The sequence below is a fragment of the Micromonospora sp. NPDC048830 genome (assembly GCF_043198215.1).
Lineage (GTDB): Bacteria > Actinomycetota > Actinomycetes > Mycobacteriales > Micromonosporaceae > Micromonospora.
In genome coordinates this window covers 176,685-227,831 of the sequence record NZ_JBICUP010000007.1, presented here as the reverse complement: position 1 = coordinate 227,831, position 51,147 = coordinate 176,685, and the positions used below count along the sequence as shown (strand labels likewise).

General features: G+C 75.2%; 39 protein-coding genes, 4 pseudogenes and 1 riboswitch. Of the genes and pseudogenes, 25 read left to right on the top strand and 18 right to left on the bottom strand.

What is annotated here, in order from left to right; all coding sequences use genetic code 11:
- From ACGFIZ_RS09905 to ACGFIZ_RS09895, 3 genes and pseudogenes are all read right to left on the bottom strand, one after another.
- Nucleotides 1–332 (bottom strand): annotated as a pseudogene (locus tag ACGFIZ_RS09905) (hypothetical protein); the annotation flags it as partial.
- Nucleotides 333–1,041: 709 nt separating this feature from the next.
- Nucleotides 1,042–2,577, bottom strand: a pseudogene (locus ACGFIZ_RS09900) (YbjN domain-containing protein); the annotation flags it as partial.
- A gap of 791 nt (nucleotides 2,578–3,368) precedes the next feature.
- On the bottom strand, nucleotides 3,369–3,848 hold the full coding sequence (locus ACGFIZ_RS09895; RefSeq protein ID WP_393417610.1) for a YbjN domain-containing protein: 480 nt from the start codon (nucleotides 3,846–3,848) through the stop codon (nucleotides 3,369–3,371).
- A 112-nt stretch (nucleotides 3,849–3,960) separates the two neighbouring features.
- On the opposite strand from ACGFIZ_RS09895, the gene ACGFIZ_RS09890 reads away from it, so the two are divergent.
- Nucleotides 3,961–6,420 (top strand): DNA translocase FtsK 4TM domain-containing protein, encoded by a 2,460-nt coding sequence (locus ACGFIZ_RS09890; RefSeq protein ID WP_393417609.1) that lies wholly within the window; start codon nucleotides 3,961–3,963, stop codon nucleotides 6,418–6,420.
- Between the two features lie 62 nt (nucleotides 6,421–6,482).
- Here the strand turns inward: ACGFIZ_RS09890 and ACGFIZ_RS09885 are convergent, their stop codons facing one another.
- Nucleotides 6,483–6,728, bottom strand: coding sequence for a hypothetical protein (locus ACGFIZ_RS09885; protein WP_393417607.1), 246 nt, complete (start codon nucleotides 6,726–6,728; stop codon nucleotides 6,483–6,485).
- A 91-nt stretch (nucleotides 6,729–6,819) separates the two neighbouring features.
- A complete protein-coding gene (locus ACGFIZ_RS09880; protein ID WP_347667917.1) occupies nucleotides 6,820–7,134 on the bottom strand; it encodes an SMR family transporter in 315 nt (104 codons plus the stop codon).
- 60 nt (nucleotides 7,135–7,194) lie between these two features.
- A riboswitch (guanidine-III (ykkC-III) riboswitch) is annotated at nucleotides 7,195–7,259 on the bottom strand.
- A 267-nt stretch (nucleotides 7,260–7,526) separates the two neighbouring features.
- On the opposite strand from ACGFIZ_RS09880, the gene ACGFIZ_RS09875 reads away from it, so the two are divergent.
- From ACGFIZ_RS09875 to ACGFIZ_RS09845, 7 genes are all read left to right on the top strand, one after another.
- The gene (locus ACGFIZ_RS09875) at nucleotides 7,527–8,450 is read left to right on the top strand and encodes an ornithine cyclodeaminase family protein (RefSeq protein ID WP_393417605.1); all 924 of its coding nucleotides are present in this window, start codon (nucleotides 7,527–7,529) and stop codon (nucleotides 8,448–8,450) included.
- A gap of 277 nt (nucleotides 8,451–8,727) precedes the next feature.
- Nucleotides 8,728–10,215 (top strand): 30S ribosomal protein S12 methylthiotransferase RimO, encoded by a 1,488-nt coding sequence (gene rimO / locus ACGFIZ_RS09870; protein ID WP_393417652.1) that lies wholly within the window; start codon nucleotides 8,728–8,730, stop codon nucleotides 10,213–10,215.
- Between the two features lie 77 nt (nucleotides 10,216–10,292).
- Nucleotides 10,293–10,883, top strand: a complete 591-nt coding sequence (gene pgsA / locus ACGFIZ_RS09865) for a CDP-diacylglycerol--glycerol-3-phosphate 3-phosphatidyltransferase (RefSeq protein WP_393417650.1) — start codon at nucleotides 10,293–10,295, stop codon at nucleotides 10,881–10,883.
- Nucleotides 10,884–10,934: 51 nt separating this feature from the next.
- The gene (locus tag ACGFIZ_RS09860; RefSeq protein WP_393417603.1) at nucleotides 10,935–11,516 is read left to right on the top strand and encodes a CinA family protein; all 582 of its coding nucleotides are present in this window, start codon (nucleotides 10,935–10,937) and stop codon (nucleotides 11,514–11,516) included.
- A gap of 158 nt (nucleotides 11,517–11,674) precedes the next feature.
- Complete coding sequence (locus ACGFIZ_RS09855) at nucleotides 11,675–12,133, top strand: helix-turn-helix transcriptional regulator (RefSeq protein ID WP_347667914.1); 459 nt, start codon at nucleotides 11,675–11,677, stop codon at nucleotides 12,131–12,133.
- Nucleotides 12,134–12,357: 224 nt separating this feature from the next.
- Complete coding sequence (locus tag ACGFIZ_RS09850; protein ID WP_393417601.1) at nucleotides 12,358–13,227, top strand: PspA/IM30 family protein; 870 nt, start codon at nucleotides 12,358–12,360, stop codon at nucleotides 13,225–13,227.
- A gap of 23 nt (nucleotides 13,228–13,250) precedes the next feature.
- Nucleotides 13,251–14,036, top strand: a complete 786-nt coding sequence (locus ACGFIZ_RS09845; RefSeq protein ID WP_393417599.1) for a hypothetical protein — start codon at nucleotides 13,251–13,253, stop codon at nucleotides 14,034–14,036.
- 30 nt (nucleotides 14,037–14,066) lie between these two features.
- Here the strand turns inward: ACGFIZ_RS09845 and ACGFIZ_RS09840 are convergent, their stop codons facing one another.
- The 5 genes from ACGFIZ_RS09840 to ACGFIZ_RS09820 form a co-directional block, all read right to left on the bottom strand.
- A complete protein-coding gene (locus ACGFIZ_RS09840) occupies nucleotides 14,067–17,861 on the bottom strand; it encodes a multicopper oxidase domain-containing protein (protein WP_393417597.1) in 3,795 nt (1,264 codons plus the stop codon).
- Between the two features lie 594 nt (nucleotides 17,862–18,455).
- On the bottom strand, nucleotides 18,456–19,268 hold the full coding sequence (locus ACGFIZ_RS09835; RefSeq protein WP_393417595.1) for a zinc finger domain-containing protein: 813 nt from the start codon (nucleotides 19,266–19,268) through the stop codon (nucleotides 18,456–18,458).
- 39 nt (nucleotides 19,269–19,307) lie between these two features.
- Nucleotides 19,308–19,550, bottom strand: a complete 243-nt coding sequence (locus tag ACGFIZ_RS09830; protein WP_393417593.1) for a CPCC family cysteine-rich protein — start codon at nucleotides 19,548–19,550, stop codon at nucleotides 19,308–19,310.
- A 73-nt stretch (nucleotides 19,551–19,623) separates the two neighbouring features.
- Entirely contained in the window at nucleotides 19,624–20,412 is a 789-nt protein-coding gene (locus tag ACGFIZ_RS09825; protein ID WP_393417591.1) for an S-adenosyl-l-methionine hydroxide adenosyltransferase family protein, read from the bottom strand.
- Nucleotides 20,413–20,595: 183 nt separating this feature from the next.
- Nucleotides 20,596–25,248 (bottom strand): ATP-dependent helicase, encoded by a 4,653-nt coding sequence (locus tag ACGFIZ_RS09820; RefSeq protein WP_393417648.1) that lies wholly within the window; start codon nucleotides 25,246–25,248, stop codon nucleotides 20,596–20,598.
- A 197-nt stretch (nucleotides 25,249–25,445) separates the two neighbouring features.
- Here ACGFIZ_RS09820 and ACGFIZ_RS09815 point away from each other — a divergent pair, with 197 nt between their 5' ends.
- From ACGFIZ_RS09815 to ACGFIZ_RS09800, 4 genes are all read left to right on the top strand, one after another.
- Complete coding sequence (locus ACGFIZ_RS09815; protein WP_393417589.1) at nucleotides 25,446–25,829, top strand: hypothetical protein; 384 nt, start codon at nucleotides 25,446–25,448, stop codon at nucleotides 25,827–25,829.
- A 235-nt stretch (nucleotides 25,830–26,064) separates the two neighbouring features.
- Nucleotides 26,065–27,429, top strand: coding sequence for a hemolysin family protein (locus ACGFIZ_RS09810; RefSeq protein WP_393417587.1), 1,365 nt, complete (start codon nucleotides 26,065–26,067; stop codon nucleotides 27,427–27,429).
- Nucleotides 27,430–27,487: 58 nt separating this feature from the next.
- The gene (locus ACGFIZ_RS09805) at nucleotides 27,488–28,555 is read left to right on the top strand and encodes a hemolysin family protein (RefSeq protein ID WP_393417585.1); all 1,068 of its coding nucleotides are present in this window, start codon (nucleotides 27,488–27,490) and stop codon (nucleotides 28,553–28,555) included.
- Nucleotides 28,556–28,689: 134 nt separating this feature from the next.
- On the top strand, nucleotides 28,690–29,613 hold the full coding sequence (locus tag ACGFIZ_RS09800; RefSeq protein ID WP_393417583.1) for a sporulation protein: 924 nt from the start codon (nucleotides 28,690–28,692) through the stop codon (nucleotides 29,611–29,613).
- 129 nt (nucleotides 29,614–29,742) lie between these two features.
- Here the strand turns inward: ACGFIZ_RS09800 and leuE are convergent, their stop codons facing one another.
- The gene (gene leuE, locus ACGFIZ_RS09795) at nucleotides 29,743–30,411 is read right to left on the bottom strand and encodes a leucine efflux protein LeuE (protein ID WP_393417581.1); all 669 of its coding nucleotides are present in this window, start codon (nucleotides 30,409–30,411) and stop codon (nucleotides 29,743–29,745) included.
- Nucleotides 30,408–31,652, bottom strand: coding sequence for a bifunctional pyridoxamine 5'-phosphate oxidase family protein/GNAT family N-acetyltransferase (locus tag ACGFIZ_RS09790; RefSeq protein WP_393417579.1), 1,245 nt, complete (start codon nucleotides 31,650–31,652; stop codon nucleotides 30,408–30,410). The genes leuE and ACGFIZ_RS09790 overlap by 4 nt, the downstream gene beginning before the upstream one ends.
- 38 nt (nucleotides 31,653–31,690) lie before the next feature.
- Between ACGFIZ_RS09790 and ACGFIZ_RS09785 the strand changes: the two genes are divergently transcribed.
- The 8 genes from ACGFIZ_RS09785 (at nucleotide 31,691) to rny (ending at nucleotide 41,418) form a co-directional block, all read left to right on the top strand.
- Nucleotides 31,691–33,028 (top strand): aminotransferase class I/II-fold pyridoxal phosphate-dependent enzyme, encoded by a 1,338-nt coding sequence (locus ACGFIZ_RS09785; RefSeq protein WP_393417577.1) that lies wholly within the window; start codon nucleotides 31,691–31,693, stop codon nucleotides 33,026–33,028.
- 203 nt (nucleotides 33,029–33,231) lie between these two features.
- Nucleotides 33,232–33,933 (top strand): UdgX family uracil-DNA binding protein, encoded by a 702-nt coding sequence (locus ACGFIZ_RS09780; protein WP_393417575.1) that lies wholly within the window; start codon nucleotides 33,232–33,234, stop codon nucleotides 33,931–33,933.
- A gap of 92 nt (nucleotides 33,934–34,025) precedes the next feature.
- Complete coding sequence (locus tag ACGFIZ_RS09775; protein ID WP_393417573.1) at nucleotides 34,026–35,168, top strand: acyl-CoA dehydrogenase family protein; 1,143 nt, start codon at nucleotides 34,026–34,028, stop codon at nucleotides 35,166–35,168.
- A gap of 92 nt (nucleotides 35,169–35,260) precedes the next feature.
- Nucleotides 35,261–36,628 carry an MFS transporter gene (locus tag ACGFIZ_RS09770; RefSeq protein WP_393417571.1) on the top strand — a complete coding sequence of 456 codons (1,368 nt, stop codon included), beginning with the start codon at nucleotides 35,261–35,263 and terminating at the stop codon, nucleotides 36,626–36,628.
- A gap of 4 nt (nucleotides 36,629–36,632) precedes the next feature.
- A complete protein-coding gene (locus ACGFIZ_RS09765; RefSeq protein ID WP_347667897.1) occupies nucleotides 36,633–36,833 on the top strand; it encodes a DUF3046 domain-containing protein in 201 nt (66 codons plus the stop codon).
- A 184-nt stretch (nucleotides 36,834–37,017) separates the two neighbouring features.
- Nucleotides 37,018–38,067 (top strand): recombinase RecA, encoded by a 1,050-nt coding sequence (gene recA / locus ACGFIZ_RS09760; RefSeq protein WP_393417569.1) that lies wholly within the window; start codon nucleotides 37,018–37,020, stop codon nucleotides 38,065–38,067.
- Nucleotides 38,068–38,081: 14 nt separating this feature from the next.
- Nucleotides 38,082–38,786, top strand: a complete 705-nt coding sequence (locus ACGFIZ_RS09755) for a regulatory protein RecX (protein WP_393417567.1) — start codon at nucleotides 38,082–38,084, stop codon at nucleotides 38,784–38,786.
- 865 nt (nucleotides 38,787–39,651) lie between these two features.
- Complete coding sequence (gene rny / locus ACGFIZ_RS09750) at nucleotides 39,652–41,418, top strand: ribonuclease Y (protein ID WP_393417565.1); 1,767 nt, start codon at nucleotides 39,652–39,654, stop codon at nucleotides 41,416–41,418.
- Between the two features lie 93 nt (nucleotides 41,419–41,511).
- Here the strand turns inward: rny and ACGFIZ_RS09745 are convergent, their stop codons facing one another.
- The 4 genes from ACGFIZ_RS09745 to ACGFIZ_RS09730 all read right to left on the bottom strand — a co-directional run bounded on the left by ACGFIZ_RS09745 (nucleotide 41,512) and on the right by ACGFIZ_RS09730 (nucleotide 44,821).
- Nucleotides 41,512–42,396 (bottom strand): amino acid ABC transporter permease, encoded by an 885-nt coding sequence (locus ACGFIZ_RS09745; RefSeq protein WP_393417563.1) that lies wholly within the window; start codon nucleotides 42,394–42,396, stop codon nucleotides 41,512–41,514.
- Nucleotides 42,396–43,070, bottom strand: a complete 675-nt coding sequence (locus ACGFIZ_RS09740; RefSeq protein ID WP_393417561.1) for an amino acid ABC transporter permease — start codon at nucleotides 43,068–43,070, stop codon at nucleotides 42,396–42,398. Before ACGFIZ_RS09740 ends, ACGFIZ_RS09745 begins: the two co-directional genes overlap by 1 nt.
- Nucleotides 43,071–43,146: 76 nt before the next feature.
- Nucleotides 43,147–44,007, bottom strand: coding sequence for a glutamate ABC transporter substrate-binding protein (locus tag ACGFIZ_RS09735; RefSeq protein WP_393417559.1), 861 nt, complete (start codon nucleotides 44,005–44,007; stop codon nucleotides 43,147–43,149).
- Nucleotides 44,008–44,065: 58 nt separating this feature from the next.
- Nucleotides 44,066–44,821 (bottom strand): amino acid ABC transporter ATP-binding protein, encoded by a 756-nt coding sequence (locus ACGFIZ_RS09730; protein ID WP_393417646.1) that lies wholly within the window; start codon nucleotides 44,819–44,821, stop codon nucleotides 44,066–44,068.
- 198 nt (nucleotides 44,822–45,019) lie between these two features.
- On the opposite strand from ACGFIZ_RS09730, the gene selD reads away from it, so the two are divergent.
- A complete protein-coding gene (gene selD / locus ACGFIZ_RS09725; protein ID WP_393417557.1) occupies nucleotides 45,020–46,012 on the top strand; it encodes a selenide, water dikinase SelD in 993 nt (330 codons plus the stop codon).
- Between the two features lie 269 nt (nucleotides 46,013–46,281).
- A complete protein-coding gene (locus ACGFIZ_RS09720; RefSeq protein WP_393417554.1) occupies nucleotides 46,282–46,761 on the top strand; it encodes a hypothetical protein in 480 nt (159 codons plus the stop codon).
- A 65-nt stretch (nucleotides 46,762–46,826) separates the two neighbouring features.
- Here ACGFIZ_RS09720 and ACGFIZ_RS09715 read toward each other — a convergent pair whose 3' ends face one another.
- Nucleotides 46,827–47,060, bottom strand: a complete 234-nt coding sequence (locus ACGFIZ_RS09715; protein WP_393417552.1) for a DUF2277 family protein — start codon at nucleotides 47,058–47,060, stop codon at nucleotides 46,827–46,829.
- Between the two features lie 52 nt (nucleotides 47,061–47,112).
- Here ACGFIZ_RS09715 and miaB point away from each other — a divergent pair.
- Both miaB and ACGFIZ_RS09705 read left to right on the top strand, forming a co-directional pair.
- Nucleotides 47,113–48,372: pseudogene (miaB, locus tag ACGFIZ_RS09710) on the top strand (tRNA (N6-isopentenyl adenosine(37)-C2)-methylthiotransferase MiaB); the annotation flags it as partial.
- A 216-nt stretch (nucleotides 48,373–48,588) separates the two neighbouring features.
- Nucleotides 48,589–48,828: pseudogene (locus ACGFIZ_RS09705) on the top strand (tRNA (N6-isopentenyl adenosine(37)-C2)-methylthiotransferase MiaB); the annotation flags it as partial.
- A 174-nt stretch (nucleotides 48,829–49,002) separates the two neighbouring features.
- Here ACGFIZ_RS09705 and ACGFIZ_RS09700 read toward each other — a convergent pair.
- A complete protein-coding gene (locus tag ACGFIZ_RS09700; protein ID WP_393417550.1) occupies nucleotides 49,003–50,211 on the bottom strand; it encodes a DUF349 domain-containing protein in 1,209 nt (402 codons plus the stop codon).
- A gap of 203 nt (nucleotides 50,212–50,414) precedes the next feature.
- Between ACGFIZ_RS09700 and ACGFIZ_RS09695 the strand changes: the two genes are divergently transcribed.
- Nucleotides 50,415–51,146 carry a hypothetical protein gene (locus tag ACGFIZ_RS09695; protein WP_393417548.1) on the top strand — a complete coding sequence of 244 codons (732 nt, stop codon included), beginning with the start codon at nucleotides 50,415–50,417 and terminating at the stop codon, nucleotides 51,144–51,146.
- The last annotated feature ends 1 nt before the right edge of the window (nucleotide 51,147 follow it).

Genomic DNA, 51,147 nt, shown 5'->3' with positions numbered 1-51,147 from the left:
TTCTCCAGCTTCGACTCCTGGAGGCTGGTGGCGATCGAGATGACGGCGGCCCGCTCGGGCAGGCCGGCCTTCTTCGTCGCGGCGATGATCGCCTTCGCGTTCGCCACCTGCTCGTCATTCAGGGTGATGTGGGACTGCGCGCCCTGCACCCCGTGCGGGATCAGCTTCGCGCTGTCCACACCCGGCTTGTCGGCCTGCACGGCCACGGCAACAGGCTTCGCGTGTGTCGGGGCGGCGTGCGCGGCGGTGGCGTGCAGGGGGCCGGCGGCGAGGCCACCGGCGAACGCGAGACCGGCGATACCGAGAACGCTCTTACGCAGCATCGTGATCATCATGATCAAAGCTCCATTCGGGGGATCGACGCACACCACCCATCAGGGGGACGGGGTCAGGTGCGCGCGAGCACTCGTCAGGCGCTCGAAACCAAGAAAAAGGGGGAAGGCCGTGTCGGGAAAGTCGTTCGGCCACCGGCCCGCGGGGCGGAAAGGATCGCCTCGTCTCGGCGCCGGGACCATCTACAACGACCGGCGGCCCGCCATCATTCCGGGCCCGGGCCACCCCAACTCGCGGGGTGTCTTCCTCGGTCGTGCACCGGTGTTCAACGCCCCCACCCCGGCCCCGATTCCGCCCCGTCAGCGCCCCCGGCCACACCCGAAACCGGACACATCACGCATCGGGGCGTGGGCGGACGGGCAAGATCCGGACAACTTCCAGGAAGTTGTGGCCTCGAAAAGGTGAGGAAGCAACAGTTTCCATGAAAGTGCGCGGATCTTGAAGCGGACGCGCGGAGCGAAACGGACGTGCGGGGTGAAACGGATGTACGGGGTGAAACGGATGTGCGGATCTTGACCCGGGCGCCCCGCAGCGCACCTCAGAAGGCGCGGACGACGCAGCCCGCGCATCCGGGCGGACAACTCGCACGACGGACCGGGTGGGCCCCGCCGTGACGGGCGCAGGGATCAAGCGTGACCGCCCGGAGCCGGTCACGGCGTTCCCCACCCCCGAGCGTCAGGCGGGCCGGCGTCGGTGTTCCGGGGCCGGTCAGGGGAGGGCGGCGACCGCCTCGGCGTACGCGACGCCGGTGGCGACGGTCGCGGTGACCAGGACGTCGAGCTGCGCCGGGGCCACCCCGTGGGCCAGGTCGGTGGTCACGTCGCCGGCCAGCACCAACTCGCCGAAGCCGGGGTCGTGCACGTACGCCTTCGGCAGCAGCCGGTCGTGGTTCCAGGCGTTGCAGAACGCGTACGCCTCGGCGCGCCGCCCCGCCGGCAGCCGCCGGGTGGCCAGCACCCGGGCGTGCAGGATGTCGCCCCGCTCGCCGGCCCGCCGGAACTCGACCACCGCCGGCCCCCACCGGCCGACCACGACGCCGCCCCGCACCGCCCAGGCGTCGCCGCGCCGGTCCAGCGCGGCGGTGATCATGGCGACGGTCAGCGCGCCCAGCTCGTCGGCGGCCAGCCCGTCGGCCCCGTCGGCGTCGCGCGTGTCGGCCCCGTCGGCGTCGCGCGTGTCGGCCCCGTCGGCGTCGCGCGTGTCGGCCCCGTCGGCGTCCAGCTCGTCGGCCCCGTCGGCGTCGCGCCCGTCGCCCCCGCCGACGGCCGACCCGTCGCGTGTGCCGGCGTCGGGCCCAGTGACCCCGGCGTCGGCCTTGGCAGCGTGCAGCCCGTCGGTGCCGTCCAGGACGTGGGGGTCGTCGTCGGGGTCCGGCGGCAGCGGGACCGGGTCGCCGGCCGGCCGCTCGGCCAGCCAGGCGGCGATCCGGCCGGACTGGTGACCCGTGCCGTTACGGGCGTCGAAGCTGCCGGCGAGGCCGGTCGCCACCTCGGCCAGGAGCCCACCCAGCCGGGCCACCTCGACGTCCTCGGCCGGCCGGCCGGCGCGGGCGGGACGGCGGATCCGCCGGCTGCCCCGGCCCGCCTCGGCGGCCAGCGCGCAGAGCAGCGCCCCCGCGGCGGCGAACTCCATCGCCGCGAGGTCGTCGGACGGCTGGTCGAGCCGGGGCAACTGCTCGGCCAGGATGTCCAGCCCCCGGTCCAGGTGCCCGCCCAGCGCGCAGAACCGCAGGTGCGCGGCGAGGTACGGGAAGGCGTTCCGCTCCCGCCGGTGCCGGCGGTACGCCGCGACGTGCGCCCGGGCGGCCCGCTCCGGCTCCCCGGCCCGCAGCAGCGGCAGCAGCGCCCCGGCCAGCGCCCGCTCGGGCTGGTCGGTGCAGTACGCCGCACCGGGGTCGGCCCCGCCGGCCCCGCCCGAATCGGCGGAGTCGCGGGACCAGTCCGAGCCGCCGGTCCCGCCCGAGCCGCCAGTCCCGCCCGGGCCGCCGGCCCCGCCCGAATCGGCGGAGTCGCCGGCCCCGCCAAACCCGCCCGGCCCGCCCGGCTCTCCGAGCATCGGGCGCAGCTCGGCCAGCGCGGCGGCCCACTCGCCCCAGCCGGCCAGCAGCTCGGCGCGGCGGGACGGGGCGCAGCCCGGACAGCCGGCGGCCGGGTCGGCCGGGGCGGCGCGCCAGCGTTCGTACCAGCGGCGGGCGGCCGGCTCGTCGCCCAGGTGGTCGGCCAGCCGGCAGCGCAGCTCGGCCACCAGGCCGCCGGCCTCCCCGGCCCGGCCGTCCGCGCCGGGCTCCCGGAAGCCGTCCCCGGCGGGCTCCCGGAAGCCGTTCCCGGCGGGCTCCCGGAAGCCGTTCCCGGCGGGCTCCCGGAAGCCGTTCCCGGCGGGCTCCCGGAAGCCGTTCCCGGCGGGCTCCGGGAAGCCGTTCCCGGCGGGCTCCGGGAAGCCGTTCCCGGCGGGCTCCGGGAAGCCGTTCCCGGCGGGCTCCCGGAAGCCGTTCCCGGCGGGCTCCCGGAAGCCGGCCCCGCCGGGCTCCCGGAAGCCGGCCCCGCCGGGCGTCCGGAGGTCGTCCGCACCGGGCTCCCGACGGCCGGCCGGGCCGGGCCCGGGAGAGCCGTCGCCCGGCCTCGGTGTGCCGCCCGTCCCGGCGTGTGCCAGGTCGTCCAGCGTGGAGCGTGCCTGGTCCAGCCCGACGCGGGGGGTGGCGAAGACCGCCTCGACCGCCAGGCGCTGGTAGCGACGCAGCTCCCCGCCCCGCTCGCCGGCCAGCTCGGGCGCCCGGTCGAGCAGCTCCCGGCAGCGGCGCAGCGGCTCGAACAGCCGCCACCGCGCGCCCTGCCGCAGGTACGCGTCGAGCAGCGCGAGCCGGGCGGCCAACCCGGACCGGACGTCGCCGGCCGCGTCCGCGGCGGAGGCGATCCGTTCCAGCTCGACGACGCGCGGCTGGCCGTCGGGCAGGTCCCCGGCGGCGGCGAGGTCGTCGGCCGGTTCCCGGCCGCCCCGGGCCCGCCCGGCCCGCCCGCGTGACTGCCCCGGCGCTGCCGTCACGGCCGCGCCCCGCCCGCCAGTTGGCCGACGGCGGCGGCGAGCTGGCAGCCGGTCGAGATGCCGCAGTCGAGCAGTTGGTCGAGCTGGTGCGGGGTAACGCCGCGCTCCAGGTCGGCGATCACCTCGCCGCACACCAGCGCCCGCCCGTCGTCGTCGACGTGCACGAACGCCTTCGGCCAGTACCGGTCGTGGTTCCACGCGTTGCAGAAGGCGTGCAGGGTGGGGACGAACTCGATCGGGAAGGTCGGCGCGGCCACCGTGCGGACCTGCAGGATCTCGCCGGCCTCGCCGAGGCGCAGGAACCAGATGAGCGCGTCCTCCCAGCGGCCCAGCAGCCGCCCCTGTTCGTCCACGGAGACGGCGTACCCCCGGGTGTCCAGCACGGCGGCGATCAGCTCGCCGGTCAACGGCCGCAGCGCGCGCGGGTGCCCGGCCAGGGGAGCGTCCGATCCGTCCACGAAACCGGGCGACGCCATCGGGCATCCCTTCTGAGGCGAATAACACAACCGGCGGCGTCATCCGTGCTGCGACACGCGGACACGACCCGGAAAGCGACGATCCGGCGGTTCCCGCCGTTACGGTGACTCTATGGCGGGCCGTACCTCTCAGGCGAGCCGGCGGCGCGGCGCGTCGCCGCGCGGTACCACGAACAGCCGCGCCCGTCAGCCTGCGAAGAAGACCACGAAGGCCGCCCCCCGGCGGCGCACCGCCGCCGCCCGGCCCGGCCCGGCCTTCGGGGTCGGCCGCGCGGTCGGCGCGGTGTGGATGGGGCTCGCGCACGGCGTCGGGTGGGCCGTCCGCGCCGCCGGCCGGCAGGCCGCCTCCGCCCGCGACCTCGACCCGGAGCACCGCCGCGACGGCGCCGGCCTGCTGCTGCTCGGCCTGGCCATCCTCAGCGCGGTGGGCATCTGGTTCTCCGGCGCCGGCCCGGTCGGGGCCCGGCTCGCGGACACCGTCCGGCTCTTCCTCGGCGCGATCTCCGTCGTGGTGCCGGTGCTGCTGTCGATCGGCGCGTGGCGGCTGATGCGCACCCCGGGCGACCCCGAGCACCGGGGGCGGGGCGTGGTCGGCTGGGGGTCCATGCTGGTCGCCACCGCGGCGATGCTGCACATCGGGCAGAACCCGGTCGACGCGGTCCAGCGCGACTACGCCGGGGGCCTGATCGGCGCGGGCGTGGGCAACCTGCTGGAGGCCGCGGTCACCGCCTGGGTGGCCGTGCCGCTGCTGATCCTGTTGCTGGTCTTCGGCCTGCTCGTGGTCACCGCCACCCCGATCAACAAGATCCCCGAGCGGCTCGGGCTGCTGGCCGGCGCCGTGGTCGGCCCGTCGCCGGCCGCCGAGGAGGCCGCGCCGGCCGAGAAGCCGGCCCGCCGCCGCCCGGCCAGGCGCGCCGCGCCGCCGCTGCCCGACCCCGACGACTTCGACGCGGGGTACGACGGCGTCGACCTGCAGGAAACCGTGGTGCTGCCCCGCAAGGCCCCGGCGAAGGTGCCCGCCACCCGCAAGCCCGTCGAGCCGCCGGAGCACTCGCCCGCGCCCACCCGGGCCGAGCAGTTGGCGCTCACCGGGCTGTCCGGCGACTACACGCTGCCGCCGGCCAACATGCTCGGCAGCGGCGCCGCCCCGAAGACCCGGAGCAAGGCCAACGACGAGATCATCGCCGCGCTCACCGGCGTGTTCGACCAGTTCGGGGTGGACGCCGAGGTCACCGGCTTCACCCGGGGCCCGACGGTGACCCGGTACGAGGTCGAGCTGGGCCCGGGCGTCAAGGTCGAGCGGATCACCCAACTCTCCCGCAACATCGCGTACGCCGTGAAGTCGCCGGACGTACGGATCCTCAGCCCGATCCCGGGCAAGAGCGCGGTCGGCGTGGAGATCCCGAACACCGACCCGGAGAACGTGGCGCTCGGCGACGTGCTGCGCTCCCGGGCGGCCACCGGCGACCACCATCCGATGCTGGTCGCCCTCGGCAAGGACATCGAGGGCGGCTTCGTGGTGGCCAACCTCGCGAAGATGCCGCACATCCTCATCGCGGGGGCCACCGGCGCCGGCAAGTCGAGCTGCCTCAACACCCTGCTGGTGTCGATCCTCACCCGGGCCACCCCGGACGAGGTGCGGCTGCTGCTGATCGACCCGAAGCGGGTCGAGATGACGTCGTACGAGGGCATCCCGCACCTGGTCACCCCGATCGTGACCAACGCCAAGAAGGCGGCCGACTCGCTGGAGTGGGTCGTCCGCGAGATGGACATGCGCTACGACGACCTCGCCGCCAACGGGGTCCGGCACATCGACGACTTCAACCGCAAGGTGCGCAACGGCGAGATCAAGGCCCCGCCGGGCAGCGAGCGGGAGATGCGGCCGTACCCGTACCTGCTGGTGATCGTGGACGAGCTGGCCGACCTGATGATGGTCGCCCCGCGCGACGTGGAGGACTCGGTCGTCCGGATCACGCAGCTCGCCCGGGCCGCCGGCATCCACCTGGTGCTGGCCACCCAGCGGCCCTCGGTCGACGTGGTCACCGGCCTGATCAAGGCCAACGTGCCGTCCCGGCTGGCGTTCGCCACCTCGTCGCTGGCCGACTCGCGGGTCATCCTCGACCAGCCGGGCGCGGAGAAGCTGCTCGGCCGGGGCGACGGCCTCTTCCTGCCGATGGGCGCGTCGAAGCCGATCCGTATCCAGGGCGCCTGGGTGACCGAGCGCGAGATCGCCGACGTGGTGAAGTTCTGCAAGGACCAGCGCGAGCCGGAGTTCCGCCCGGACGTGCTCGCCCCGGCCAACGACGGCAAGAAGAAGATCGACGAGGACATCGGCGACGACCTCGACCTGCTCGTGCAGGCGGTGGAGCTGGTGGTCACCTCGCAGTTCGGCTCGACCTCGATGCTCCAGCGCAAGCTGCGGGTCGGCTTCGCCAAGGCGGGCCGGCTGATGGACCTGATGGAGACCCGGGGGGTGGTCGGCCCGTCCGAGGGCTCCAAGGCCCGCGACGTGCTGGTCAAGCCGGACGAGTTGGAGGAGGTCCTGGCCGGCCTGCACGGCGGCGAGGACTGACGCACCTTCGTACGCGACGAGGCCCGCCGGTGCTCCGGCGGGCCTCGCGGGTGGGGTCGGGGTCAGGAGTTGAGGATCGCGGCGGTCAGGACGATGCCGATGATCGCGCCGACGACGCTCGCGGCGGCGGCGTACCAGCCGAGCGGCTTGTCGCCCATGACCGCGCCGACGATGCCGAGGACGACGCCGACGATCCCGAAGAGCACCGGCGCCAGGAACACCGCCACGACGGCGAAGACGAAACCGAGGATGGTGCAGATCCGGGCGGCGTTGCCGCGCGGACGGGCGGTGCTGTGCATGTCGGCCATGACGTCCTCCGTGGTGAGAGCCTCGACGGTGCGTTCGGCCGCTCTCTACCCATTACCGTCGGCGACTACGCATACCGCCCGACCGGGAGCATCAGTGGAAGACCTTCAACCCGATGACGCCCGCCACGACCAGCAGCAGGCAGGCGATCCGGGGCAGGCTGGCGGGCTCGTGCAGCGCCAGCATGCCGACTCCGGCGGTGCCGACCGCGCCGATGCCCACCCACACCGCGTATCCCGTGCCGACCGGGATCTCGCGCAACGCGTACGCCAGGCCGGCCATGCTGGCGACAAGGGTGACCGCGAAGACGGCCGAGGGGAGCGGCCGGGTGAACCCGGCGCTGCGGTCGAGGGCGACCGCCCAGGCGGTTTCGAGGAGTCCGGAGACCACCAGCACGATCCAGGCCATGACGTCACCTCTGCGTGAGCGCCCGGACCGCCGGGGCCGGGCGAGTGGGAACCGCTGTCCACGCGGGCGTCTTGGCCTGACCGGGTACGCCCACCCTCGTCCGGGGCGACCCGCCGACCGCTCGCCGAGCGCCTCGGGCCACCGCCGGCGACGGTAGCACGGCGCGGTTGCCGGATCCGGCGGCCGCGGCACCCTGCATGTCGCCGACATGGTGGGGTCCGGGCGGGCAGGAAGGCGCCATGTCGGCGACATAGCGCCGAGCGGCACCCCGGGGCGCCTGGGCCGGATGGCCGTGCGCTCGGGCGGCACCGGTGGGACCCGGTCGGCGACGCCGGTGAGGCCGGCCACCCGGCGTTGACGTGAAGTTCACTTCAAGTAGCAGTATTGCCGTCATGACGTTGCTCATCTCCGACCGGGACGTCGCCGCCGCCCTGGACGCCGCCACCACCGTCGAGGCGATGCGTGACGCCCTGCTGGCCGCCCACGCCGGCCGCCTGGTCGCGCCGCCCCGGGCGTCCGCCGCGCTGGGCGGGGGCCGGATGGTCCTCACCGCCGGGCACCTCACCGGCGAGTGGTACGGCTACCGCTCGTACGACACGTTCGGGCGCCCGGACGCCGAGCAGCTGGTCGTCCTGCACGACGGGCGGACCGGCGCGGTGCGGGCGGTCGCCGTCGGCGAGGAACTGGGCTCCCGGCGCACCGGCGGGCTGGGCGGCGTGGCCCTGGCGGCCCTGGCCCGCCCCGACGCGGCGACGCTCGGCGTGATCGGCTCCGGCGCCCAGGCGTGGACGCAGGTCTGGGCCGCCGCGGCGGTGCGCCCGCTGCGGGAGGTGACCGTGCACAGCCGCTCGGCCGCCCGACGGGAGGCGTTCGCCGCCCGGGTCCGCGCCGAGCTGGGCGTGCCGGCCCGGGCCGTGGACACCGCGCGGGCCGCCGCGGCCGGCCGCGACGTCGTGGTGCTCGCCACCACCAGCCCCACGCCGGTGCTGGCGGCCGCCGACCTCGCCCCGGGCGCGCACGTCAACGCCGTCGGCTTCAAGCAGGTCGACCGGCACGAGTTCGGCCCCGACCTGCTGGACCGGGCGGAGGTCCTGGTCACCGACTCGCCGGCCCAGGCCGCCGCGTACGACCCGCCGATGCTCGCCGCGCTGCCGCCGTACGCCGACCGGCTGCGCGACCTGGGCGCGGTGCTGGCCGGCGCGGTCCCCGGCCGTACCCGGGCCGACCAGGTGTCGGTCTTCTGCTCCACCGGCCTGGCCGGCACGGAGGTCTTCCTGCTCGACCGCCTGGTCCGGGTCGCCGCCGCCCGGCGCTGACCGCCGCGGCCCCGGACCCGATGCCCGCCTGGCCGTGCGTAGCGGCGCGCGGCCCCGACCGCCGCGGCCCCGACCCGGCGACCGTTCGGCCGCTGCTGACCGCCGCCGCCCCGACCCGGCCGACCGCCTGTCCGGCGGGCGGCGGCGCGCGGGCGCGGCGGGTGACGCCGCCACCGCCGTTGCGGGATGCCGCCGCCGCGCCCGGTACCCTCGGAGGGTGTCTGCCACCCCCGCTTCCGACAACTCCAGCTCGGCGCGTCTGGCGCCGCGCCGCGACCTGGAGCCGTCGCCCGCCGCCGGCGGCCGCCGCGTCGCCCTGCTGACCCTGGGCTGCGCCCGTAACGAGGTCGACTCGGAGGAGCTGGCCGCGCGGCTGCACGCCGACGGCTGGCAGGTGACCACCGACGGCGAGGGCGCCGACGTGGTGGTCGTCAACACCTGCGGGTTCGTGGAGAAGGCCAAGCAGGACTCGATCCAGACGCTGCTCGCCGCCGCCGACACCGGCGCCAAGGTGGTCGCCGCCGGCTGCATGGCCGAGCGCTACGGCCGGGAGCTGGCCGACAGCCTGCCCGAGGCGCAGGCCGTGCTGAGCTTCGACGACTACCCGGACATCTCGGCCCGGCTGGGCGCCGTCGCCGCCGGCGAGGCGTTCGTCGCGCACACCCCGCGCGACCGGCGGGAGCTGCTGCCGCTGACGCCGGTCGCCCGTCGGGACAGCGCCGTGTCGCTGCCCGGCCACGGCACCGCGCGGCCGGCCGCCGAGGCCGACGAGCACACCCCCGCCCACCTGCGTCAGGTGCTGCGGCGCCGGCTCGACACCGGCCCGGTGGCGTCGCTCAAGCTGGCCAGCGGCTGCGACCGGCGCTGCTCCTTCTGCGCGATCCCCGCCTTCCGCGGCGCCTTCGTCTCCCGTACGCCGGACGAGCTGCTCGCCGAGGCGGAGTGGCTGGCCAAGACCGGCGTCCGTGAGCTGGTGCTGGTCAGCGAGAACTCCACCTCGTACGGCAAGGACCTGGGCGACCCCCGGGCGCTGGAGAAGCTGCTGCCCCAGCTCGCCGCGATCGACGGCATCGTCCGGGTGCGGGCCAGCTACCTCCAGCCGGCCGAGACGCGGCCCGGCCTGGTCGAGGTGATCGCCACCACGCCCGGCGTCGCGCCGTACTTCGACCTGTCGTTCCAGCACTCCAGCGAGGCGGTGCTGCGCCGGATGCGCCGCTTCGGCTCCACGGACCGCTTCCTGGAGCTGCTGGACTCCGCCCGCGCCCTCGCCCCGGAGGCCGGCGCGCGGAGCAACTTCATCGTCGGTTTCCCCGGCGAGACCCGCGCCGACGTCGACGAGCTGGTCCGCTTCCTCACCGAGGCCCGACTCGACGCGATCGGCGTGTTCGACTACAGCGACGAGGACGGCACCGAGGCGGCCGACCTGCCCGGCAAGGTATCCGCCGCCACCGTCAAGCGCCGGTACGACAAGGTCAGCGCGCTCGCCGACGAGCTGTGCTCGCAGCGGGCCGAGGAGCGGCTCGGCTCGACGGTCGAGGTGCTGGTCGACACGGTCGACGACGGCGTGGTCGAGGGGCGGGCGGCCCACCAGGCCCCCGAGGTCGACGGCTCGACGACCCTGGTCGCCCCGGCCGGCGGCGGGGTGGATCTGGCCGCGCTGCGCCCCGGCGATCTGGTCCGCGCCACGGTCACCGCCACCGAAGGGGTGGATCTGATCGCGGTCCCGGATGAGATGATCTCGGCCGCGTCCGGCGCGACGCGGTGACGGTGGGCTCTGAGCGGGCGGGGGAAGCGCGTGGTGCGGTGCCAGGTTCGCCACGGCGGGCCGACGAGGGCACGGGCGTGACCGGGGCGGCGGAGCCGACGCCGGCCCCGGTGGCCGCCCAGGTGCCGGTGCTCAACGCGGCCAACGCGCTGACCCTGCTGCGGCTGGTGCTCGTACCGGTCTTCGCGGCCTCGGTGGTCGTCTCCGCGATGACCCACGCCGGCTGGCGGACCGCCGCCTGCCTGATCTTCGCGGTGGCGTCGGCCACCGACCTCGTCGACGGTTGGATCGCCCGCCGGTTCGGCCTGGTGACCTCCGTCGGCAAGGTCGCCGATCCGATCGCCGACAAGGCGCTCACCGGCGCCGCCCTGCTGCTGCTGTCCTGGTACGACCGGCTGCCCTGGTGGGTGACGGCGGTGATCCTCGTCCGCGAGCTGGGCATCACGGCCCTGCGGTTCTGGGTGATCCGGCACGGGGTGATCGCCGCCAGCCGGGGCGGGAAGGTCAAGACGGCGCTGCAGATCCTGGCCATCGCCTGGTACCTGTGGCCGATGCCGGCCGCCCTGGCCGTCGTGGGCCCCTGGATCATGGCCGCCGCGGTGGCCGTGACGGTCGTCACCGGCTTCGACTACGTCGCCCAGGCCCTCCGCCTCCGCCGCAGGCCGTGATCTCGCCGGCAGGATGAGTAGGGCCCGCGGGCGCGGGGAAGGGATCGCGGCATGGACACGGAGACGGACGCGAACGGGCGGCGGCCGGTCGGCAACCCGGCCGCCGGGGTGGTGCACACCCTCGCCGAGCGGCGCGAGACGCTGGCCACCGTGGAGTCGCTCACCGGCGGCCTGCTCTCGGCCGCGGTGGTGGAGATCGCCGGGGTGAGCGGCGTCTACCGGGGCGGCCTGGTCGTCTACGCCACCGAGCTGAAGTCGGAGCTGGCCGGCGTACCGGCGGACCTGCTGGCCGACCGCGGGCCGGTCGACCCGGACGTGGCGCTCGCCCTGGCCGAGGGTGGGCGGCGGCGCTGCGGCGCGGACTGGGGGCTGGCCACCACGGGGGTGGCGGGGCCGCAGCCGCAGGACGGCAAGCCCGTCGGGCTGGTCTACGTCGCCGTGGCCGGGCCGGGCGGCGCCGAGGTCCGCCGGCTCGACCTCGACGGCGGCCGGGACCACATCCGCTCCGCGGCGGTGATCGAGGCGTTCCGACTGCTCACCGAGCGGATCGGCGCCGCGGATGCTCTGCCGGCGCCCGGCCCCGGGGCGGCCGCCGAGGGCGGCGCGGAGCCGGCCGGGACGGGACGGCGCTGAGCGGGCCCGGCCAGAAGGGCGGGCGGGGTGGGATGTCACGAAGCCCGGCAACGGGTACGGTTGCGGGAAGGTTCCGACGCGTGACGTCGACCGGCGCGGTCCGCCGCGCCCGGCGCGACGGCGGCGGCGGAGAGGTGAGACCCGTCAGGGGAGGTGCGATGGTCCTGCTACGCCGGGTGATCGGTGACGCATTGCGGGCGCGCCGGCAGGGGCAGCAGCGCACCCTGCGCGAGGTCTCCTCCGCGGCGAACGTCAGCCTGGGCTACCTGTCCGAGATCGAGCGCGGCCAGAAGGAGCCCTCCAGCGAGCTGCTGGCCGCCATCTGCGACGCCCTCGGCGCCCGCCTCTCCGAGCTGCTGCGCGAGGTCAGCGACACGGTCGCGCTCGCCGAGCAGATGCCCGGGGTGCTGGTGCCGGTGCAGGGCGAGCCGGCGGAGTCCGCCGCGTCGGGCCCCGTCGCCCGCGCGGCCGTGCCCAAGCCGGCCAACCGGGGCGTCCGCCAGGTCACCTCCGGCAACGGCCCGGTGGTCACCGTGCACCAGGAATCGACGCTGAAGGCCACCCTGCGCAGCAAGCGGGTCCGGCCCAGCGACCGCGACGTCGTCTGCGCCGCCTGACGGTCGCCGCGTTCCCCCTCCCGACCCGCGCCGGCCGGCGTACGAGGCCGTGGCCGGGGTCTTCCGGGCCGCGTACTGTTGATCAGACGATGGCGCTCGGCGCCGCGCGGCGTACGGACGCCGGAGTGGCGCCCGGCTGCGACGATGGGATCACTGCCGCGCGACCGCCCGCCGGACCGCCCGGCATCGGGGGCGGCGCGACTAGCTGAGGGGATACCGCGGAGATGGCGAACCCGTTCGTCAAGGGCTGGAAATACCTGATGGCGCTGTTCGGGGCCCGGATCGACGAGCACGCCGACCCGAAGGTCCAGATCCAGCAGGCCATCGAGGAGGCGCAGCGCCAGCACCAGACCCTCGTCCAGCAGGCGGCGGCCGTGATCGGCAACCAGCGCCAGCTGGAGATGAAGCTGTCCCGCCAGATGTCCGAGGTCGAGCGGCTCCAGGGCAACGCCCGGCAGGCCCTGGTCCTCGCCGACCAGGCCCGGGCCCGGGGCGACGAGGCGGAGGCCGGCCGGTACGAGCAGTCGGCCCAGGTGCTGGCCACCCAGCTCGTCGCCGCCGAGCAGGCCGCCGAGGACCTGAAGACCCTGCACGACCAGGCGCTCGGCGCCGCCGCCCAGGCCCGCCGGGCCGTGGAGAACAACTCGATGATCCTCCAGCAGAAGCTGGCCGAGCGCACCAAGCTGCTCAGCCAGCTGGAGCAGGCCAAGATGCAGGAGAGCGTGGCCCGCTCGCTGGAGTCGATGTCGGCGCTCACCGCCCCCGGCACCACCCCCTCGCTCGACGAGGTGCGGGACCGGATCGAGAAGCGCTACGCCACCGCGATGGGCCGGGCCGAGCTGGCCGGCAACTCCGTCGAGGGCCGGATGCTGGAGATCCAGAAGGCGGCCCTGGACTCGGCCGGCTCGTCCCGGCTGGAGCAGATCCGGGCGAGCATGGCCGGCGAGCAGCTCGCCGGCCGGCAGGACCGCCCGGCCGTGCCGCAGGGCCAGCCCGCGCCGGCCGCCGACCCGGCCGCCGCGGCCCGGCTCGACCAGCTCCGGGCCAGCCTGGGCCAGGAGCGCCCGACCGGGGACACCAGCGCCGCCGGCTGAGCGGCCGCAGACAGGAGGCAGGGGTGGCGGACGAGCGGGCACGACACTTCCGTCGGCTGCGCCGGCTGCGGCGCTCCGCCCGTCGGTGGAGCGTCCTCGCGGGCGGGTTGACCGGCACGGCCGCGGTGCTGACCCCGTACGCGGGGCTCGGGCTGCCGGACGCGGCCTGGGCCGGCGCCGCGGGCAGCACTCTGGTGCTGGCCGCCTGGCGCTGGGTGGACCTGCGCGCCCTCGCCGCCCGCCCCGCGCCCCCGGCGCTGGACCCGGCCGAGGCCGCCGCCCGGTCCCGGGCCCGCCTCGTCGCCGCCGTCGAGCGGCTCCCGGCCGGCCCCGGGGTGCTGGCCGAGGTACGCCGGGCCCGGTCCCGGCTGGCCCTGCGCGGCACCGGCGCGGCCGAGCCGTGGGCCCGGCTGGACCGGGCCGCCCTCACCCTCGGCGGGATGGCCGGCCGGCTGGGCGGGCCGGCCGAGCCGGCCGTGCGGGAGGCCACCGACGCCGACCGGTCCCTGCGCGAGCTGGCCGAGCGCGTGGCCAGCGTCGAGCGGGCCCTGCGGCTCGCCCCGGCCGACGCCCGCGCCCCCCTCGCCGAGGCGCACCGCGAGCTGGCCGCCCAACTGGAGGGCGGGGTGGCCGCGTACGAGCGGCTGGTGGTCGCCGCCGCCGGGTACCTGGCCGAGGACGCCCGCCCCAGCGGCGAGCACGTCGCCGCGACCCGGCTCGCGGAGGCCACCGACCTGCTGCACGGGGTGGCCTCGGCGCTGGCCGAGCTGCGCGCCGTCGGGGATCCGCTGCGCGCGCCCACCCGCTGAAGTCGCCCGCCGCGGTCACCGGCACTCCGCTCAGTCCGGGGTGGTCACGGTCACCGCCCGCCCGTACGCCGAGGTGCCGACGACGTTGAACGCCCGTACCCGGTAGTGGTACGTCACGCCTCGGACCAGCCCGGTGTTGGTGAACCCGCGCCCGCGCACCGTGAACGTGGCGACCTCCCGGGCGAACGCCGGGTCGAGGGCGCGCTGCACCACGAACCCGGAGCCGGGGCCGCCCGGGGCGTCCGCCGCCCACGTCAGCGCCACGGTCGCGGTGTCCGGGCCGGGTGCGCCCGCCGTGGCGGCCAGGGCCGTCGGCGGGGCCGGCCGGGGCGGGGTGGTCACGGAGGCGACTGTCGACCACGGTGACGCCGCCCCCAGGTACGTCGTGCGCACCCGGTAGTAGTACGTGGTGTCCGGCGCGACCACGGCGTCCAGGTGCTGCTCGTGCACCCCGACGGCGGTGGTGGCCGGTCCGCTGGTGAACGTCGGGTTGGTGGCCCGCTGCACGTCCACGCCGGTGGCGAAGGAGCGGTTGGCCCAGCGCAGCCCCACCCGCAGCGGCGCGGTCGGCGGGATCACGGCGGCCAACCCGTGCGGTGCGGCCAGCCGCACCGCCGCGGGCACCCCGTTGGACCAGGCGGAGCAGCCCACCTCGTTCTCCGCCCGGATCCGATAGTGGTACGTCACCCCGGGGGTGACGCTCGCGTCGGTGTGGCGGGTCGCCGCGGCGGCCACGGTGATCGTGGTGACCCCCTCGGTGAACGCGGGGTCGGTGGCCCGTTGCAGCAGGTGGCTGGCCGCCGGCGGGCGTCCGCCGCCGCCGGTCCAGGTCAGCGCGATGGCCGGCAGGACGGTCGCCGAGCCGGGTACGGGCGTGGCGGTCAGCCCGGTCGGGGCCTTCGGGGCGACCCGCAGCACCAGCGGCCGGCTCATGCCCTGGTCCCGGTGGCCGCCGAGCTGGCTGTGCCAGCGGTACTCCCACCCCATGTTGACCAGCTGGTTGACCACCGACGCGGGCCGACCGTCGACGGGGCTCACCGTGGTCGAGCCGATCCGGGCGCCGGCCGGCCGGGTCGGGTCCAGCAGCCGGACGTTGTCGCCGAGCTTGAACGGCAGGACGGGCGCGACGGGCCGCAGCGCGACGATCACGTCCTCCCGGGGGTTGACCCGGACCGTCTCCTTCCAGCCCAGCTCGTTCGGCTCCGGCGGGCGGATGCGGCCGTCCCAGCCGACCCGGTTGACCACCTGCACGTCGCAGCCGCCCACGTGCACCGGGTGGGTCTGCCGGGCGTTGCCGCTGATCCGCCAGAGCTGCGTGCCGTCGGCCGGCGCGCCGACCGGCACCGACTCGTCGGCGACCACCAGGGTCTCGGTGGCCGGGTCGACCGGGCCGAGCGGCAGCGTGGCCGGGCCGAGGGGCCCCGCGTGCGGGTGGGCGACGCCGAGCCGGCCGGCGACCCGCCCGTACGCCGGCTCGAAGACCTGCTGCACCGCCTTGACGTGCAGCGGCAGGGTCACCGGGGCGGTCGCCCCGGCCGGGGTGAAGGTGACCGTCGTGGCGTGCGCCGGCACCAGCGTCTCCCGGGCCGTGCGGGTGCCGAACGCCCGGTCGTACGCCGGCTGGGGCACGATCGGCGGGCGCTGGCTGGCCGCGTACGCGCCGGGCAGCCGCTCGGCGAGCCGGTCCACGTCGTACGGCTCGGCCGGCTCGCCGGCGACCCGGAACTGCAGCAAAGTGCGGGTGTTCGGCCCGTACCCGGGCAGCGTGCCGGGCAACCCGCCGACGCCGGTGCGGTCCGGCGCCCCGGTGTGCTGGTCGTACCGGGTGTCGAAGCGGGGCAGCGGGGCGGGACAGTCGTTGTACAGGATGAGCGTGGCCCCGGGCGGCACGGCCGAGAAGTCGACGACCACGTCGGCCCGCTCACCGGGGGCGAGCAGCAGGGCGTGCCCGTCGACGTTGAGCACGGTCGGGTCCTGCCGGTCGTACCGGTAGCCCACCGGGCGGCTCGGCAGCACCACGGGCGCCGGCAGCAGCCCGCACTCGTTGCCCACCTGCACGAACGCCGGCCCGGCGGCGCGGGGGTCGGGCACCCCGCCGTCCCGGCCGTCGGCCGGCCAGCCGGGGGGCCGGTCGGGGGAGCGGACGGCGTCCACCATGGGCACCTCGCCCGCGTCGGCGTCGCGCAGCCCGCCGTCCGGATCCCACATCGGCCCGTCGGAGCGGGCCCGGTAGAGCTGGAGGTTGAGGCTGCGGTCCGCGCAGGCGTTCAGGATCCGGAACCGGTACGCCTTCGGCGCCACCGTCAGGTACGGGTACGCGACGCCGTTGACCAGCGGCGTGTCCCCGTACGCCTCGGGCACCGCCGACGGGTGCGGCACGCCCGGCCGCAGCGGCGGCTCGTCGGGCGCGGCGACCGGGTCGTGGTACGGGTTCGGCACCGGGGTGGGTCCCGCCACCGCCTCGTCGGTCAGCGGGGCACGCGCCCACGGGCCGTAGTCCCAGCGGCCGGTCGGGTTGGTGCCCGCCGGCCGGTACGGGTTCTGCCGCGGCTGGTACACGTGCGGGTGCCACAGGCTGCCGAGGGCTCCCCACCGGTCCCGGTCCCAGGTCGGGTCCTGGGCGGCGAGCTGGGTGTCGTCCGGCACGAACGTCTTGTCCTCGACGACCAGCGGCAGCTGCTCGGCGGGGAGCACCCCGTCGGCGACGAGCTGTTCCTCGGCCGGGTCGGTGAGCAGGTAGAGCGCGAGCTGACCGGAGTGGACGGTCAGCCGGGACAGGCCGAGCGTGTTGTCGTGCAGCCACATCAGCCGGCCGCTCTGCTCGTTCGGGTAGTACAGCGTGGTCGCTCCGGGCCCCGGACGCGGCATGTCCGGGACGTGGGTCAGCCCCACCCCCGCCGGGTACGGGGTGATCTCCTGCGGCGGGGTGACCCACTGCCAGGGGCTGCCGGCGCTCGTCCAGCCGGTCTGCCCGCCGTACAGGTGCAGGACCGCCCGGTTCTGCGGGTACGGCGCCGGGCCGTCCAGCGGGCCGGTGCCGGCCCCGTCCACGGTCGGGTCGACCGGTAGGAACAGGTCGCCCGCCCGGCCGGTGGGCAGCTGGTTGATGAACTTGATCCGCACCGGCCGCCCGCGCCGGGCCATGATCACCGGTCCCAGGTGGTACGGCCGTTCCGGCGGGCGCACGGTGTTGTGCCCGGAGTCGTCGGTGCCGAGATTGAGCTGCCGGTAGCCGCGTAGCCGGGTCGCCGGCAGGTCCCGGTGCAGGCGCTGGGCGTACTCCTGGAGGCCGATCTCGTAGTAGTCGCAGCCCGGCCAGGTGATCGTGTCCGGCACCGCCACCGGCAGGTACCCGCCGAGGTCGGTGCGGCCGGCCTCGCCGGGCAGCGGGAGCGCGTCGACGAACTTGCGGATGCCGGTGCCGGGGACGACCCCGCCCCGCCCGTCCGGCACGGGCAGCGGGCTGCTGGCGAAGTTGGGCACCGGGCCGAAGCAGCGCGGAACCTCGGCCGGGTCCAGGGTCGCCGCGTCGGTGGCGTCCCCGGCGGTCCGGGTGGCGTCCCCGGCGGTCCGGGTGGCGTCCCCGGCGGTCCGGGCGGCGTCCCCGGCGGTCCGGGCGGCGTCCCCGGCGGTCCGGGCGGTCGGCACCGTCGGTACCGCCTCCCGGCTGGCGCGGAGGACACGCTCCGTCCAGCTGGAGCGCAGTCTGCGGAACAGGACCATGGCCCTCCCCCCGGGTCGGGGCGCTCCGGCCGCTGTCCGAGGTGGGAACGGCCGGCCGCGCCCGGCGGGCTGCGACGATCGGTGAGCACTCAACCGCAGCATGCGACGCCGGACGGGTGGTTAGGAATTACCCAATCGTCCCATTCTGGACCTGCTCGTGTCCGATGTCCGACGCCACCGCTTCGGGCCACGCCGCCAGGCCAGCCCCAGTCGCTGCGCCCGCCGCCCCACGGTGTCGAATCGAGCCGCTCTCGATGTCCCGCGATCCGGTCCACGCCGGCACCCGGCGTAACGGTAGGCGGCATTGTCACGGACGGTGGCAACCGTGCGGGGTGGGCGAAGCTTGTTTGCCTCCTTTGCTCTGCACCCGCCGAGGCAACCCCGGCGTGACCAGGTCCGACTGCAGTGGACCTGCCGTGGGCGGCCACGGCCGCCACTACTCAGCGTCCTTGTTGCGTGGATGGGTGCAGAGCAAAGTGGCTACGACTTGTCCTTGCGGCCGGGCGAGCGGTGACGCGGGGTGACGGCGGCCCGGGCGAGGACATCACGACGGACAGCGCGCGTGGGCGTCCGGACGTGCCGGACAGCAGTTCGTCAGGTCGGGCCGGGGCCTGGCCGGGGGCGTGGCCTCGCCGGGGCGGGGCGGGCCGGGCGGTCAGGGTCGGGTCCGGGGGCGGGCCGGGTGGGCAGGGCGGGTCAGGACGGCGGGGCGGGTTGGCAGACCGGGCACCAGTAGGTCACCCGATCGCCCAACTCCTCCTTGCGGATCGCCGTGCCGCACCGGCGGCACGGCTGCGCCCGCCGGCCGTACACGTAGCTGGTCTGCCCGCGGTGCAGCGACCCCGTGGTGCTCTGCGCCCACCGCCCCCGGTTCGCGGCCAGCAGTCTCTGCGCGAGGGCGACCGTGCCGGCCAGGTCCGGTACCGCGCCGACCGGGGTCCACGGTGAGATCCCGCGCAGGAAGAGCACCTCGCACTTGTACAGGTTGCCCACGCCGGCCAGGTTGCGCTGGTCGAGCAGTGCCTCACCGATCGGCGCCCGGGGGTGGGCGGCGAGCCGCCGGACCACCTCGGCCGGGTCCCAGTCGGCGCCGAGCAGGTCCGGCCCGAGGTGCCCGACCAGCGTGTGCTCCTCGGCCGTCGGCACCAGGGCCAGCTCGTGCAGGTGGTAGCCCACGGCGACCGCGCCGGCGGTGCGCAGCACCGCCCGGATCAGGTGCGCCGGCCGGGCGGCCCAGCGCTCGCCCGGGGCGTACGCGCGCCAGGCGCCGTCCATGCGCAGGTGCGAGTGCAGCGTCCAGTCGGTGACGCCGGCGGGGCCGACCGGTCCCGGAGCGGCCAGCCGGAGCAGCAGGTGCTTGCCCCGGCTGGCCGACGCCCGGACCGTCCAGCCCGTCAGGTCGGTGGCGGCCAGCCGCGGCACCCGGAAGTCCGAGCCGGTCAGCCGGGCCCCGCCGAGGGCGCGCTCCAGCACGCGGGCGGTGTTCCAGACGGTGTCGCCTTCGGGCACCCCGTCATTGTCTCCCCGAACGTGGACCGGCTGCCCGGGTCAGGGGCGCTCCTCGGGGCGCGGCGGGCGCACCATGTCCTGGTAGCGGGGGTGGCTGGCGCCGTAGATCGCGAAGTTGAGCCGGGCGTGGGACAGGCTCAGGTCGCCGTTCGGGCCGCCCCGGACCACGTCGGCGTCGGCGTCGCCCTGGCCGTCGTCAGTCCAGAAACATACCGGGCATGTGCCGCCGCCGGTCAGGTAGAGGCAACAGGGGCAGGCCGAGGGAACCCATTGATCACCCACCTGGTCAAGCATTCCACAATCAACCGGACGGCAGCAGCCCGGCCCGGTGGCCGGTCCGGACCGGCCGGAAGGATCAGCCGAGCGCCGTGACCGGCACGAGGTCGCCCGGGGCCACCGCGAGCACGTCTGCGGCCCGGCCTCCGTTCACCGCCACGGCGACCAGGCCGGCGGAGTCGACGTACACGACCAGCTCGCCGGGCGGCGCGTCGCCGAACGTCCGCCCGTGCGCCGCCGGCCGCCCCGCTGCCGAGAGTCGGCCCGGCAGCGGCGCCAGCAGGCTCCCGGGCGCCGCGAGCTGTACGTTGCCGAAGTGGTCGACGGTCAGCACCTCGGCGGCGAAGCCGTCGGCGGTGGCCCGCACCACCGGCTCGGGGAGCCGGACCAGCGTGGCGGGGTCGACGGCCGGACCGGCGTCGGCCAGCGGCGCGCCGAGGGCCAGCCGGGCCGCCACCGGGGCGAACACGTCGCGGCCGTGGAAGGTGCGGGACACCTCCGTCGCCAGCCACCGCGGGTTGGTCAGCTCCACGGCATCGGTGACCCCGCCCAGCGCGGCGGCGGCGTCCAGCAGCAGCCCGTTGTCCGGCCCGACCAGCACGCCGCCCGGGGCGGCCACGGCGATCCCGCGCCGGCTGGTGCCGACCCCGGGGTCCACCACCGCGACGTGTACGCCCGTCGGCAGGTACGGCACGGCCTGGGCGAGCACCGCCGCGCCCCGGCGTACGTCGGCCGGCGGGACCAGGTGGGTCACGTCGATCACCCGCGCGTCCGGCGCGATGCGGCCGATCACCCCGTGGCAGGCCGCCACGAACCCGTCGGTGAGTCCGTAGTCCGTCGTCAACGAGATCCACGCGGTGGCACCCATGCCGGGCACCCTAGTCGCCCGGCCGGCGCCCCGCTGCGGGCCCTGGCCCGGCCGCCGGGACCAGGGCGCCCAGCGACAACAGGCCGCCCCACCAGACGCCCGCCGCGTCGACGTCGAGCTGACCGAGGCGGGCCGGGCCGCCTGGCGCGCCGGCGGCGCGGTGCCGACGCCGCCGGCGGGCCGTCAGCCGCGCAGGCGCAGGCCGCGGGGCGTCGGCCGGAAGCCGGCGGCGGTCAGCGCGTCGCGCAGCGGCGAGGAGGCGACCGCCTCCCCGTCGGCCCGCTCCACCGACATCGCGCCGAGCGCGCCGGAGTGCACCGCGTCGGCGAGGGCCTTGCCGGCCGCGGCGAGGGCGTCGGGGTCGGCGGTGAACGACAGGATCGTCCGCCCGCCCCGCTCGACGTAGAGCACCAGGTCGCCGCCGGCCAGCACCACCAGGGCACCCGCCTTGCGGCCGGCCCGGTGCCCGCTCGCTGGGGCGGCCCCGTCGCCGGAGTCGACCGCCCGCTCCGGCCAGGGCAGCGCGGCCCCGTACGGGTTGGCGGGGTCGGTGGCGGCGAGCACCACCGGCGCCGCGCCCCGGCCCCGGCCGCCCTCGGCGGGGTCGGCGAGGGCGCGGAGGCGGTCCACCGCCCCAGGCACCGCGAACTGGGCCGCGCCCAGCCCCTCGACGAAGTAGCCGCGCCGGGCCGCGCCGCGCTCCTCCAGCGCGGACAGCACCGGGTAGACGGCGGCGAACCCGCCGCTCACCTGCTCGGCCGCGACCGCGCCCCGGGTCACCACCCCGTGCCGCTCCAGCAGCACGTCGGCGAGCGCGGCGGCCCGCCGGGTCGGGTCGAGGTCGCGCTCCGGCAGCCGGGACCAGCGGCCGGCCACGGTGGGCGGGCCGCTGCGACTGGGCAGCGCGACGCGGCCGGGGCGGCGGTAGCGGGTACGCGGCGCGGACGGCCGGGACCGGTGCGCCCCGCCGCCGCCGAGCGCCGCGCGCAGCGGGGCGAGGGTGTCGTTGGTGAGGTGGCCGGCCCAGACGAGGTCCCAGATCGCGGCGGCGAGGGCGGCGTCGTCGGTCGAGGCGACCCGGTCGGACAGCGACCGGAAGAACAGCGCCTGCCCGTCGGCGAGCGCGTCGAGCACGGCCTCGTGCAGCGGGGTGCGGGCGAGCGCGTCGTCCGGCGGGGGAAGCAGCAGCGGCGCCGCGTCCGCGTACGCGAGGGTGACCCAGCCGTCCCCGCCGGAGATCGCCCCGGACCCGGCCCACACCACCTCGCCGCTGGCGCACAGCTCGTCGAGCTGGGCGGGGGAGTAGTCGGCGACCCGGCCGGGCAGCACGAGGCGTTCCAGCGCGGACGCCGGCACGGCCGCGCCCTGCAACTGCTCGACGGCGGCGGCCAGCGCCTCCACGCCCCGGGCCGACGAGCCGACCTGCTGCCAGCGGGGCAGGAACGCCGCCAGGGCCCGGGGCGGCACGGGCTCGATCTCCCGCCGCAGCGCGGCCAGGGACCGGCGGCGCAGCAGCCGCAGCACCTCGGCGTCGCACCACTGGGCGCCCACCGTGTCGGGGGCGAACTCGCCGGACACGACCCGCCCGGCGGCGGCGAGCCGGCGCAGCGCCTGCTCGACGACGGCCACCCCGAGGCCGAACCGGGCGGCGCAGGTGGCGGCGGCGAACGGGCCGTGGGTACGGGCGTACCGGGCGACCAGGTCGCCGAGCGGGTCGGCCACCGGCGCCAGGTACGCCTCGGCCACCCCGACGGGCAGCGCCACGCCGAGCGCGTCACGCAGCCGGGCGGCGTCCTCCACGACGACCCAGCGCTCCTCGCCGGCGACGCGCACCCGCAGCACCCGCCGGGCGGCCTCCAGTTCGGTAAGCCAGCCGACTGGCGCGCCGCGCTCGGCCAGCTCGGCCTCCGACAGGTCGCCGAGCGTGCGCAGCAGCTCGATCACGTCCTCGGCGTCGCGGGGGCGGCGCTGCTCGGTGAGCCAGCGCAGCTGCCGCTCGGTCTCGGCCAGCACGGCCGGATCGAGCAGCTCGCGCAGGTCGACCCGGCCCAGCAGCTCGCCGAGCAGTGCCGAGTCCAGCGCCAGGGCGGCGGCCCGCCGCTCCGCGAGGGGCGCGTCGCCCTCGTACAGGAACGCGCCGACGTACCCGAACAGCAGCGAACGGGCGAACGGCGACGGGCGGTCGGTCTCCACCTCGACCAGGCGCACCCGACGGGCGGCCAGGTCGCGCATCAGGCCGGCGAGCGCGGGCTGGTCGAAGACGTCCTGGAGGCACTCCCGGGCGGCCTCCAGGGTGACCGGAAAGTCGGCGTACTCGCGGGCGACGTCGAGCAGTTGGGCGGCCCGCTGACGCTGCTGCCACAGCGGCTGGCGGCGGCGCGGGTCGCGGCGGGGCAGCAGCAGGGACCGGGCCGCGCACTCGCGGAACCGGGCGGCGAACAGCGCGGACGTGCCGACCGACTCCTCGACCAGCTGGGCGATCTCGTCGGGGTCGAAGGCGATCACGTCGGCGCCGGGCGGCTCCTCGGCGGTGTCCGGCAGCCGCACCACGATGCCGTCGTCGGAGGGCATCACCTGGGCGTCCACGCCGTACCGCTCGGCGAGCCGCCGGCCGATCGCCAGCGCCCAGGGGGCGTTCACCCGGGCGCCGAGCACCGAGTGCACGGCGAGCCGCCAGTCGCCCAGCTCGTCGCGGAACCGCTCCACCACCACCGTCCGGTCGTCCGGCAGGGACCGGGTCGCGGCCTGCTGCTCCCGCAGGTACGCCATCAGGTTGCCGGCGGCCCAGTCGTCCAGCCCGCCGGCGCGCAGCGCGGCGACCGCCGCCTCGTCGCCCTGGCGGAGCAGGCCGCGCACCCGCGCGCCGATGGCCCGGCCCAGCTCCACCGGCCGGCCGGGCTGGTCGCCCTTCCAGAACGGCATCCGGGCGGCCTGGCCGGGGGCGGGAGACACCAGCACCCGGTCGGGGGTGATGTCCTCGATCCGCCACGACGACGAGCCGAGCAGGAAGACGTCGCCGACCCGGGACTCGTAGACCATCTCCTCGTCCAGCTCGCCGACCCGGGCGGCCCGCTCCGCGCCGGCCAGGAAGACGCCGAACAGGCCCCGGTCGGGGATGGTGCCGCCGCTGGTCACCGCGAGCCGTTGGGCGCCGGGGCGGCCGGTGAGCACGTCGGCGGCGCGGTCCCAGACCAGCCGGGGGCGCAGCTCGGCGAACGCGGTCGACGGGTACCGGCCGGAGAGCATGTCCAGCACGGCGTGCAGGGCGGAGTCGGGCAGCTCGGCGAACGGCGCGGCCCGGCGCACCACGGCGGCCAGGTCGCCGACCCGCCACGGCTCCAGCGCGACCATGGCGACGACCTGCTGGGCGAGCACGTCGAGCGGGTTGCGCGGGTGGCGCAGCTCCTCGATGGCGCCGTCGGCCATCCGCTCGGCGACGACCGCGCAGGAGAGCAGGTCGCCCCGGTGCTTGGGGAAGACCACCCCCCGGGAGACGGCGCCCACCTGGTGCCCGGCGCGCCCGACGCGTTGCAGACCGGCGGCGACGCTGGGCGGCGCCTCGATCTGCACCACCAGGTCGACCGCGCCCATGTCGATGCCCAGCTCCAGGCTGGAGGTGGCCACCACGGCGGGCAGTTGCCCCGACTTCAGTGCCTCCTCGATGTGCCGGCGCTCCTCCCGGGACACGCTGCCGTGGTGCGCGCGGGCGATCACCGGTGGCGCGCCGGCCGTCGCGCCGGACTGGGCCATCACCTCGGCCGGCGGCCGGGCCGGGGCCGGGGGGCGCTCCCCGGCCAGCTCCTCGGCGGCCAGCTCGTTGAGCCGGGCGCACAGCCGCTCGGCGCCGCGCCGGGAGTTGGTGAAGACGATGGTCGAGCGGTGGGCCCGGACGAGCGAGAAGACCCGCTCCTCGACCGCCGGCCAGATCGAGGCCCGGCGGGGGCCGTCGAGGTCGTCCCCGGGCGCCTCCTGCTCGTCGAGGCGGGTCATGTCCTCCACCGGGACCTGGACGCTGACCTCGATCGTCTTCGGGGTGGCGGGCTGGACCACGTCGACCGGGCGGGCCCCGCCGAGGAACCGGGCGCAGGCGTCGACCGGGCGGACGGTGGCGGACAGGCCGATCCGCTGCGCCGGGGCGGGCAACAGCTCGTCGAGCCGCTCCAGGGACAGCGCCAGGTGGGCCCCGCGCTTCGTCCCGGCCACCGCGTGGACCTCGTCGACGATCACCGTCTCGACGCCGCGCAGCGAGTCCCGCGCGGCGGAGGTGAGCAGCAGGAACAGCGACTCGGGCGTGGTGATGAGGATGTCCGGCGGGGTGCGCGCGAAGGCCCGCCGCTCGTCGGCGGGGGTGTCCCCGGTGCGCATCCCGACGGTGATGTCCGGTGGCGCGACGCCCAGCCGGCTGGCGGCCTGCCGGATGCCGGCGAGGGGCGCGCGCAGGTTGCGCTCGACGTCGACGGCCAGGGCCTTGAGCGGGCTGACGTAGAGCACCCGGCACCGCTGCCGGGCCTCGGCCGGAGGCGGTGCCTGGGCGAGCCGGTCCAGCGACCAGAGGAACGCGGCGAGCGTCTTGCCGGAGCCCGTGGGGGCGACGACCAGCGCGTTCCGGCCGGCCGCCACGGATCGCCAGGCGCCGACCTGGGCGGCGGTGGGTGCGGCGAAGGCCGCGCCGAACCACTCGCGCGTCGCCGCGCCGAACCCGGCGAGCGCCCCCGCCGCGCCGGCCGCGCCGAACCCGGCGAGCGCCTTCGCCGCGCCGGCCGCGCCGGGCACCCCCGCGGCGTCCGCCGCGCCGGGCACCCCCGCGGCGTCGGCCGCGCCGGGCCCGTCCGTCATTTCCGCCACCCGCCAATCCTGCCTCGCGGATGCGACACCCCGCCCCGCCGGGCGCGGCGCCTGGCGGGCGTTTTGCCCGTCTGATACGTATATGGGATGTAAAGGGCGCTACAGCCGTTACGTCTTACTTAACAGCTTGCTTGTGCTCGGCAACATAAAGTAACTTCACCCGCAGCGCGAGGTGCGGAGGAGGGGCCATGGGCGAGGAGCGAGGCTGCGGGCCCGGCACCGACGTGCTCATCCGCAAGGTCGACGGTCACCTCGCCGCGCTCCGCGCCGGCCTGCAGGGCCCCGAGTTGGAGCTCGCCGAACGGCTCGCCTTCTGCCTGCGCGAGCTGGTCCGGCAGACCGCCCACTCCAGCGCGGCCGACCGCGGCCAGGTCCGCGCCGCGGTGCACTACTTCGTGCTGCGCCGGGAGAGCCGGGGCCGGCTGCTCTCCGTACGCTCCCTGGCCGCCGCCCAGCGCGTGGTCAACAAGGTGGTGCTCCAGCTCGGCCGTCCCGACCTGCTCGTGGAGGCGGGCCGCGACCACCCGCTCCTGGAGCCGGCGCTGCCGGCCGGCGACGTCTCCGCGCGGTGACCGACCCGGGCCGCCGCCCGTCCCGGATGCCCCTCGGAGGGCGCCGGTGAGAGGGGTGCCCTTCCGTGCCGGAGGTGTTGACCAGGGGCCCTTCCCTCCTCCTTCAGCGAAAGCTCAGCCGACGCCGATAAAATGGCCGCATGATCGACTCTTCTGCCCAGGAGGGCAGCAGTAGCCAGCCGGGTCAGCCCCGGCATCCCCACGGCCCGACGACCCCGGGAGCCCTGAGCGACCCGTGCTGATCGTCGTCGGACTCGTTCTCATCATCGTTCTCACCGCCGCCACCGGTTACTTCGTGGCCCAGGAGTTCGGTTATGTCGCCGTGGACCGCGGCCGGCTCAGGCAGCTGGCCGACGGTGGCGACCAGGCCGCCGCCCGGGCCCTGGAGGTGACCGGCCGCCTCTCGTTCATGCTCTCCGGTGCGCAGCTCGGCATCACGGTGACCGCGCTGCTCGTCGGTTACGCCGCCGAGCCGTACCTGGGCGAGGGGCTGGCCGACCTGCTCGGCGTCGCCGGGGTCCCCACCGCGGTGGCCCTGCCGCTGTCGGTCGCGCTGGCCCTGGTCATCGCGACCGTCGTGCAGATGGTCCTCGGCGAGCTGGCCCCGAAGAACCTGGCCATCGCCCGCCCCGAGCCGCTGGCCCGGGCGCTGGCCCGGTCGACCCTGATCTACCTGCGGATCGCCGGGCCGGTGATCACGCTGTTCGACAAGGCCGCCGTACGGCTGCTGCGCCGGGTCGGCATCGAGCCGATCGAGGAGCTGCCCAGCGGCGCCACCCCGGAGGACCTGGAGCAGATCATCGCCGAGTCCCGCGACGAGGGGCGCCTCGACGCGGAGATGTCCACCCTGCTCGACCGGGGGCTCGACTTCCGGGAGCTGACCGCCGGGGAGGCCATGGTGCCCCGGGTCGACGTGCACACCGTCCGGGCGGACGAGCCGTTGAGCCGGGTGGTCGAGCTGCTCGACACCGGGCACTCCCGCTTCCCGGTACGCGGCGCCGAGGGCGTCGACGACCTGGTCGGCGTGGTCGGCATCGCCGACGTGCTGGCCGTACGCCCGGCGGAGCGCGCGACCACCCCGGTCAGCGCGGTGGCCGTACCCCCGCTGCTGGTGCCGGAGACCCTGCCGCTGCCGACGGTGCTGGACCGGCTCCGGGTCGGGCACCGGCAGCTCGCCTGCGTCGTCGACGAGTACGGCGGCTTCGCGGGCGTGATCACACTGGAGGACATCGCCGAGGAACTGGTCGGCCCGATCCGCGACGAGGACGACCCGCCGGAGCGGGCCCCCGCCCGGCAGGACGACGGGTCGTGGGTGGTCCCCGCGCGCTGGCGGATCGACGAGGTCGCCGACAGCACGGGCATCGCCCTGCCCGTGGCGCCCGAGTACGACACCCTGTCCGGCCTGGTCATGCGGGAGCTGGGCCGGGTGCCCGAGGTCGGCGACCGGCTGGAGATCGCGCTGCCGGTCGACGGCGAGGCCGAGGTCGAGCCGCGCGCCCTCGTCGAGGTACTCGCGGTGGACCGGCACGTGGCCGACTCGGTCCGGCTCCAGCTCACCGGGTCGGGCGCGGGCGAGCGGCGTGCGGGGGAGGCAGCGTGAGCGCGAGGAGTGAGCGGGGTTTGCGAGCCCCGCAGTCGCGAGCGAGAGGTGGGACGGCATGAGCCCGGGTGTGGCGCTGTCCGTCTCCGTGGTGCTGCTCGCGCTGAACGGGTTCTTCGTGGCCGCCGAGTTCGCGCTGGTGGCCAGCAAGCGGTACCGGCTGGAGCAGGCGGTCACGGCCGGCGGCGGCCGGGGCGCCCGCGCGGCGCTGGACGGCGTACGCGAGCTGTCCCTGATGCTGGCCGGCGCGCAGCTCGGCATCACGCTGTGCACGCTGGGCCTGGGTGCGCTCGCCGAGCCGGCGATCGAGCACCTGCTCAGCCCGGTGCTGCACGCCGTGGGGCTGCCCGAGGCGGCCAGCCACGTCGTGGCCCTGGTCTTCGCCCTGGGGCTGGTCACCTTCCTGCACCTCGTGGTGGGCGAGATGGCCCCGAAATCGTGGGCGATCACCGACGCGGAACGCTCGGCGAGCCTGCTGGCGCTGCCGTTCCGGGCCTTCGCCCGGGTGGCCCGGCCGGTGCTGTCGCTGCTGAACGCGCTGGCCAACGCGATCCTGCGGCTGGTCCGGGTACGCCCGCAGGACCAGCTCGCCCAGGTGCACGGGCCGGACGAGCTGCGCATGCTGCTGGAGCAGTCCCGGGAGCACGGGCTGCTCGGCGCGGAGCAGCACCGGATGCTCACCAGCATGCTGGAGTTGCAGGGCACCACGGTCGCGCAGGTGATGGAGCCCTTCGACCAGATCGTCACGGTCCACCGGAACGACCCGGCGGAGCGGATCGAGCAGGTCTCCCGGGACAGCGGCCGGTCCCGGCTGGCCGTCCTGGACGACGGCGGCGAGGTGTGCGGGCTGGTGCACGTCCGGGAGGCGGTGCGGGCCACGACCACGGGCCGGCCGGCCACCGCGGGTGAGCTGATGAGCGCGGCGTTCACGCTGCCGGCGGCGGCCTCGGTGACCGAGGCGGTGGCCGCGATGCGCGGCCGGCAGGCGCAGCTCGCCCTGGTCCGCAACGGCGGCGGCCCGACCCGGCCGATCGGGTTCGTCGCGCTGGAGGACCTGCTGGAGGAGGTCATCGGCGAGTTCGACGACGAGACCGACCCGGTGCCCCGGGGCCGCCGGATGCGCTGACCCCGTCCCTCTCGCCGCCGCCGGTCCGTCGGCGCCCACCCGGGCGCCGGCGGGCCGGCGGCCTTCGTTCCGGGGTTCCCCGCGAGGACTGCGCGGCCCCTCGCGGGGAACCCGCGAGGGGGGAGGGGAGCGGCGTGCGGCTGACCGGGGTGTCACCGGAGTCCGGCTGGACCGGGCTGGCGGTACGCACCACGCTGCCCAATCCGAGCACCTGCCCGGGACTGCGGCTGCCCGGCCGGGTGACGCTCACCGCCGGCCCGGACGACGTGCCGGTCCGGCACGTCCGGCTGGGCCTGGTCACCCAGGTCGAGCCCGACGACCCGGGGGCGCCCCGCAAGCTCGTCCAGTTCCACCAGGTGCCGATCGCCGGGGCGTTCGTGGTGCCGGCCAATCGGCGGCGGGCGGTCGACTTCGCGCTGCCGCTGCCCTGGGAGACCCCGGTGACGATCTTCGGCGGGGTGCCGCTGATGAGCCTGCGGATGGGCCTGCGGACCGAGGTGTCGATCGACGTGGACCTGGAGCAGGGCGCCATGGTGCCGGTCTTCGTGCATCCGCTGCCGACCCAGCGGCACGTGCTGGCCGCGCTGGACACGCTCGGCTTCACCATGCGCCAGGCCGGGCTGGTGCAGGGGCGGCTGCCCGGGGTGGAGCAGACCCTACCGCTGCACCAGCGGCTCGGCTGGTGGGTGGGGCCGCTGTACGCCGGGCCGATCACCGAGCTGGAGGTGATCTTCGTGGCGAACGCGGCGGGCCTGGAGGTGATCCTCTGGGCCGACCGGCGGCTCGCCCTGGCCGGGGTCACCCACCAGAGCATCAGCCGGTTCCGCGTCTGGCACACGGGCGCCGACCAGGCCGACTGGGTCGCCGTGGTGGACGGCTGGCTGCGGCAGGCGATCAACCGGCACGCCGACATGGCGTCCGACGCCCACTGGTCGGCCCGGATCACCGAGTCCGCGCACGTCAGCCGCCATCCGGACGAGCCGGTCCGCCCCGGCTACGGCCTGGGCGGCACGGCCGGCGGCGCCGGCATCGGCGGCGGCTCCGGCGACGGCACCTGACCCCCCTGCCCGCGGCCGGTGGGTTCCGGGCGCAACTTCGGGGAAGCTGTCCCCTGCGCACAGCGCGGAGGCAGCAACTTCCCCGAAGTTGCTGGCGGCACCGGGGCGGCGTGCACACCGAGGCCGCGGCTATACCGAGGCGGTGGCTAGCTTGATGCTGAAGCCGAGGAAGAGGGCCGCCACGCCCGTCGTCGCCCCGGCCGCGAGCCGGTGCCGGCGGCGGAACTGGGCGGCCAGGAACGTCCCGGCGAAGATCAGCACGGTCAGGTACAGCGCGCTGGTGATCTGCGCGACCAGCCCGAGCAGCAGGAACGACAGCGCCGGCCAGGCGTACCCGGGGTCGACGAACTGGATGAAGAACGAGATGAAGAACAGGATCGCCTTGGGGTTGAGCAGGCTGACCACCAGCGCCCGCCGGAACGGGCTGCGCAGCTGCGCCGGCTCGGCGGCGTCGATCAGGCGCGGCGTGGCCGGGTCGTTACGGTCGCGCCAGCGCCGCCACGCGCCGCGCAGCATCGTCAGCGCGATGTAGCCCAGGTATGCCGCGCCGGCGTACTTCACCGCGAGGAACAGCGGCGGGTACGCCTTGAGCAGCGACGCCACCCCGGCGGCGGAGAGGAACATCAGCACCCCGTCGCCGACGAAGACGCCACTGGCGGCGCGGTAGCCGGCCCGTACCCCGCGCTTGGCCGCGGTGGAGAGCACGAACAGCGAGTTGGGGCCGGGGAGCAGCACGATCGCCACGGTCCCCAGCAGGTACGTCCAGATGTCGGTGATACCCAGCACGCCGGACATCATCGCGCCGTCGTGTTCGCAGCGCGAAGCCGGGCCCGGAGCCGGAGCTGTGCGCTCGGCCACTCGTCGACCGTCATCGCGTACTGCACCGTGTCCCGCCACGAGCCGTCGGGCCGCAGCCGGTGCTTCCGCAGCACCCCCTCGCGGGTGGCGCCGAGCCGCTCGATCGCCCGCTGGGAGCGCTCGTTGCGAAGGTCGGTGTGCCAGACCACCCGTACGGCGCCCAGCTCGTCGAACGCCCGGGCGAGCAGCAGCAGCTTGGCCTCCGTGTTGATCCCCGTCCGCCACCAGGGCCGCCCCAGCCAGGTGTGCCCGATCGCGACCGACCGGCGCTCCGGGTCCACCTCGTAGTACGAGGTCGTGCCCACCACCGCCCCGGTGACCGCGCAGCGCTGCACCCACGGCACCCGGTCGCCCCGGTGGTGCGCGGCCAGCGCCGCCCGGACGATCTCCGCAGTCTCGGCCGGCTCGCCGGGCAGCGGGCTGCCGAGGTGCCGCCACACCTCCGGGTCCGCGGTGGCGGCGTGCAGCTCGTCGGCGTGGGCGAGGTCGAGCGGTTCGAGGACGACGTGCTCGCCGCGCAGGGCCACCGGCTCCAGCCAGGGCGAGCGGGCCGGCCGCAGGTACGCCGGCAGCGGCGCGGTCACCCCCGCGTCCGGCTCGGGCTGCCCGGCGGTCAGCCGCAGCGGCACCACCCCGGCCCAGTACGGCAGGTCGCGGTCGTTCCCGTCGTCGCCCACCCCGTGGGCGCGGGCGCGCACCGACACCTCGCGCAGCGGCAGCGCCAGCACGGCGGTCTCGGCGAGCTCCTTGCGGCTCGGCGGCCTGCTGTCCGCGGCGCGTCCGGCGCCCACCTTCTCGACCAGGGCGGTCATCGCGGCCGACTTCTCCGCCGGGTCGGTGACCAGGTGGGCGGTGCCGTGGGCCACCACCGACCGGTAGTTGGCGCTGTGGTTGAACTGGGAGCGCGCGTAGACCAGCCCGTCGAGCAGGGTCACCGCCACGCAGACCGGCAGGCCGTCGCCGCGGGCGGCGAGCAGCGGCCGGGCGCCGGTGGAGCCGTGCAGGTAGAGGGTGTCGCCGACGCGGACGTGCAGGGTGGGCAGCACGCGCGGCTCGCCGTCGACGACGAACCCGAGCGTGCAGTGGTACGCCTCGTCGAGCACCGCGTGGGCGGCGGCCCGGTCGTAGCTCATCCGGTCCCGCATCCGGGTGGCGGTGGTCCGGGGGGTGGGTGGGTACATGCGACAGGCCACCTTTGTGCTAGTACAATATTCGAATTGTGTCAGCACGCTATCAGGTCACCGGCGCGACGGCCGCCGCGATTTCGGCCAGCATCGAGTCGGGCATCCGGGCCGGCGCGCTCCCGGCCGGCGCCGCCCTGCCGCCGGTGCGGGGCCTCGCCGCCGAGCTGGGCGTCAGCCCCGCCACCGTCGCCCGCGCGTACCAGGAACTGCGCCAGCGGGGCCTGCTCGCCACCGCCGGCCGGCACGGCACCCGGGTGCGGCCCCGGCCGCCCGTGGCCACCCGCCGCGCCCGGCGGCCGCCCCCGGCGCCCGGCGCCCGCGACCTGTCCCTCGGCGAGCCCGACACCCGGCTGCTGCCGCCGCTCGGCCCGCACCTGGCCGCCCTCGCCGCCGACGCCGGCGCCCCCCTCGGGTACGCCTCCGTCGGCGTCCTGCCCGAACTGGCCGCCGCCGCCCGGGAGCGGCTCGCCGCCGACCGGGTCCCGGCCGACGAGATCACCGTGACCGGAGGCGCGCTGGACGGCATCGAGCGGCTGCTCGCCGCCCACCTGCGCCCCGGCGACGCGGTGGCGGTGGAGGACCCGAGCTGGGCCAACCTGCTCGACCTGGTCGCCGCGCTCGGGCTGCGCCCGATCGGGGTGCCCGTGGACGACGAGGGGCCCGTGCCGGCCGGGGTGGCCGCCGCCCTCGCCGCCGGGGCCCGGGCGCTCGTGGTGACCAGCCGGGCGCAGAACCCGACCGGGGCGGCCGTCTCCGCCGACCGGGCCGCCGAGCTGCGTACGCTCCTCGCCGGCCGGCCCGACCTGCTGCTGATCGAGGACGACCACGCCGCCGAGCTGGCCCGCGTACCGCTGCACCCGCTCGCGGGGGCGACCCCGGCGTGGGCCTTCGTCCGGTCGGTCAGCAAGCCGTACGGGCCCGACCTGCGGCTCGCCGTGCTGGCCGGCGACGAGGCCACGGTCGCCCGGGTCGCCGGCCGCGCCCGGCTCGGCGCCGGCTGGGTCTCCACCGTGCTGCAACGCCTCGTCCTGGCGCTCTGGCACGACCCGGACACCGCCGCCGGCGTGCAGCGGGCCGCCGGGAGCTACGAGCGACGGCGCGCGGGCCTGCTCGCCGCGCTCGCCGCGCGCGGGCTGCCCGCCCGCGGACGTACCGGCATCAACGTCTGGCTCCCCGTGCCGGACGAGACCGGCGCGCTGACCGCCCTGCGCGACGCGGGCTGGGCGGTCGCCCCGGGCGCGCTGTACCGGATCGCCGCCGAGCCCGGCCTGCGGATCACGGTCAGCCCGCTCGACGACGCCGACGTCGGGCCCCTCGCCGACGCGGTGGCCGCCGCCGTACGCCCGGACGGCCCGCCCGGTTTCGCCGCCTGACGACCCGCCCGGTTTCGCCGCTTGGCGGCCGGCCCGGCTCCCCCGCCTGACCCGCCTGGCGGCCCGCCCGGCTCCACCGCCTGACCCACCGGCCGTGCCCGTCGTCGGCGTGTCGTGCTCCGTTGCCAGGTGGCGGCCGCCGCCCGGAGCCCGCCCGGCCCGCCTGCCGCGTGAGTCCCGCCCGACGGGGTAGAACAGTCGCCATGGCCGAGACCGAGATCGCCCCGGGCGCCCAGCAGTTCATCCCGCCGCAGGCCGACACCATCGACGCGCTGCGCGCCGCCGCGGGCGGCTGCCGGGGCTGCGAGCTGTACCGGGACGCCACCCAGACGGTCTTCGGCCGCGGCGGCGAGGACGCGCGGGTGGTGCTCGTGGGCGAGCAGCCCGGCGACATGGAGGACCAGAAGGGGCTTCCCTTCGTCGGCCCCGCCGGCCGGCTGCTGCGGCAGGCCGTCGACGACGCGGGGCTGAACCCGACCGAGCTGTACCTGACGAACGCCGTCAAGCACTTCCGCTTCGAGCTGCGCGGCAAGCGCCGCATCCACCAGACCCCCGACCGGGTGCACGTCACCGCCTGCCGGCCCTGGCTGGTGGCCGAGTTCGCCCGGCTGCGCCCCGAGGTCGTGGTGGTGCTCGGCGCGACCGCCGCCAAGGCGCTGCTCGGCCCGTCGTTCCGGGTCACCCGGCAGCGCGGCACGCTGATGCCGTGGCCGGCCTCGGCCCAGCAGCCGGAGGACTTCGCCCGGGTTCCGGTGGACTCCGCGGGGAAGGTCGCCGACGCCCCGGCGGCCCAGCTGCTGGCCACCATCCACCCGTCGGCCGTGCTGCGGGCCGACGACCGGGACACCGCGTACGCCGGCCTGGTCGCCGACCTCACCGTCGCCGCCGGCGCCCTGGCCGCCTGACCGGCGGCCGGGGGTCGCCCCGTGGCCGCCCCGACCGGCTGCCGAGGTTCGCCCCTGGGCAGGGCGGGTGAGCGGTGCCACACTCCTGAGGCATGGAGCAGCATCTCTACGAGCCCGTCCACGAAGAGTTCCGGGACCTCTGCCGGCAGTTCCTGGCCCGGGAGGCCGTCCCGCACCACGCCCGGTGGGAGGCCGCCGGCCTCGTCGACCGGGAGCTCTGGCGCTCCGCCGGGGCGGCCGGCCTGCTCGGCATGGACGTCGACGCCGAGTACGGCGGCGGCGGGCAGCGCGACTTCCGGTTCAACGCCGTGCTGGTCGAGGAGATCGTCCGGGCCGGCTGCACCGGACTCGGCTTCGGACTGCACAACGACGTGGTGGCGCCGTACCTGACGGAGCTGACCACCGACGACCAGCGCAAGCGGTGGCTGCCCGGCTTCTGCTCCGGCGACCTGGTGACGGCGATCGCGATGAGCGAGCCCGGCGCGGGCTCCGACCTGGCCGGGGTCCGCACCGGCGCGGTACGCGACGGCGACCACTGGGTGCTCAACGGGCAGAAGACGTTCATCACCAACGGCGAACTGGCCGACCTGGTGATCGTGGTGGTCCGCACCGACCCGGACCGGGGCGCGCACGGCGTGAGCCTGATCGCGGTGGAGACCGGCACCCCCGGGTTCAGCCGGGGCCGCCGGCTGGAGAAGGTGGGCCTGAAGGCCAACGACACCGCCGAGCTGTTCTTCGACGACTGCCGGGTGCCGGCGGAGAACCTGATCGGCACCGAGAACCACGGCTTCTACCACCTGATGGCCAACCTGCCCCGGGAGCGGCTGAGCATCGCCGTCTCCGCGGTCGCCGCCGCCGAGCGGCTGCTCGCCCTGACCCTCGACCACGCCCGCACCCGGGAGGCGTTCGGCCGGCCGATCGGCACCTTCCAGCACAACCGGTTCCTGCTGGCCGAGCTGGACACCGAGGTCACCATCGCCCGGACCTTCCTCAACCACTGCGTCGCCGAGTTCCTCGCCGGCCGGCTCTCGGCGACCGACGCGGCCAAGGCCAAGTGGTGGACCACCGAGCTGCAGAACCGGGTCGCCGACCGCTGCGTCCAGTTGCACGGCGGGTACGGCTACATGCTGGAGTACCCGGTGGCCAAGGCGTGGCTGGACGGGCGGGTACAGACCATCTACGGCGGCACCACCGAGATCATGAAGGAGATCATCGGCCGCGAGCTCGGCCTGTAGCAGAACCGGGGTGCCGGCGCGGCGGCGGCTGCGCAAGGATGGCGACGGCACGGCACCCCTTACCGAGCAGCCGCCGCCCCGAGGAGCCCCGATTGGCCACCGACCTGACCCTGCCGGCCCCGAGCCGGCCCGACGTCGCCCGGATCCAGCGCCGGACCGTGCGGCTGCTCGTCGCCACCCAGACCATCGGCGGGATCGGCGTCACCATCGGCTTCTCGGTGGGCCCGCTGCTCGTCGCCCGGATGGCCGGCACCGCCATGGCCGGCCTGGCCCAGAGCGCCGGCGTGGTGGGCGCGGCGCTGCTCGCCGTACCGGTCACCCGGATCATGACCGGGCACGGCCGCCGGCCGGGGCTGGTCACCGCGTACCTGGTCGGTGCGGTCGGCGGCGTCCTGGTGGTGCTCGCCGCCGCCACCGGCCAGGTGTCGCTGATCTTCCTCGCCATCCTGCTCTTCGGCGGGGGCTCGGCGGCCAACCTGCAGGCCCGCTACACCGCCGTCGACCTCGCCGAGCCGGCCCGCCGGGGCCGGCAGCTGTCGCTGGTCGTCTGGGCCACCACGATCGGGGCGGTGGCCGCCCCGAACTTCGCCGCGCTCGCCGACCGGACCACCTCCGGCTGGGGGCTGCCGCCGCTGGCCGGCCCGTTCGCGTTCAGCGCCGCGGCGTTCGCGCTCGCCGCCGTCGTACTGCTGGTGGCGTTGCGGCCCGACCCGCTGCTGACCGCGCGCCGGCTCGCCGCCGCCGAGGCCACCCCCGTCGCCGCCGCGCCGGCCGGGGCCCCGGAGCCCGGCGCCGCGCCCGGCGCCGCCGCGGCCGGCGGCGGGCCGACGGGGACCGGCCGGCGCGGCGCGGGCCTGCGGGCCGCCTGGCGGGTGGTCCGCGAGCGCCCGGCCGCCCGGCTGGGCATCGCGGCCGTCGCCGTCGGCCACCTGGTGATGATCGCGGTGATGTCGATGACCCCGGTACGCCTCGGCGAGTACCACGACGACACCGCCGTGCTACGCGTGGTGGGGATCGTGCTCAGCCTGCACATCGCCGGCATGTACGCGCTCTCCCCGGTGGTGGGCTGGCTCACCGACCGGGTCGGCCGCCGCCCGGTGATCCTCGGCGGCCTCGCGCTGCTGCTCGCCGCCTGCGCGGTCGCCGGCAGCGCCGGGCACCACACCCCCGGGCTGACGGTCGGCCTGGTCCTGCTCGGGCTGGGCTGGTCCGGCACCATGGTGGCCGGGTCCACCCTGTTGTCGGAGTCGGTGCCCACCGAGGTGCGGACCGCCGTGCAGGGGCTCTCCGACCTCACCATGGGGCTGGCCGGCGCCGGGGCCGGCGCGCTCAGCGGGTTTGTCATGCAGGCGGCCGGTTATCCGACCCTCACCCTGTTGGCGGCGATCGCGACGGTGCCCCTCCTGGCGCTAGCGTTGCGTCCGGCGGCGCCCGGGCGGGCGCCGGACGAGGAGGACTGATTCCGTGCGGCTGACCGACTTCTGGGCCCGGTTGGACGAGGCGTTCGGGCCGGGGTACGCGGCCAGCATCGCCTCCGACCAGGTGCTGTCCCAGCTCGGCGGGCGGACGATCACCGAGGCGCTCGCCGCAGGTGAGGAGACCCACGTCGTGTGGCGGGCGGTGGTCGCCGCGTATCCCGACCGGGTGCCCGCGCGGCTACGCTGAGCAGCCTTTTCGGTCGTTCCGCGCGTCGCTTGTCGGGTCGTACAGGTGTTCGGCTATTGTCCACAGCGGGGTGCTCGTCCACAGCTCGCGGCCCGTCGGCTGGTTTTCTGTCGGACCCGGCGCCTAGCGTGTCCGCGTGACGCGAAGCTCAGGAAAGACGCCGGCGAAGGCAGGGGTGGCAACGATGGCAGCAGGGCCTGACCGGGAGAAGGCGCTCGACCTTGCTCTCGCTCAGATCGACAAGCAGTTCGGCAGGGGATCGGTGATGCGGCTGGGGGAGCGGCCGGTCGTGCAGACCGCCGTGATCCCGACCAGCTCCATCGCGCTCGACGTCGCGCTCGGCGTGGGTGGCCTGCCCCGCGGCCGGGTCATCGAGATCTACGGCCCGGAGTCCAGCGGTAAGACGACGGTCGCCCTGCACGCGGTGGCCAACGCCCAGCGGGCCGGCGGCATCGCCGCGTTCATCGACGCCGAGCACGCGCTCGACCCGGAGTACGCGAAGGCCCTCGGCGTCGACACCGACGCCCTGCTGGTCTCCCAGCCGGACACCGGCGAGCAGGCGCTGGAGATCGCCGACATGCTGGTCCGCTCCGGCGCGCTCGACATCATCGTGATCGACTCGGTGGCCGCCCTGGTGCCGCGTGCCGAGATCGAGGGCGAGATGGGCGACAGCCACGTCGGCCTCCAGGCCCGGCTGATGAGCCAGGCGCTGCGGAAGATCACCGGTGTGCTCAACAACACCGGCACCACGGCGATCTTCATCAACCAGCTCCGCGAGAAGATCGGGGTCATGTTCGGTAGCCCAGAGACCACCACCGGTGGTCGGGCGCTGAAGTTCTACGCCTCGGTCCGGCTCGACGTGCGCCGCATCGAGAGCCTCAAGGACGGCACCGACGTGGTCGGCAACCGCACCCGGGTCAAGGTCGTGAAGAACAAGGTCGCGGCGCCGTTCAAACAGGCCGAGTTCGACATCATGTACGGCAAGGGCATCTCCCGCGAGGGCTCGCTCATCGACGTGGGCGTCGAGCAGGCGATCATCCGCAAGTCCGGCGCCTGGTACACGTACGACGGCGACCAGCTCGGCCAGGGCAAGGAGAAGGCCCGCGAGTTCCTCCGGGAGAACCCGGACGTGGCCGCCGAGATCGAGAAGAAGATCCTGGAGAAGCTCGGCGTCGGGGTCGGCGGCGCGGGCGACGCCGCCGGTGGCCCGGAGCTGCCGCCGGTCGACTTCTGACCGGTCGCTGACCCATGGCAGGACGACGCGCCCGTACGGGGCGGGGCTGGGACGCCAGCCCGCCCCGGGCGGGTGACGCGGGCACCCCGCTCGGCCCCAGGCGCCAGCGGCGCGCGCGGCCCGACGGGGAGCACGGACCGGGGGCCGCCGCCGAGGCCCCGCCCCGGGACGAGGCGGAGATCGCCCGGGAGATCTGCCTGCGCCAGCTCGCCGTGCGACCGCGTACCCGGGCCGAGCTGGCCGGGGCGCTGGCCCGGCGGGGGATCTCCGAGGAGGTCGCCGCCGAAGTTCTCGACCGGTACGACGAGGTCGGCATCGTCGACGACGCCGCCTTCGCCCGCGCCTGGGTCACCAGCCGGCACGCCGGCCGGGGCCTGGCCCGGCGGGCGCTGGCCAACGAGCTGCGCCAGCGTGGCGTGGACGGCGACGTCGCCAGCGAGGCGCTCGGCGAGCTGGACGTCGAGACGGAGGCCGAGACGGCCAGGGCACTGGTCGAGCGGAAGCTGCGTACTGCCCGGGGCGAGCCGGAGGCCGTCTTCCGCCGGCTGGTCGGCATGCTCGCCCGCAAGGGCTACCCGCCCGGCGTGGCGATCCGGGCGGTGAAGGACGCGCTCGCGGCGCAGAGCGCGGAGGCGGCCGAGTTCGCCGACCAGATCGACGCGGACGCGCTCGTCGAGGCCGAGACGGATCCGGATCGGGATGGCCGTCCGCTGGGCTGACCCACGGCTCCCCGGCGCGGCACCGCGCCCCTGGTCCGGGCACCTCCTCTGCCGGCCCCCGCTGTCGAGCGTCGCCCTCCGTGCCTCCGCCAGGCGCGTTGATCAAGAAGTTTGCGTCAGCCGCCCACGGGATCCTGACGCAAGCCTCTTGATCACCGACCTGGACGAGACCAGGGGTGCCGCGTCAGGCCAGGCCGGCGTGCCACGACTTCCCATCTGGTGATCATGGACTTGGCGGCGGATTCGATCGCCAGGCGTGCCGTCAACCCCATGATCACCGGGCGGGGTGTGGCGAGGTGGGGCGGGGCGTGGGTGGGGCGTGGGTGGGGCGAGGAGGTGCCCGCCCGGGGCGCGGTGCCGCGCCGGGGTGGCGTGGGCGGGGCAGGGCACCCGGCCAGGCAATTGGACGCCGATTTGTCCCCCGTTGTCCGGCATTTCTTTGGCGCTGGGTGACGCGCCAACTTCTCTCCGTTCGGGGGGTTTGATCATGAGTTCTTGACCAGACGGCCTCCGGAGACCTAGCCTCGCCATACAGGCTCACATTGCCCGACCGGCGCAGGCTAAGCGCACAACATAGATCGCGTAACAGAACAGCATCACTTTGGCCGGCTCGCCGGCCTGCGGTGCCAGCTTCGGACAGGCCGGTCCGGAGCTGGTGCGACAACTGCACCCGGCCGCCGGCGATGCCCCATGGGCACCGTCGGCGGAGAGCTACCCCACGGCCAGCCGCTCAGGTCGGGCGTCTCAGAGCCGCAGCGCGTGCCACCGGCACGTCACTGCGGCGCCGACGTTCAGGGGAGGCGGCCATGGCGGCGCGGCACAGGTTGACCGGTGGTCTCCACCGTTCGGGCGGGGCGGCCCGGCCATGAGCGGCTTCGACATCGTCATCCTCGCGGTGGTGGTGGTCCTCACCCTGGTCGTGGTCGGCGCGGTGCTGGTGGGCCTGCGCACCCTGCGCCGGCTCGGCACGGCGCCCCGGCCGGAGGACCCGGCCTTCATCGCGGAGAAGGACCGCCAGGAGCAGTCCCTCGCCGCCCTGCGCAGCGCCGCCGACGAGGTGAACAGCACCATCGACGTGGCCAAGTCGGCGGCCGCGGCGGCGCGGGCCGAGGCCGCCGCGGCCAAGGCCGAGGCGAAGGCGGCGCGGGCCGAGGCCCGCCGGGTGCTCGACGACGCCCGCGCCGAGGCCGACACGATCCTGGAACGGGCCCACAAGCAGGCCGAGGTGGACGCCGAGCAGCTGCGTACGGCGGCGCGGCGCAGCGGCGAGCGCGAAATGGCGGTGCTCGCCGCGACCACCCGGGAGCAGGCCGCGGAGGTGGAGCGGCGGGCGGCCCGGATGGACGAGCGGGAGCGGCTGCACACCGAGGAGGTGGAGCGGCTGGCCGAGCGGGAGCGGCAGCTGACCGCCGCCAGCGCGGCGCTGGCCGCCCGCGAGTCCGCGCTGGCCGAGCGGGAGCAGGCCCTCGTCGAGGCGGAGGAGCAGCGGCGGCGCGAGCTGGAACGGGTGGCCGGGCTGACCGTCGACGCCGCCCGTGCGGAGCTGATCGAGGCGATCGAGAGCCAGGCCAAGCGGGAGGCCGCGCTGCTGGTCCGGGACATCGAGTCCGACGCCCGCGGCACCGCGGAGCAGCGGGCCCGGCACATCGTCGTCGACGCCATCCAGCGGGTGGCCAGCGAGCAGACCGCCGAGAGCGTGGTCAGCGTCCTGCACCTGCCTGGCGACGAGATGAAGGGGCGGATCATCGGCCGGGAGGGCCGCAACATCCGCGCGTTCGAGTCCGTCACCGGCGTCAACCTGATCATCGACGACACCCCCGAGGCGGTGCTGCTCTCCTGCTTCGACCCGGTGCGGCGCGAGGTCGGCCGGCTCACCCTGGAGAAGCTGGTGCTCGACGGGCGGATCCACCCGCACCGGATCGAGGAGGTCTACGAGCTGGCCCGGCACGAGGTGGACGCGCTCTGCCACCGGGCCGCCGAGGACGCGCTGGTCGAGGTCGGCATCACCGAGATCCACCCCGAGCTGGTCACCCTGCTCGGCCGGCTGCGCTACCGCACGTCGTACGGGCAGAACGTGCTCAAGCACCTCGTGGAGACCGCGCACATCGCCGGGATCATGGCCGCGGAGCTGCGACTGGACGTGCCGATCATCAAGCGGGCGGCGTTCCTGCACGACATCGGCAAGGCGCTCACCCACGAGGTGGAGGGCAGCCACGCCATCATCGGCGCCGACCTGGCCCGCAAGTACGGCGAGAGCGAGGACGTCGTCCACGCCATCGAGGCGCACCACAACGAGGTGCCCCCGCAGACCATCGAGGCGGTGCTGACCCAGGCGTCGGACGCCTGCTCGGGCGGGCGGCCGGGGGCGCGCCGGGAGAGCCTGGAGGCGTACGTGAAGCGGCTGGAGCGGATCGAGGAGATCGCGGCCGGGAAGGTCGGCGTGGAGAAGGTCTTCGCCATGCAGGCGGGCCGGGAGATCCGGGTGATGGTCAAGCCGGACGACGTCGACGACATCGGCGCCGCGGTGCTGGCCCGGGACGTGGCCAAGCAGATCGAGGAGGAGCTGACGTACCCGGGGCAGATCCGGGTGACCGTGGTCCGGGAGTCCCGGGTCACCGAGATCGCCCGCTGAGGCGCGCAGGGAAGGTTCAGGCGAACCGCGACAAGGAGGCGGGGCAGGGGATGTTTCCCCTGCCCCGCCTCGTCGTGCGGTCGCTGCCGCGCGTCAGCCCTGCGGTTCCACCACGGTGGCGTCGCTGGACGGTGCCGGACCGGCGGCGGTCGGCCGTGGGGCCCGGAAGGCGCGCCGCTGGGTACGGGCGCTCAACCAGCCGGCAAACCACGTCAGCAGTGAGTTGATCACGATGTAGATCGCGGCCACGACGATCGCGGCGGCGACGATGTTCCCGCGGTTCGCCGCGAGGTCGTTCACGCCGCGCTGGAGCAGTTCGGGGTAGGCCACGATGTAGCCGAGCGCGGTGTCCTTGAGCAGGACCACGAGCTGGCTCACGATCACCGGCAGCATCGCGCGCGCGGCCTGCGGGAGCAGGATCAGCTGCATGACCTGGCTCTTGCGCATGCCGATCGCGTACGCGGCCTCGGCCTGACCGCCGGGCACCGCGTGGATGCCGGCGCGGAACGCCTCGGCGAGCACCGAGCCGTTGTAGAGGGTGAGCCCGATGACCACGGCCCAGAACGCCGGCACCGGCCCCTGGATGAGGAACGGCACGCCGTAGAAGACGAAGAAGATCATCAGCAGCAGCGGGACGGCGCGGAAGAACTCGACCACCGCGCCGGCCGGGATGCTGATCCAGCGGTGCTCGGAGAGCCGACCGACCGCGAAGACGATGCCGAAGACCAGCGAGAGCAGCATGCCGACGGCCGCGGCCTGGAGGGTGGCCCGCAGACCGGGCCAGATGAACTGGGTCCACGTGGCCGACTCGGTGAAGGGCTGCCAGAGCCGCGCCTCCCACTGTCCCGCCTCGTCGAACTTGCGGTAGACCCACCACAGCAGGGCGGCCAGGGCGACGCCGAAGACCAGGGTGAGCACGACGTTACGGACCCGCGCCCGCGGTCCCGGGTGGTCGTAGAGGACGGAGCTGGTGCTCATCAGCGCTTCACCGCCAGACGGTTGGCCAGCCAACCGAAGAGGTAGCCGGTGGGGATCAGGAACGCGGCGAACGTGCCGGCGAAGACCAGGAAGATCGGGATGACCGCGTCGCCGTTGCTGTTGATCAGGTCCTTCATCACGTTGGAGGACTCCATCAGGCCGATCGTGCCGACGATGGTGGCGTTCTTGCACAGCGCGATCAGGATGCTCCCGAACGGCGCGACCACGGACCGGGTGGCCTGCGGCAGCACGACGATCCGCAGCGTCTGTGCGAAGGTCAGGCCGATGGCCCGGGCGGCCTCCGCCTGGCCGGTGGGCACGGTGTTGATCCCCGACCGGATCGCCTCGCAGACGAAGGCCGCCGTGTAGACCGACAGGCCGACCACGCCGAGCCAGAAGTTGTTGAGGTCGAGGTCGTCGGCGAGCCTCACCCCCAGGGTGGAGAAGAGGCCGAAGTAGCAGAAGAAGATGACCAGGGTGAGCGGGGTGTTGCGGAAGATGTTGACCCAGGCCGCGCCGAAGCCGCGCAGCACGGGCACGGGCGAGACCCGCATCGCGGCGAGCAGCACGCCGATCACCAGCGCGAACACCGCGGACGCGCCCGTCAGCTTGAGGATCCAGAGGAAACCCGACAGGTAGGCGTCGAAGTTCGTCGGATCAGCGAATACGTGCATTCGTCGGCTCCCGGAACGTGGTCGGCGTCGTGACAGGCCAGGGCCGGCATCACGCGGATGCCGGCCCTGGTGTCGCTCAGCTGCAGTTGGTCAGCTTGGTGGTGTCCAGCTCGGGCGCGGCCTTGCCGCTCTTGCCCAGCGTGTTGTCCCAGGCGGCCTTGTAGCTGCCGTCCGCGGCGGCGGCCTTGAGGATCTCGTTGACCTTCTCGCAGCCGGCCTTGTCGTCCTTCTTCAGGCCAATGCCGTACGGCTCGGTGGAGAAGGGCTTGCTGACCACCTTGAACTTGCCGGCGTACTGCGACTGCGCCGCGTAGCCGGCGAGGATGATGTCGTCGGTGGTCACCGCGTCGACCTGGCCGTTCTCGAGCAGCGGCAGGCACTTCGAGTACGAGTCGAACTGCTGGAGCTTGGCCTTCGGGTAGTCGGCCTGGATCCGCTTGGCAGGGGTGGAGCCGGTTACCGAGCAGACCGTCTTGCCGTCCAGGCCCTCCGGCCCGGCGAGCGTGGAGTCGGCCTTGACCAGCAGGTCCTGGCCGGCGATGTAGTACGGGCCGGCGAAGTTGACCTTCTGCTTGCGCTCGTCGTTGATCGTGTAGGTCGCCACGACGAGGTCGACGGTGCCCTGCTGGATGAACGGCTCACGGTTGGACGACACGGTGGTCTTCCACTCGATGTTGCCGGCGTCGACGCCGAGGCCCTTCGCGATGATCTTGGCGATCTCGACGTCGAAGCCCTCGTACTGGCTGCCGGTCTGCAGGCCGAGGCCCGGCTGGTCGGCCTTCACGCCGATGACGAGCTTCTTCTGGCTCTCCGCCTTGCCGACGATGCCCTTGGCGCCCGAGCTCCCGGACTCGCTGCCGCTGTCACCGCCGCAGGCCGCCATCGCCAGGGACAGGGTGGCGACGGCGGCAACCGCCGCCACGCGCTTGATACGCATACTTTCTCCTTCTTCGACTGGAGCCCGTCGGGGGACGACGCGCTCCTCGGACGGGCGCCTAGTGCGTCAGGATCTTCGACAGGAAGTCCCGGGCCCGCTCGCTGCGGGGGTTGGCGAAGAACTCGGTCGGCGGCGCATCCTCCACGAGCTGCCCGTCGGCCATGAAGATGACCCGGTTCGCCGCGTGCCGGGCGAAGCCCATCTCGTGGGTGACCACGACCATGGTCATGCCGTCCCGGGCCAGCGAGGTCATGACCTCCAGCACCTCGCCGACCATCTCGGGGTCGAGGGCGCTGGTCGGCTCGTCGAAGAGCATCGCCTTGGGCTGCATGGCCAGCGCGCGGGCGATCGCCGCCCGCTGCTGCTGACCGCCGGAGAGCTGGGCCGGGTACTTCTCGGCCTGGTTGGCGATGCCGACCCGGTCCAGCAGGGCCAGCGCACGCTCCCGCGCGGCGGCCGGCTTCTCCCTGCGGACCTTGACCGGGCCGAGGGTGACGTTCTCCAGGATGGTCTTGTGCGCGAAGAGGTTGAACGACTGGAACACCATGCCGACCTCGCTGCGCAGCTTGGCCAGCGCCTTCCCCTCGGCCGGCAGCGGCCGGCCGTCGAAGGTGATGGTGCCGGAACTGATCGGCTCCAGCCGGTTGATGGTGCGGCACAGCGTCGACTTCCCGGAGCCGGACGGGCCGATCACCACGACCACCTCGCCCTTGCCGATGGAGAGCGAGACGTCGTCCAGCACGTGCAGCGGCCCGAACCACTTGTTGACCGAGTCCAGCACGATGAGCGGTTCGCCCGTCGTCACGTCGTCCACCGTCCCTGTCGCTCGCATGCGCCGGCGGGTCGGATGACCCCCGGTGCGGCAACTTTAGGCGCGCTGACGTGGCGGAAGGCAAGCCGGTTGGTCACGGTGCGGTAACACCGGCCCCGATCGTCGTCGGGAGTCCGAAATTGAGTCCGACACCGGCGCTCCGAGTGGCGTGGATTACTCCGGTGCGGAGATCATGTTGGGATGACCGGACCGGTGCGCCTGACCGAGTATGCCCGGGGCGGCGGCTGCGCGTGCAAGATCCCGCCGGGCGAGCTGGAGGCCATGGTCGCCGGGCTCGGGCCGGCCGCCGGCGCCGCCGAGCTGCTGGTCGGGCTGGAGAACGGCGACGACGCCGCGGTGGTCCGGCTCGACGAGCGTACGGGGCTGGTCAGCACCGCCGACTTCTTCACCCCGGTCGTCGACGACCCGTACGACTGGGGTCGGATCGCCGCGGCCAACGCGCTCTCCGACGTGTACGCGATGGGCGGCACCCCGCTCGTCGCCCTGAACCTGCTCTGCTGGCCGCGCGAGAAGCTGCCGCTGGAGCTGGCCCGCGAGGTGCTGCGCGGCGGCCAGGACGTGGCCCGGGAGGCCGGCTGTCACCTGGCCGGCGGGCACAGCGTCGACGACGACGGCCCGAAGTACGGGCTCGCGGTCACCGGCGTCGTACGCCCGGAGGAGCTGATCACCCTGGACGCCGGGCGGCCGGGGCTGCCGCTGTCGCTGACCAAGCCGCTCGGCGTCGGCGTGCTCAACACCCGGCACAAGGCGACCGGCGAGCGCTTCGCCGAGGCGGTGGCCTCGATGGCCGCGCTGAACCGGGACGCCGCCTGCGTGGCGGTCGCCACGGGCGTGCGCTGCGGCACCGACGTGACGGGCTTCGGGCTGCTCGGCCACGCCTCGAAGTTGGCCCGGGCGAGCGGCCTCACGGTGGCCGTCGACGCGGCCCGGGTGCCGTACCTGCCGGGAGCCCGGGAGGCCGTCCGGGACGGGTACGTCAGCGGCGGCACCCGCCGCAACCTGGACTGGGTGACCCCGTGGACGGACTTCGGCGCGGCCGGCGAGGCGGAGCGGCTGCTGCTGGCCGACGCGCAGACCTCGGGCGGGCTGCTGGTGGCCGGTGAGCTGCCCGGGGCGACCGTCATCGGGGAGCTGCTGCCGCGCGGCGACGAGCACCTGGTGATCGTGCGCTGACCGCCGTGTCAAGGGCGCCGGCAGGGCACGAGACGCGGAGACCCGGGTGTCGGAAGGCGCACGAAACGCGGTGAGCAAGGGCGCCGAAAGGCGCACCATACCCGATAAACTGTCATCTTCCCGCTACTTGGAGCAATGGCGCTCTAGGAAATTTTGCCCGGAATGGTCACAGACCGGTAACTTGCCCCCGGCTGAGGTCATATGCCCCCCACCATCGTCAGTAAGGCCCGATCCGGAGGCCGGTGGGACGAACGCAGCGAGGAGGCGGCATGACCGAGCTGTGGAACTGGAGAATCGACCGGGTACCCCCGGTGCAGGTCTACCCGGCGCTCGCCGAGGCGCTGGGGCGGGTGGTGATGCCGCTCGCGGTGGCCGACCCGGCGCGGCTGCCCAGATACGCGGTGATCTGCGACGTCTGGCAGGCGCCGGGGGAGTTCGGCACGGTGGTGGACTGCTACGGGGTGCCCGAGCGCCTGCCTGAGCTGCCCAGCGTCGCCGCGCTGGCCCGCCTGCTCGACCGCAACTGCCTGCTGCGCGACGACACCCTCGACGCGGGCCGGCACCTGCTCGTCGCGCCGGACGGCACGATCCGCCCGGTGCACTTCGAGGTCACCGAGACCGACGACGGCGAGGTACTACGCGGGCAGCGCCTGTGCACGCTGGCCCACCCCGCCTGCCGGGGCTGGTCGCGGTGCCACCGCTCGAAGTGGGCCCCCGACTCGGTCGTACCGGCCCGGGCCGCGGCCTGACCGCCCGCCGCGGGCGGTCGCGGCCCGGCGGCAACCCGCCCGGCCCGGCCCCCCCGCCGGGGCGCTCAGCTCCGATCGGCCGGCTGCCGGCCGCCGCCCCGGACCACCAGCTGGTCCAGCAGGGTCGCGGTGGCCTCGGCGACGGCGGCCACCGCCGCGTCGAAGGCCGCCGCGTTGTGCGGGGCGGGCGCGCGGAATCCGGAGATCTTCCGGACATACTGCAACGCGGCCGCCTCGATGTCGGCCTGGGTCACCTCGGGCGCGTACGGTTCACGCAGGGTCTTGATGCTCCGGCACATGGCTCCTCCTCGTTCGGTCGGACAGGCTGGGCCCGGATACGCTGTCCGGGTCATGACTACCGCAGCGGCGGGCGGCCCGCGCACCTACCAGGTGCGCACGTACGGCTGCCAGATGAACGTGCACGACTCGGAGCGCATTTCCGGCCTGCTGGAGCAGGCGGGCTACGTGCGCGCGGCCGAGGCCGACGACAGCCCCGACGTGGTGGTGTTCAACACCTGCGCGGTCCGGGAGAACGCCGACAACCGGCTCTACGGCAACCTCGGTCATCTGCGCCCCGTGAAGGATCGGCACCCGGGGATGCAGATCGCCGTCGGCGGCTGCCTCGCCCAGAAGGACCGCGGCGACATCGTCCGCAAGGCCCCCTGGGTGGACGTGGTGTTCGGCACGCACAACATCGGCTCGCTGCCGGTGCTGCTGGAGCGGGCCCGGCACAACACCGCCGCCGAGGTGGAGATCCTGGAATCCCTGGACGTCTTCCCCTCCACGCTGCCGACCCGGCGCGAGTCGACGTACGCCGGCTGGGTGTCGATCTCGGTGGGCTGCAACAACACCTGCACGTTCTGCATCGTGCCCTCGCTGCGGGGCAAGGAGAAGGACCGCCGCCCCGGCGACATCCTGTCGGAGGTACGCGCCCTGGTCGACGAGGGCGTGCTGGAGGTGACCCTGCTCGGGCAGAACGTCAACTCCTACGGTGTCGAGTTCGGCGACCGGTACGCCTTCGGCAAGCTGCTGCGCGCCTGCGGGGACATCGAGGGGCTGGAGCGGGTCCGGTTCACCAGCCCGCACCCGAAGGACTTCACCGACGACGTGATCGCGGCGATGGCCGAGACGCCGAACGTCTGCCACTCGCTGCACATGCCGCTGCAGTCCGGCTCGGACGACGTGCTCCGGGTGATGCGCCGGTCGTACCGGGCCGAGAAGTACCTGGGGATCATCGAGAAGGTCCGGGCGGCGATGCCGGACGCGGCGATCACCACCGACATCATCGTCGGGTTCCCCGGCGAGACCGAGGCGGACTTCCAGCGCACCCTGGACGTGGTACGCGAGGCCCGGTTCGCCTCGGCCTTCACCTTCCAGTACTCAAAGCGCCCCGGCACCCCGGCCGCGACCATGCCCGACCAGTTGCCCAAGCAGGTCGTGCAGGAGCGCTACGAGCGGCTGATCGCCACGGTGGAGGAGATCACCTGGGCGGAGAACAAGAAGCTGGTCGGGCAGACCGTCGAGGTGCTGGTCGCCGTCGGCGAGGGACGCAAGGACGAGCGCACCGGCCGGATGTCCGGCCGGGCCCGCGACGGCCGCCTCGTCCACTTCGCGACGGGCGTAGCCGGGGCGAACGGTCTGCACGGCGCGACGGGCGTAGCCGGGGCGAACGGTCTGCACGGCGCGACGGGCGTAGCCGGGGCGAACGATCCGCACGGCGCGACGGGCGTAGCCGGGGCGAACGGTCTGCACGGCGCGACGGGCGTAGCCGGGGCGAACGATCCGCACGGCGCGACGGGCGCGCCCGGAGCGAACGGTCTGCACGGCGACGCCGGTTCGCCGGCCAGGCGGATCCGCCCCGGCGACGTCGTGCACACCACCGTCACGTACGCCGCCCCGCACCACCTCAACGCCGACGGCGAGCCGCTGTCGCACCGGCGTACCCGGGCCGGTGACGCGGCGGAGGCCGGCCGCTCCCCGCGTACCCCCGGTGTGCTGCTCGGGCTGCCGACGGTCGGCGCGCCGGCCGCGGCGCCCGCACCGACGACCGGCTGCGCCGCCCACTGACGCCGGTCGGGGCCCGACCCCGGCCGGCCCGTGCCCGATCCTGGACGTTGTGGCCTCGGGCCGTGCGCGATGCCTCTACAACCCCGATGTAGCACGGACGCGGCGCGGCCCCGGCCCCGGACACGCGGAGGGCCCGGCCCCCCGCAGGGACCGGGCCTTCCGGGGCTGCTCAGCTCAGCTGGACTGCTCGGCGAGCTGGAGGAACTGCCGCTTCGAGGCGAGCGCCTGCTCGGCCTCCTTGATCCGCCGGGCGTCGCCGGCGGCCTGGGCCCGGGCCAGCCGCTCCTCGGCCTCGGCGACCTGCGCGCGCATCTGCGCGAGCAGCGGGTTGTCCTCCTTGGTGGTCCGCCGCCACGCCGAGTCCATCACCTCGCGGACCCGCTCGTCGACCGCCCGCAGCCGCCGCTCGAGGCCGGCCGCGGCCTCCCGCGGCACCCGGCCGGCCTCGTGCCACTGCGCCTGGATCTCCCGCAGCTTGGCCTGGGCGCCCTTGGGGTCGGCGTCGACGTCCAGCGCCTCCGCCTCGGCCAGCAGCGCCTGCTTGCGCTCGAGGTTGGCCCGCTGCTCGTTGTCCCGTGCCGAGAAGACCTCGCTGCGCCGGGTGAAGAAGTGGTCCTGGGCCGCCCGGAACCGCTCCCAGAGCCGCTGCTCGGCCTCCTTCGAGGCGCGCGGCGCGGCCTTCCACTGGGTCATCAGGTCCTTGAGCTGGTTGGCGGCGGCCGCCCAGTCGCTGGAGTCCTTCAGCTTCTCCGCCTCGGCGACCAGCTCATCCTTGGCCTGCTGCGCCTGCTTGCGCTGCGCGTCCAGAGAGGCGAAGTGGGCGCCCCGGCGGCGGGTGAAGCCGTCCCGCGCGGCGGCGAACCGCTTCCACAGCTCGCCGTCGGTCTTCTTGTCGACCCCGCGGATCGTCTTCCACTCGTCGAGGATCTCCTTGAGCCGGTCCCCGGCGGTCTTCCAGCCGGTCGACTCGGCGGCCAGCTTCTCCGCCTCCTCGACGAGGGCGGTCTTGCGGGCCAGCGCCTCACTCCGCGCGGCGTCCCGGGCGGCGCGCGCCTCCCCGGCCTTCTCCTCGGCGATCGCGGCGAGCTTGTCCAGCCGCGCGGCCAGCGCGTCGATGTCGCCGACGACGTGCGCCTCGGCCAGCGAGGCGCGGATCCGGCGGATCGTGCTCAACGAACCGCCGGCGTCTGCCGCGCCCGAGTTGAGCCGTGCCTCGGTCAGGTCAACCTCGGTGACCAGGTCCGCGAAGCGCCGGGCGAAGTGCGCCAGGCCCTCCTCCGGCGCCCCCGCCTGCCAGGAACCGACCACCCGCTCGCCCTCGGCGGTCTTGACGTACACGGTGCCGTCCGCGTCCACCCGTCCGAAGGCCGTCCAGTCGCTCATGTGCCCATCCTCGTTCTCCCGGCGTCGACGGGACAGCCCCCTCGATCGCCGCCACGGCGCAGCAAAGTTGCTCCCGGCATTGTCACAGGTCCGACCCGGCCCGCGTCGAGCGCCTGTCGTCGACCGTGACCATACGGTGTCCTAGAGCTCGGACGCCCGGATCGGCGCGGGGACGCACCGGTCGATACGGCTACGGTGGACGCGTGCCTCTGGTCGCCGCCGCCGTCTGCCCGCACCCGCCCCTGATCGTGCCCGAGCTGGCCGGCGCCGCCGCCGGCGAGCTGGACGAACTCCGCGCCGCCTGCGACGCCGCGATCGCCCGCCTTTACGCCTCCGGCGCCCGCAGCATCATCGTGGTGGGCACGGGTGAGCGGACGGCCAACCTCGATTTCCCGTACCGGGGCAGCTTCGCGCCGTGGGGCCTGCCCCTGGAGGTTCGGCTCGGGCGGCACCCTGACGGTGCCGTCGGCACGGACGGACTGCCGCTGAGCCTGCTCGTGGGAGCCTGGCTGCTGCGGCGGGTGCGGCCGGAGGTACCGCCCGGCTGGCGGATGGTCTCCGTCGCGCCCGACGAGCCGGCTGAGCGGTGCGCCGCCGGCGGAGCCAGGTTGGGGTCGCCGAACCAGCCGTGGGCGCTCCTGGTGATGGGGGACGGGTCGGCCTGCCGCGGGCGGCAGGCGCCCGGCTACGACGACCCGCGCGCGCCCGTGTACGACGACGGGGTGGCCCGGGCCCTGGCCGACGCGGACGCCGAGGCCCTGCTCGGCCTGGACCCGGTGCTGTCGGCGGAGCTGAAGGCCGCCGGGCGGGCGCCCTGGCAGGTGCTGGCCGGCGCGGCCCGGGCGGCCGGCGGCGCCTGGCGCGGCCACCTCGGCTACCACGACGCTCCCTACGGCGTGTCCTACTTCGTCGCCAACTGGGAGCGGGCCCTGTGAG

Excerpts from the sequence above, each read along its gene's own strand:
- selD (WP_393417557.1), top strand. The coding sequence starts at position 45,020 with ATGACCGGACCGGTGCGCCTGACCGAGTATGCCCGGGGCGGCGGCTGC.
- ACGFIZ_RS09860 (WP_393417603.1), top strand. The coding sequence starts at position 10,935 with ATGGACACGGAGACGGACGCGAACGGGCGGCGGCCGGTCGGCAACCCG.
- leuE (WP_393417581.1), bottom strand. The coding sequence starts at position 30,411 with ATGATGTCCGGCGTGCTGGGTATCACCGACATCTGGACGTACCTGCTG.
- ACGFIZ_RS09790 (WP_393417579.1), bottom strand. The coding sequence starts at position 31,652 with ATGTACCCACCCACCCCCCGGACCACCGCCACCCGGATGCGGGACCGG.
- ACGFIZ_RS09735 (WP_393417559.1), bottom strand. The coding sequence starts at position 44,007 with ATGCGTATCAAGCGCGTGGCGGCGGTTGCCGCCGTCGCCACCCTGTCC.
- ACGFIZ_RS09720 (WP_393417554.1), top strand. The coding sequence starts at position 46,282 with ATGACCGAGCTGTGGAACTGGAGAATCGACCGGGTACCCCCGGTGCAG.
- rny (WP_393417565.1), top strand. The coding sequence starts at position 39,652 with ATGAGCGGCTTCGACATCGTCATCCTCGCGGTGGTGGTGGTCCTCACC.
- ACGFIZ_RS09840 (WP_393417597.1), bottom strand. The coding sequence starts at position 17,861 with ATGCTGCGGTTGAGTGCTCACCGATCGTCGCAGCCCGCCGGGCGCGGC.
- ACGFIZ_RS09895 (WP_393417610.1), bottom strand. The coding sequence starts at position 3,848 with ATGGCGTCGCCCGGTTTCGTGGACGGATCGGACGCTCCCCTGGCCGGG.
- ACGFIZ_RS09815 (WP_393417589.1), top strand. The coding sequence starts at position 25,446 with ATGGGCGAGGAGCGAGGCTGCGGGCCCGGCACCGACGTGCTCATCCGC.
- ACGFIZ_RS09805 (WP_393417585.1), top strand. The coding sequence starts at position 27,488 with ATGAGCCCGGGTGTGGCGCTGTCCGTCTCCGTGGTGCTGCTCGCGCTG.
- ACGFIZ_RS09880 (WP_347667917.1), bottom strand. The coding sequence starts at position 7,134 with ATGGCCTGGATCGTGCTGGTGGTCTCCGGACTCCTCGAAACCGCCTGG.
- ACGFIZ_RS09825 (WP_393417591.1), bottom strand. The coding sequence starts at position 20,412 with ATGGGTGCCACCGCGTGGATCTCGTTGACGACGGACTACGGACTCACC.
- ACGFIZ_RS09740 (WP_393417561.1), bottom strand. The coding sequence starts at position 43,070 with ATGCACGTATTCGCTGATCCGACGAACTTCGACGCCTACCTGTCGGGT.
- ACGFIZ_RS09715 (WP_393417552.1), bottom strand. The coding sequence starts at position 47,060 with ATGTGCCGGAGCATCAAGACCCTGCGTGAACCGTACGCGCCCGAGGTG.
- recA (WP_393417569.1), top strand. The coding sequence starts at position 37,018 with ATGGCAGCAGGGCCTGACCGGGAGAAGGCGCTCGACCTTGCTCTCGCT.
- ACGFIZ_RS09875 (WP_393417605.1), top strand. The coding sequence starts at position 7,527 with ATGACGTTGCTCATCTCCGACCGGGACGTCGCCGCCGCCCTGGACGCC.
- ACGFIZ_RS09890 (WP_393417609.1), top strand. The coding sequence starts at position 3,961 with ATGGCGGGCCGTACCTCTCAGGCGAGCCGGCGGCGCGGCGCGTCGCCG.
- ACGFIZ_RS09745 (WP_393417563.1), bottom strand. The coding sequence starts at position 42,396 with ATGAGCACCAGCTCCGTCCTCTACGACCACCCGGGACCGCGGGCGCGG.
- ACGFIZ_RS09855 (WP_347667914.1), top strand. The coding sequence starts at position 11,675 with ATGGTCCTGCTACGCCGGGTGATCGGTGACGCATTGCGGGCGCGCCGG.
- ACGFIZ_RS09780 (WP_393417575.1), top strand. The coding sequence starts at position 33,232 with ATGGCCGAGACCGAGATCGCCCCGGGCGCCCAGCAGTTCATCCCGCCG.
- ACGFIZ_RS09700 (WP_393417550.1), bottom strand. The coding sequence starts at position 50,211 with ATGAGCGACTGGACGGCCTTCGGACGGGTGGACGCGGACGGCACCGTG.
- ACGFIZ_RS09850 (WP_393417601.1), top strand. The coding sequence starts at position 12,358 with ATGGCGAACCCGTTCGTCAAGGGCTGGAAATACCTGATGGCGCTGTTC.
- ACGFIZ_RS09775 (WP_393417573.1), top strand. The coding sequence starts at position 34,026 with ATGGAGCAGCATCTCTACGAGCCCGTCCACGAAGAGTTCCGGGACCTC.
- ACGFIZ_RS09820 (WP_393417648.1), bottom strand. The coding sequence starts at position 25,248 with ATGACGGACGGGCCCGGCGCGGCCGACGCCGCGGGGGTGCCCGGCGCG.
- ACGFIZ_RS09755 (WP_393417567.1), top strand. The coding sequence starts at position 38,082 with ATGGCAGGACGACGCGCCCGTACGGGGCGGGGCTGGGACGCCAGCCCG.
- ACGFIZ_RS09885 (WP_393417607.1), bottom strand. The coding sequence starts at position 6,728 with ATGGCCGACATGCACAGCACCGCCCGTCCGCGCGGCAACGCCGCCCGG.